Consider the following 52,964-nt stretch of genomic DNA (forward strand, 5'->3'; position numbering starts at 1 on the left):
TGTACCTTGAACGCTGCTTCAATCGCAGGTGGGTTCGAAGTGCCTGCAAAGGCAGAGTAATAGGGTAGGTCTTGCAATTGTCCGCTGATGGCATCTTTGATCACATTGTTGGAATACCCCAGATTCACGCACCAAAGACCGCCAACCGCATCGACGACTTCGTGGTCGTCAATGTCGGTGATCTTGCTACCAGAAGCCTTGGTTATGATCTTTGGAGGATTCGCCTGGGCATCAGCAGGATGCCCCATCGGGTGCCAAAGCTGACGGGCGTTGTTTTCCTTTAGAAAGTTCTGATCCTTCATTTCGCGACTCCCAGCGATAATTTGATCAAAAATCGCATTCTTCGCCAATGCTGTCCAGATGTCTCCGTTAACTTTAAAGCATTTGCATGCGGCGTTCTGGCTGGATAACATTTGTTACTTGAGTGAATTTTGCTGCGATACGTTTAATTCTATTTTTTCTGGGTCTTGAGTTGCGGCACCCATAATAACGCCCTAGGGCATGGCCCGAGTCGATGAATGAATTGTGAACACCGGCAGGAAATAGATAGGCTACTTCAAACCGAATACGGTGAACCGGCGGAACTGTCGCTTCGGTTCTGCGGTTTGGTTGTTGGCACCATCGTTTTGCATTTGTACACGGGATGGAGCATCGCTTGGCTTTGGCCTCTTGGCTTTTTTCTTGCCCATGCGCTGTATTATGGATTTCTCAAAACCCGAAATGACACCTGTACTTTGCGGGAAATACAAATCGCGTCCTGTTTGTTTTTCTTGGTGATTTCGTCGTTTTTGTGGATGCCGGCGATGATGGCAGCCACCAACGATTATGGCATGGTCTTTGCTGGCTCGACCTTGCTTGCGACGGCTCTGGTGTTTCTCGTCCGAAGAGGAGACACGATCAGGTTTCTGGTCTGGGGCGAAATAGCAATCGTTTGCGGTATGTATTTTGTCGTGTTCTGGAACCGCCCCCCCTTCGAAAGCGAACTTGCTAAGTGGGGTGGGTTGGCCGCAAACCTTGTGTTGGTCGGGTATTTGGCGCAGGCACTGGTGATGTCTCGCAAGTCTAAAATCGCTGAGCGTGAGGCGGCGGAACGGGCGGTTCAAGAGCAAAAGATGGCTGCACTCGGGGAATTGGCGGGGGGTGTTGCGCATGATTTCAACAACACATTGACGGCGGTTTTGGGCAATATTGAGCTCAGTCGAGAGTTACCCGACAGTGCGGATCGGCAAGCGGCGTTGGAGGATGCCTATAACGCGGCAAAACAGGCTGAAGCGGTGGTTAAACAGCTGTTGATATACGCCCGAAAAGCCCCGTCTTTCCAAACACATTTGGATCTTAACCATGCGGTTCCTCGGATGATGGAATTGGCTAAGCGACTGATTCCCAATTCTGTTCCCGTTGAGCTGCGCATTCACGAGGCCCCGTTGGGCGTGCGTGTGGACGAAGCCCAGCTGATGACCGGGTTGATCAACTTGGTTGCCAATGCAGTGGATGCGATGCCTGAGGGGGGCGGCCTTACGATCCGAACCCGGCTCGGGACTGCCGGACCTGAGGTGATTATGGCGGACGGAACGGGGGTGGCATCTGGCCTTTATAGCGTGATCGAAGTTTCAGACACTGGTCGCGGAATTTCTGTTGGCGACATTGGCAAAGTCGTCCAACCTTTCCATTCAACCAAGTCGCGGGGCCGCGGCACCGGCCTTGGGCTGCCTATGGTGTTGGGCTTTGCGCGGGATCATGGTGGAGGGTTGCTTTTGGCCAGTTCAACCGATGCGCGGGCGCGGGGTACGCAGGCAGAAATCTGGCTACCTCATCAGGCCAAAGCCCCGCTGTCTTCCGATACAAAAACGCCGCCCAAAAGGGCGGCGCTTGAAACTGCGTGAAGGAAAAATGGCTTAGAAGCCAAGGCCTTCGTATTTCTTTTTGAACTTGGAAACACGGCCACCCTGATCGAGCAGGCGCGAGTTGCCGCCGGTCCATGCTGGGTGCACGGTTGGGTCGATGTCCAGTGCCAGCTGGTCGCCTTCTTTGCCCCAAGTGGTGCGGGTTTCGAAGGTCGTCCCGTCGGTCATTTTGACGGTGACGAGGTGGTATTCGGGATGCAAATCTTTTTTCATCTCGTCGTTCCTTATGACTTGGCCGACAGGGGCTTGTAGGTTGTGTCTTCTGCGATACGGGCGGATTTACCGCGGCGCGAACGCAGGTAGTAGAGCTTGGCGCGACGGACGCGGCCACGGCGAACAACTTCGATCGATTCGATGTTGGTCGAGTACAGTGGGAAAACACGTTCCACACCTTCGCCGAAAGAGATCTTACGGACGGTGAACGAACCGGCTATCCCCTTGCCATTCTTACGAGAAATGCAAACGCCTTCGTAATTCTGGACACGGGTGCGGGTGCCTTCGGTTACTTTGAAGCCTACGCGAATGGTGTCGCCGGCTTTAAAATCGGGGATGTCTTTCCCCAGCGCAGCAACTTGCTCCGCTTCGAGCTGTGCGATCAGATCCATCTGATCTCTCCTTCATGTACGTCGCGGTTTGCCCGCGGATGATTTCCGGCCAGAGCTTTGATCCAAAAGGAAAAAAGATACACCAGCTGTTCTTTGTTTGCGCGGACCCCCATCAAGAGACCCACAAAATCAAAACAACACTGAGTCGCCCCAGTGCCATCAAGATGCGCGTTCTTAGGCCCGAAACCCCTTTAAAGCAAGGGCGAAATGGGCTTGGGACTTACGAAGCGCACGCTGGGTTAATGCAGGCTGACCGGCGCAAAAACCACCGGCAATCTGTCTGATTCTGACCGAGTTTAGGGGAGATTGCCCCCGCTTGGGCCTGCCTCGTGCGGGCTGGCAAGGCGAGAGGGGATGGGGCCCCAGAGGCGGCCTTGGGGCAATCAGTAGGATTCGGGCGATGTTTGGTAGAGATTGCCCACCCCCCAGCAAACACAGTGCGAAACCGCGCAAAATGCCGATCAAAACTCGGTGACGTCAGAAAATAAATCGGACCGGGCGCAAATTTTCGGTCCTAGAAATGGTCCCAGAACGGTTCAAGTAAATGGGCCAGAACAGCAGCTCAGAACAGTCGGGCAACGCACCCGCTCGGCACAGGTTGACGCTATTTGGGGTGTGTTTCATGCCACTGTCACACGCCCGAAATAAATCCAAAACAAACTTGGAATAAATCGGACGAAATCGAATGTCAGAGGCGTTTCCCATGCGAAACCGAACCCTGTTTTTGTCAGACATTCACCTGGGCACGCGTGGATGCAGCGCGGAACTGTTGTTGAATTTTCTGCGCGAGCATGACGCCGACACGATCTATCTTGTTGGCGATATTTTCGATGGCTGGGCGCTGCGCCGGGGCTGGCACTGGCCGCAAAGTCACAATGATGTGGTGCAAGCACTGCTTAAGAAAACCCACAAGGGAACACGGGTGGTCTTTGTGCCCGGCAACCATGATGAGGTGATGCGCAACTATCTGGGCACGCATTTTGGCGGCATCGAAGTGATGCGCACCGCCGATTTCACCGCGCTGGATGGCAAACGCTATTTGGTCACCCATGGCGATCAATTCGACGCGGTGGTGATGAACGCCAAATGGCTCGCGCATCTGGGAGACCGGGCCTATGGGTTTATGATCTGGATGAACCCAAAATTTAACCGTCTGCGGTCACTGTGGAGCGGTCGCTATTGGTCTTTGTCGAAATGGGCCAAACAGCAGGTCAAATCTGCGGTCAATTTCATCGGTGAATATGAAAGCGTGCTGGCCGAAGAAGCCCGTCGCGGCGGCTATGATGGCGTCATCTGCGGCCATATTCACCATGCTGCGATCAAAGATATCAAGGGCATCGCCTATGTGAATACCGGCGATTGGGTTGAAAGCTGTACGGCCGTCGTAGAGGGCGCGGATGGCCGGTTGACCCTGTTGGATTGGGAGGCGGAAAAAGCCGCCTCGATGATGATCCGCCCCAAGAAACGCAAGACATCAAAGAAGAAGCTCAACAAGAGCAAAGAGCTTGCTGAGCTTCAAGGTTAGTCAGGAATTCATATGACCTCTCTCCCTTCCGTTGGCGATCAGATCGGTGCCGCAGTCAATCAAAACAATGCGTTAAGCGCACAAGGTTTGTTGGAGCGGGTGTTTGCGCGGCTGTTTCACGGGTTGGTTTATGCGCAGATTTGGGAAGATCCGGTGGTGGATATGGCAGCGCTTGAGCTGGGGCCGGGGGACAATGTGGTCTGTATCGCGTCGGGCGGGTGCAATGTGCTGTCTTATCTGACGGCCAACCCGGCTTCGATCACGGCGGTGGATTTGTCGCCAGCGCATGTGCATTTGAACAAGCTGAAACTGGCGGCGGTGCAGTCTTTGCCCAATCACGCAGCGCTGTATGAAATGCTGGGTCATGCCAATCTGCGCCACAATGTGCAGGCGTTTGACACTTATGTTGCCCCGCATCTGGACGAGGACACCCGCGCCTATTGGAATGCGTTGACCCTAAGAGGGCGGCGCAAGACGATGCTGGCCAAGGGGCTGTATCATTACGGCTTGTTGGGGCGGTTTCTGGCGGTTGTTCATTTTGTCACGCGGATGGCCAAGGTGGATTTTAGCCCGCTTTTGACGGCGACGACCATGGAGGCGCAGGCGGCGTTTTTTGATCGCGAGATTTCGCCCTTGTTTGACAGCAAGGTCATCCGGTTTTTGGCGCGTCGTCGGGCGTCTTTGTTTGGGTTGGGCATTCCCCCGGCGCAATATGACAAGCTGGCGGCGGATGCGGGGGGCGATGTGATCCCGGTCTTGCGCGATCGGACCCGCAAGTTGTTTTGCGATTTCCCGATTGGGGAGACTTATTTTGCCTGGCAGGCGGCCAATCGCGGGTATCGGCCCGATGGCACCGGGCCGGTCCCGCCTTATCTTGAGGCGCAGCATTTTGAGACGGTCAAGGCGAATGCAGCACGGGTGCAGGTGTTGAACCAATCGCTGACGGATATGTTGGCGCAGCAACCCGCGCAGAGCCGGCAGGCCTATGTGCTACTGGATGCGCAAGATTGGATGACTGACGCGCAGTTGACGGCGCTTTGGGTTGAAATCACCCGAACAGCTGCGCCGGGTGCGCGGGTGATTTTTCGGACGGGTGGCAAGGATGACATTCTGCCGGGGCGGGTTGATGCGCAGGTTTTGCAGCGTTGGGCCTATCAGCCAGAGGCATCGCAGAGAGGGTTTGATGCGGATCGCTCGGCGATTTACGGCGGCTTTCATGTCTATGTGTTTGAGGGTTGAGTGATGGTGGATATGTCGGCCAATCATGCAGCGCTAATGGACGGGATTTACCGGCATCAGCGGCGGTTTTACGATGTGACGCGCAAGTATTACCTGTTGGGCCGCGATCATTTGATCACCGAGATGGCCCCAGCGCAGGATGCGCGGATTCTGGAAGTGGCCTGTGGCACCGGGCGGAACCTCGATCTAATTGATCGGCGGTATCCGGGGCGTCATTTGTATGGGTTGGACATTTCCGAAGAGATGCTGCGTTCGGCCAAGGCCAAGCTGGGGGATCGGGCGGTTTTGGCGATTGGCGACGCCTGTGGCTTTGATTGCGATGCGTTGTTTGGCGCTGAGGTTGGGGCACGCAAGTTTGACCGGATCGTTTTGTCGTACAGTCTGTCGATGATCCCGGACTGGCAGGCGGCGGTGGCGGAGGGCTTGCGGCATCTGGCACCGGGGGGCGCGTTGCATATCGTTGATTTTGGCGATCAGGCCGATCTACCGCTGTGGTTCGGGCGGGGGTTGCGGCGGTGGTTGGCGACGTTTCACGTCACTCCGCGCGATGAGCTTGTGTCGGTTTTGGCCGGGATGGACGGGGTGGCGTATGACCACAAGTATGTGTTCCGCCGCTATGCGCAATATGTGCGGGTGACGGTAGCATCGGGAGAGTGCGCGACCGATCTGGCGAGAGATCGGATTTTGCCGTAAGTGCGCGCACCAACATGTCTGTATCATCATTGCCGGTGTCGCTAGGCCCAGATTTCCATTGTTGCCGTCAACGATGCTTGGGCCAAATGCAAGCGCGATAAGGATGTGTCGGCACGTATTGATTGCACGTTGTCGTCCGTGTTTCCCGTGGGTAGATTCAGCATCGCGTTAACAAAAGGGGCGACGGGCGTGATGAGTGATCGGGACCATGTGTATTTAGACGGCGTTGCGGCCCAGTTTTATCGCGGGATAGGCGAAAAGACACAGTTCGTCGGACCATTTGAAAAGATGAACATCTTTATCGGACCAAACAATGCCGGGAAGTCGGTGGTTTTGAGCTTGATAGAGAAGTATGCGTCGAAAATTGAGCATAGTTTGCCGACGAATCGGCTTTTAGATTTCCCGGAAAAAGACAGACATGTGGGCGTAGAGGATTGCGTTGTCCAAATGTTTAAGGGATTTCGCCAAGAAAAAGTCGACGCTGCTTTTGGAAATTTGGTTAAAGGTAATGCAAATTTTGACCTTGATCACCTAGAAGATGAGAAACTCAGTGCAAAGGTCTTGGGTCAAAGTCTCGTGAAAGAGGCGACGGCCAAAGGTATGGGTTGGGTTGGGGGCGATCTACCCTTTCAATCCGTAAAACTGCTTCACGATGTCGATTCAGCGGATTTAGATACCCATGTTGTGGAGAAGTTAGCCAAGTTTGCCACCGGGCGCACTGCTGTGGCGAGCAACAAACATTACCTTGATGAGTTTTTCGGTGAAGTCGCCAAAAAGATGGATTTCTTGATGCCTCCTGCACATTGTATTGCGGCCCTCAGAAACGCAAACTATGACAAACTAAAACAGAGGCGCGGTGGAGCTCTCAACGGTACGAATATTATCGATAGAATTGACAGGATGCAAAGGGCAGAAAGCTCTCGGCGTGACGAGCGAAGGAAATTCAAAGAGTTCGAAACGTTCTTAAGAACTGTATTGGATCGTCCGAATGCAGAAATGCATATTTCGCATGAAACCAAAACGATCCAAGTTGACTTGGATGGAGAGCAATTTGCATTGGAAGACCTTGGCACCGGTATCCACGAGGTCATTTTGATTGCGGCATATTGCACCATTCACGATGGGTCGATCATGTGTTTGGAAGAGCCGGAAATACATCTGCATCCAACGTTGCAGCGCAAATTGATCCGGTATTTGCAGGAAAATACGTCGAGCCAATATTTCATCGCAACGCATTCTTCGGCGTTTATAGATATCGAAGGGGCTGCGATTTTTCGGGTGAGCAATGATGGTAAGCAAACCTATGTAGAAAAGGCCGAAACCAAGGACGGGCAGAGACAAATCTTGGATGATTTGGGCTGTAAAGCCTCGGATATATTACAAGCCAATGCGGTGATTTGGGTCGAAGGTCCATCGGAGCGGATTTACTTGAAACACTGGATTAAAGCCGAAGACAAAGGTTTGATCGAGGGAATCCACTATACGATCATGTTCTATGGCGGCGGGCTTTTGAGCCATTTGTCCGTGAATGATGACGTTGATGACTTTATTAAGTTGCGCGATTTGAACCGGAACATGGCCATCATGATGGACAGTGACAAGAGTACGAAAGGCGGCATACTGAAGCCCAATGTGCAGCGCATTGTTGACGCAACGACCGAGCATGGAATGACCTGGGTCACCAAAGGGCGAGAAATTGAGAATTATGTCGAACCGAGCGTCTTAGAGGCTGCTTTGAAAGCCGCGCATCCACAATTGTATGATAGCCCCGCTGAGCGGGGAGAGTTTGAGCACGCGTTCTATTTTAGAAAAGAAGACGGTGAGGTGTATGAAAAGGCTGACAAGGTTAAGGTTGCAAAACAGGTGTGCGAAACGGATGCGGATCTGAATGTTTTGGATTTGAAAGAGAAGATTAACAAGCTGGTCACATTTATCAAAAAGTCGAATGCGATCTAGGTACTCTTTACAAGCCGAGTTTATAGCCCAGATGGGTCGCTTTGAAACCGAGGCGGTCATAGAAGCGGTGGGCGTCATCGCGGGCGCGGTCGGTGGTGAGTTGCACAAGGCCGCAGCCACGGGCGCGGCATTCGGCGATGGCCCAGTCAAAGAGCTGTTGACCGAGGCCGAGACTGCGGGCGGATTTATGGACGCGGACGGATTCGATTTGACCGCGCCACAGACCCTTGCGCGACAGGCCGGGGATGAAGGTGAGTTGCAAGACGCCAATCACTGCCGTGTCGTTTTCGACCACGGCGAGGAATTGATTGGGGTCACTGTCGATGGCCTCAAACGCCGCGAGATAGACCGGATCGGCAGGGGGACCAGCGGCTTCGCGCGTCGCCCCAAGCGGATCATCGGCGAGCATATCAACGATGGATTGCAGGTCGGCGCGGGTGGCGCGCCGAATGGTGATGTCGTGGGTCACGGTCTGTAGCGGGTCGAACATTCGATCATCATGATGCCATTCATCGTCGAGGCATTCATATGCATGCGGATGACAAGATCGGTATGCGGGTCGCCTTTGTGAATATTGAGTTGGGCGATACAGTCTTCGTTGTCGCCATCGGTTTCAATCACAAGCTGCCTGGGGCCAAAGGCGTCGCTGTTGAGGTCGATGGTGATGGTCCAGGGGTCTTCGGGTTCTGGATCAAAGGCGGTGTAGGATTGGATTTCAGAGCCATTGAAGCGGTATTCAACGATATGTTCCAGTGCCAGAGCGGGGGGCGCGAGGCTGGCCAATGTGAGACAGGAAAGGGCAAGAGCGCGAAACATGGCGGATCCTTTTGAAAGCGATGGTGTCAATCAATTGGTTCAACTGTGACACGCGCGCCCGCGTCTGACTAGTCTTGCTCCGGTTCTTGCTTAGACTCTTACTCTTACTCTGGCTTTTACTCTGGGTCCTGGCTTTGACGCTTGGCCCAGAGATCGGGGCGACGGGCTTGCGTGAGTTGCTCGCTCATATCGCGGCGCCATTGGGCAATTTTGCCGTGGTGCCCTGACATCAGAATCTCGGGAATGGCATGGCCGTTCCACGTGGCGGGACGCGTATATTGCGGGTGTTCGAGCAGGCCGTCGGAATGGCTTTCGTCGACGGTGCTATCGGCATTGCCAAGCACACCGGGAAGCAAACGCACGGTGGCATCAAGCATCGCCTGCGCGGCAATTTCGCCACCGGTCAGAACAAAATCCCCGAGCGAGACTTCGGCAATGTTGTAATGGTCAATCACCCGCTGATCGAGGCCTTCGAAGCGACCACAGATCATGGTGATGCCGGGCAGGGTGGCCCAATCGCGGGCCATTTTTTGATCAAAACGTTTGCCACGCGGCGACAGGTAGACAAGCGGACCGGGCGCGCGCTGGATCGCGTGTTCGATGGCGCGGCCCATGACATCGGGGCGCAACACCATCCCCGCGCCGCCCCCGGCGGGTGTGTCATCGACATTGCGATGCTTGCCCTCCCCAAAGAGACGCAAATCCGTGGTCGACAGCTGCCACTTGCCGTCTTTGATCGCTTTGCCGGTGAGGCTTTCGCCGAGCACACCGGGAAAGGCCTCGGGGAAGAGGGTGACGATATGGGCCTGCCAAGCGCGCGCCAAATCGGGGTTGTGGCTCATCAATTCGCGCGGTTTCAGCGTCGGCCGAATGGATTTTCGCCCATGAGATTTGGTGTGAGATTTGGTGTGAGATTTGGTCTGTTGTTGATCCGTCTCTTGATCGGGGGTCTGATCGGGCGTTTGGGGCGTTTCGTCTGACATATCTGGTCCTGCGTGAAGCCCCCGTGTCCTAGCCTGCGGGGCGGGGCGGGGCAAGCGGGCTGGCAGGTGTTTGCCAGATCGGAGGGATCAGAGCGCTTCGAAGGCCCGTTCGAAATAGTCGTTTTGACGTGGTGGTGCCGTGACCTGGCCAGAGCGCAGATCCCAGTGATCGCGATTGCGCGGCGCGCGGCCATCAAACTCGATAAAGATGCAATGCGGATCGGGCCAGTGCTGGTCGCATTGTGCGGAGAGGTAATCCAGCTCAGCATCAAAGAAAGGCTGCATGGTGGCCACGGAATGCGGCGAGGTCAAAGCCAGCTCATGATGCTTGTAAAATCCGCTGTTCCATTTCTGGATCAGATCTTGGACCGCCGCCAGATAGGCCGGGTCGGCTTGGGCTTTGGGGCTGCGCAGGAATTGATCTTTGGTCAGGCGGCCAAAATAAGCGGCAAGCGTGGCGCGGTCACATGTGGCTTGGCTCAGGCACCAAAGCGCGGCGCTGCGCTGGGCGGGGTCATGCAGGTCATGATGAAGGGTGACGTGGTGCCAAAGGTCGATGTCCTGAGAGGCCATGGATTGCAGCGCCTCCGACAGATCACGCGGGGCCACAGCGCTGTCCCAAAGGGACTGGGTCGCAAGGAAGGCATTGTAATCACGGTCAAAACTGGCGCGGCGCAGGGTGATCAGGTCGATCTCATCGCGCAGATCAAGCATGGTGTCGGGGCGGGCAAAAAGCTGAGCAAGGCGGCCCGCCTCGCCGGGTTCGGCGCGCAGGAGGGTGTTGATCAGGTAGAGTTCTGAGCGTTGACTGGCGGTGAGTTTGGAGAGGTTTTGCGTCCGCCAGCCCTGCATGAAGCCTGAGAGTGTGCGGGCAATGGCGGTGTCGCGGTCAAGCGGAACACCGGGCGGTTGAAAATCATTGGCAGCGGCCAGAACGCGCATGAGATGGTGCGAGATCGCCGATTGATCAGGAAGCGCGCTGCGATCCGATTTCGGCAGTGGCCCGCGCAACAATGTGGTGGCGCGGTGCGCGCCGGGCGTGGTGCGGGAGATGCGGATAGGCTGGGGGCGCAGGGAGGCCACGAGCGCATAGGCACTGCCCAATCCGCTGACAGCCAATGCAATCCCGGACAGCGGGAACACAGCCGCGACAGCGGGGATTAGGGCCAAACCTGTTAACACAATTCGTTGCAATGCGCCGTCCAATATGCCGTCCAATATCAGGAATTCGATCTTTCGATTACGGCTAAAATTAGACAGACATTGTGGCGCTATGTTGGTCGAAAACGCCTAGTTTCACTGGGTTTGTTGCCAGTTTGTTGACGGTAGCCGGTGTGGCGCGAGATTGATCTGGGACGGATATCAATCGGAGGGGCGTGTCTTGATGCGGGGCAATTTGAAGAGAATCTTTGCCATATTGCGCGGCATCGGGATCGGGGGAAATAGGAGGGGCAAAGCTGGGCCTGATAAAGCTGGGCCTGACAATGCTGGGCCTGACAATGCTGGGCCTGACAATGCTGGGTCTGACAATGCTGCCAGAGGAAGCCGTTTGTCGGGGTTGGAACCCGTGACAGTGGCCGTAAACATAGATCGTGGCAGGCCTTGATGAAACGCCTATGGGCAAGGATCACCGACGCGGTTCTGGCAAGGCTGGTGAAGAGGGTGAACAGGGTGTGCAGGGTGTGACCGCCAAAAGGGTGTTAGTCAAACAACCCATCAGGCGGGTCAGCCACAATGCGCCCTGCGGTCAGATCAACGGTGGGCACGGCGGCCAAGGTGAAGGGTAAAAGCACGGTTTTGCTTTGGCCCGGCACCTGTAGTTCTAGCAGATCGGTGGCCCCGTGATTGTGGACCGCATGGACGGTGCCGAGCGGATTGCCACCGGTATCGACCACTTCGAGGCCCATCAGGTCGGTGTGGTAATATTCATCATCGGGCAGGTTGGGCAGCGTGTCGCGCGAGACAAAAAGCTGGGTGCCGCTGAGGCCATCGGCCTCTTCTTTGCTGGCCACGCCAGACATCCGGGCGGCAAAGCCGTTTTTGAGAGAACGGGTGATTTGCACGCTGTCAAAAACATGGCTGCCGTCTTGGCTGCGCAGCGGGGTGTAATCGGCGATGGCCTGCGGATCGGCGGTAAAGCTCTTGATGCGCACTTCGCCATGAACGCCAAAAGCGCCGGAAATTGTGCCGACACAGATCATATCATCCATGAATTTGCCCCCAATTTATGCCGTTTGTCATTGCGCAAGGATGCACAGGCCCTTGGCCCAAGTGCCCCCAGATTGATCGCAAAGGTTTTTCTGATTGTCACGCTCAAACAGGATGCCAGCGAGAAAAGCGAACATCACAAAGATAACAAGCCGGATCAGGCGGAACATGACACGCCCCCTTGGGCTAGGACCAAAAGGGGCCCGGCAGTGTGACCGCCGGACCCAATGTCACAGAGTGCAGATTATTCCGCGGATGCGGCTTCTGCTGCAGCTTCGGCAGCGTCTGCTGCTTTGGCGGCTTTTTCTTCGGTGCGCTCAACGGCTTTTTTGCCTGGGGCACCTTTTTTGGCGTTGTTACGCTCTTTCTTGTCAACGACGCCAGCAGCTTCGAGGAAACGCGACACACGGTCGGTGACCTGTGCGCCTTCGCCGAGCCAGTACTGAACACGTTCCATGTCCATTTTCACGCGCTCTTCGCTGTCTTTAGGCAGGAGCGGGTTGTAGGTGCCGAGCTTTTCGATGAAACGGCCGTCGCGTGGCATACGGCTGTCAGCCGCTACGATGCGATAGAAAGGGCGCTTTTTGGAACCGCCGCGGGCGAGACGAATTTTGATAGCCATGGGTTTATCTCCTTAGATGGCGTGTTGACGCGCGATCACGTCAAGATTGGTGTTGTTTGTGGTGTTGGATGACTTCCTGAATGATGAAATTCAGGAATTTCTTGGCGAATTCCGGGTCCAGATTGGCCTGGTTCGCAAGGTCTTCGAGCCGCGCAATTTGCTTTGCTTCGCGCGCGGGGTCGGAGGGCGGGAGGTCGTGTGAGGCTTTGAGAACCCCCACGGCCTGTGTGTGTTTGAACCGCTCGCCCAGAGTGTAGACGAGGATCGCATCGAGGCGGTCGATGCTATCGCGGTGCTCTTTGAGCACTTCTGCGGCGAGGGTTACGGAGTCATCAGTCAAGAGCCCAGCCTTTCGGTTTGAACAGCGGATCGGCGTAATGGGCGATTTCCATGTCGATGCCATGGCCCAGCTGGCTTTGCAGCTGGTCGAGGGTCGGATGGCGATACACCGCATCATGGCCGTCAACGGTCGGAGCCGCGTGGTCTTTGGCGCAGCCAAGACGTTCGGCAAGCCGGATCGCTTCGAGGTTTTTGGGGTCGATATAGGACACGGCGGTGTCCCAGCCGAGATCGTGATAGAAATAGCGGCGCACCCGATCCGCGGCTTCAAGCGCATAGCCACGACCCGATTGATTGGGCCAGATGATCCAGGCGATTTCGCGTTCCGGCCATTGTGCCGGGAACCAGCCACCGGCCATGCCAACGGTTTCGTCGGTGTCCTTGAGGTGGATCATCCACATGCCATAGCCACGGATTTCCCAATGGCCGATTTCGGCAGCATAGAGCATCCATGTTTCATAGGCGTTCAAAGGACCGCCCATAAAACGCGAGCGATAGGAGGCAAAGGTGGCCTTGAAGTTTGGGTAATCCTCGGGGTCGGGGCCGCGCAGCACAAGGCGGCGCGTTTCGAGGATTGGAATATCGCGGTGTCCCATCAGGCGGCTCCTTGTGGGGTGTGGCGGTAGACCAGCGTATGACCGTCATCGCTGATCTTGGCTTCGACATCGGTGTCGCGGATCGCGCTGAGACGTTCCATCAACGTGATGCAGCGCTCATTGTCGGGGTCGACAAAGGAGGCGATGCTATCCCATTTGAGATCGTTGAAAGCATAGTCGCGCGCCGCGATCATCGCCTCTTCGGCATAGCCTTGGCCTTCGGCGTCTTCGCTCAGGAAAACGCCCAACTCGGCCTCGGGATCTTCGTATTCGTAGCCCAATAGAACAAAGCCAGCCGAGGGGGTGGTTTGCGCGTCGATGGTCCAAAGCCCGTGGCCATGCAGCAGCCAAAGCGCGGAATACCCTGTGAAATCGGCCCAAGCTTCGGCGCGGGTAAAGGGGCCGCCCATGGGAATAGAGCGATCCGATTCCATGATCTTGGCATAGGCCTTGAAGTCATAGATGCGCGGCGCACGCAGTTGCAGGCGGCGCGTATCCAGCGACGGTATTTTGCCACCAAGGCGTGCGGCCTGACGGGCGGCGGGACCGGGGCGATGCTTTTCGCAGGGCGCGAGGGTGGGTTTGTCGGTCATTGCGTGGCCCCCGCTGAAACGGGCGGTTGGCGGTAGACAAAACAGGGGTCTTCGGGCTTGGGCATGGTGGCGTTTGGGTCAAGCTGCGCGCCAAGACGCTGCGCCAAGGCGACGGAGCGGGTGTTTGGGTGCGCGATATAGTGGACGATATTTGTCCAGCCCAAGGTTTTATAGGCGTCGGAGATGGCGGCCTTGGCCGCTTCGGCCGCGTAGCCTTGGCCTTCGGCACCGTCGAACATCAGCCAACCGATTTCGGTTTCTGGCCACCCGTTCGGATAGTAGGGGCCAACAAGGCCGATGATGTCGTCAGAGGCTTTGGTGGTCACAGCCCACAGCCCATAGCCGCGCACTTCCCAGTGGCCCAAAATCGCGCAGAAATTGCTAAAGGCGCGGAATTCTGGAACGTTGCCGCCGACATATTGGGCACGCTCGGTCTGGTAAAAGGCCGTTGTCGCCGCCGCGTCTGAGCCATTGGGGCGACGCAGGATCAAACGCTCGGTGTGCAAGGCGCGGGTCATGACAGCACCTCGTCCGGGCTGGGATGGCGCCAGAGTTCATCAACGCCCATATTGACGTTGTCATAGGTGCGTTCGTATTGCGCCCCGAGCCGTTTGGCGAGCGCTTTGGAGCGGGTGTTGTCGGGGACAATGTTGGAGGTCAGCGTGGTAAAACGCAGGTCTTCATAGGCGTAACGGCGCACGCGCAGGGCGGCCTCATAGGCGATGCCTTTGCCTTCGAAACCGGCGAAAACAACCCAGCCGATTTCCGGTTCGGGCCAGCCTTCGGGGTTCCAGATGCCACAGATGCCAGCCGGTTTGCCGGTGGATTTGTCTTCGATGACGAAATAGCCGTAGCCGTGCCAATGCCAATGGCCAACATTGAGGGAAAACCAGCGCCAGGCGTCGCCGCGATTGGGCGAGGCCCCAAAGCCTTCGGCGCGTTCCTGATCAAGCAGGAAGGTGATCACCGCCTCAGCGTCGGACTTTTCCGGGCCGCGCAGGATGAGGTTTTCGGTTTCCAGAATGGGGGCTTGGGTCAGGGTCATGCTGTCCCCCGTGAGGCAGGCGAAAATCCATGCATGGATTTTGCAAATTCCGTGCACGGAATTTTGGCGCAGGTCAGGAGGGCCATAATCATGCGTAGGCCTCCGGGTTGCCATCGGTGTCGGGGCTGTGGCGGTAGACGAGATCATCATCGTCGTAAGTTTCGCCATTTGGATCGAGCGTCGCCCCAAGGCGTTCGGCCAAGGCGATGGAGCGTGCGTTGTCTTTTTCAATATAGGACACAAGGGTTTCCATGCCCTGTCTCCAAGCCCAGTGCAGCGCGGCGGTGGCGGCTTCGGCTGCGTAGCCCTGGCCTTCATAGCCATCAAACAGGATCCAGCCGATTTCGCGTTCTGCGAAATGCGGGGGCTGAGTGATGGCGACCTGACCGATCAACTGGCCGTCACGGGTTTCAACGGCCCAGCCGCCGATGCCAACCAAATCCCAGCTGCCGACTTCGGAACTTAGACCGTACCAAAGGTGAGTCGGGTTTTGCGGCTTGTCCATATGTGCGGCGCGCGGGCCTTCGAAAAAGGTCGCAAAGGCGTCGAAATCGGACATGACATGCGGGCGCAACCGCAGGCGCGGGGTGTCGAGGATCGGGGCGGGCATCAGGCGGCGCTCCGGTGCAATGTATAGGTCTGGGCCTCGGGCCAGCGTGTTGGGCCGGGCAGGTCGGTTATGGATGCGCCAATGCGCCGGGCCATCCGGTGCGAGGCTGCGTTGGTCGGGTCGATACAGATTTTCAGATCGGACCAGCCGCAATCGTCGAACAGGTGGCGGATGACTTCTTGGACCGCTTCTGTGGCGAAGCCCTGACCCGCGGCGGTGGCATCCCACAAGGTCCAGGTCATTTCGGGGGTGTCGCCGAAGGTGTCGAGCGGGCCGCAATGGCCGATGGCACGACCGTCATGTTCGATCACGTAACGGCCCCAGCCGCGCAAATCCCAATGGCCGATCATCGCCGCCAATTTTTCAAAGGCACGCGGGGCATCAAAAGGCCCCCCCACCAAATTCGCACGCGCACTGGCGGCGAAAGCGGTGTAAACCGGCAGATCGCTGGCCACTGGCAGGCGAAGCTGCAAGCGCGGAGTTTGAAGGGTGCGGGCGGGGTTCATTTTCGAGTGACCGTAGCGGATTAGGGGAGCGCCGGAGCGTGTAGGGGTGAGACGACGTGTTATTTCTTTTTGCCAAAGCCGGAGAGGCCACCGGGGAGACCCATTCCGGGCATGCCACCCAGACCGCCGGGCATTTTCGCGCCGAGCTGTTTGGCGGCGGCTTCCATGGCGGCCGGGTCCATTTGCGAGGGGTCCATGCCCCCCGGCAGACCTCCACCGCCTTTGCCCATCATGCCTTTCATGGCTTGTTTGAGCATGCCGCCTTTGCCCATTTTGCCCATTTTCTTCATCATATCAGACATTTGGCGCTGCATTTTTAGCAATTTATTGAGGTCAGAGACCTCCATGCCCGCACCTTTGGCGATGCGTTTTTTGCGGCTTGCCTGAAGCAATTGTGGGTTGGCGCGTTCGCGTTTGGTCATGGATTGGATCAAGGCAATCTGCTGTTTGAGCACCTTGTCATCCATGCCGGCTTCGCCCGCCTGTTTGGCCATTTTGCCCATGCCCGGCATCATTTGCATCATGCCTTCCATGCCGCCCATTTTGATCATCTGCTCAAGCTGCATCTTAAGGTCGTTCATGTTGAACTGACCTTTGGAGAAGCGCTTCATCATGCGCTCAGCTTGTTCGGCCTCAAGGGTGGATTGGGCTTTTTCGACGAGGGCAACGATGTCACCCATGCCAAGGATGCGGCCAGCAACGCGGTCAGGCTCAAAGGTTTCGAGCGCGTCCATCTTTTCGCCAAGGCCGACGAATTTGATCGGCTTGCCGGTGACGGCACGCATCGACAGCGCCGCACCACCGCGACCATCGCCATCCATCCGGGTCAACACAACGCCGGAAATGCCGATGCGGTCGTCAAAGTTTTCAGCGGTGTGTACAGCGTCCTGACCGGTCAGGCCATCGACCACCAACAGGGTTTCGCGCGGGGTGGCGACATCGCGGACGGCTTCGACCTGTTGCATCAGCTCTTCGTCAATCGACAGGCGACCGGCGGTATCGAGCATATAGACGTCATAGCCGCCCAAGGAGGCCTGGGTCTTGGCGCGTTTGGCGATGGTGACCGGGTCTTCGCCCTTGACGATCGGGAGCGTGGCCACGCCGATTTGTTTGCCAAGGATTTCAAGCTGTTCCATCGCCGCCGGACGGTTGACGTCAAGCGAGGCCATGAGGACTTTTTTGCCGTCACGTTCGCTCAGACGTTTGGCGAGCTTGGCGGTGGTGGTGGTTTTACCAGAGCCTTGCAGACCGACCATCAGGATCGGGGCGGGCGGGCTGTCGATTTTGAGGGCACCGGGTTCGCCTTCACCGGCCAGAACCGCGATCAATTCGTCATGGACGATTTTGACAACCTGTTGGCCCGGCGTCACCGATTTGGTCACCGAGGCCCCGGTGGCCTTTTTCTCAACCGCTTTGATGAACTGACGCGCAACCGGGAGCGAGACATCCGCCTCAAGCAGGGCGACGCGTACTTCGCGCATGGCGGTTTTGACATCGTCGGCAGACAGCGCACCTTGCTTGGTCAGCCGATCAAAGACGCCGCCCAGACGCTCGGATAGATTTTCAAACATTGGCGGCCTCCTTGGTGCCGTTATTATAATGACTGCGGATCATGTAAGATCAGCGGCCGCGTATCGTAACCCCTGAGCTGTCCAAAGGGTCAGCGTTTGGCGCGACCCAAAGCAAGATAGCCCCCGTGGGCGCAACGCGCTGACGGAGGGCGATCCCGGGCAAAGCCCAAGGGACCGGAAGACACAACTCTCCCGGATGGTTGAGGGCGGTGTACGCCTCAGCCGTTTCAGAGTCAAGCTGAGTGCCTTGGAAGAGGTTAAAGTGATGCTGATAGTTTTATCTAAGCGTTGCAAATCGCGCACGCTATGAGTGGGTTCCCGCCAAAGCTTACATCTGGCAAGGATTTTTACTGGCGGTTTCGTTGCGAATCCGATACGAATCGCTTGAAGTCGCTATTTTTGATGGAGTTAGAAAATGAAAAAGCTGATCGCTTCCGTACTGGTTTCGGCCGCAGTCGCAACCGCAGCTTCAGCTGGTACCCCAGTTGAGAGCACAGGTGATGATGTTGTTGAAGACGTTTATGACGTTGTTCCTGTTGCAGCGTCCTCTTCAGGCATGGGCGCAACTGGCGCTGTTGCTGCAATCGCCGGCGTTATCCTGGTTGGTGCTGCTCTGGCATCGTCTTCGGGCACAGACTAAGCAAAACGCAACTGCCGAGAAATTGACTTGGCAGTCGTTCTAAAATTTAAGTGACAGCGGCTCAATTTCGGGCCGCTGTTTCTTTTTGTCAGGAGAGTTGGGCGCGGGGCTTGCAATCTCGCTGTTAAGGCCAAAGTCCTTACAATAAGGAAAAAAGCCGAAGACGAGGGTGCTATGCAAAATTGGGACGAAATCCGGACAGCCTTTCATGTGGCGCAAATGGGCACCGTCAGCGGCGCGGCCGAGCGGTTGGGCGTGCATCACGCCACGGTCATTCGTCATATCGATTCACTTGAATCGCGCCTTGGGGTGAAACTGTTTCAGAGACACACCCGTGGCTATACTCCGACCGAAGCCGGTGATGATCTGTTGCGCGTGGCGCAAACCACTGACGATCAGTTTGCCCAGCTGGAAGGGCGGATCAAAGGGCGCGGCAATGACGTGACGGGCGAGCTGATGGTGACGTCAATTGCCTCTTTTGCACCGCTTTTGGTGCCCGCATTGGCCAGTTTCCAACGCAAATACCCCGATGTGGTGGTGCGGTTCCTGACCGGTGACCGGCTGTTTCGGTTGGAATATGGCGAGGCGCATGTGGCGCTGCGGGCCGGGTCGGTTCCGTCTGAGCCGGACAATGTGGTGCAGCCGTTTGTACGCCAGCCCATCGCGCTTTATGCCAGCAAAGCCTATGTCGCAGAGCATGGCATGCCAGCAGATACCGATGATCTCAAGAACCACCGATTTGTTGGTCATGACAGCGAAGAGATTCGTGCGCCGTTCCAGGTGTGGCTGATGAAACATGTGCCGTTTGAAAATGTGAAGTTTCGGGGCACCGATTGGCGGTCGCTGGTTCATGCGATTTTGTCAGGAGCCGGGATTGGGTTTTTGCGCGTGAGTGAAGCGGCTGTGCATCCTGATTTGGTGCAGGTCATGCCAGCCCAAGAGGATTGGAGCGCGCCGATGTGGCTTGTGACCCACGTGGATTTGCACCGCACCGCCAAGGTGCAGGCGTTTTTGAAGCATCTCAAAGAATATAGCTCCAACGAATTGCAAGGGTGAGCCAGAAAATGACCGAAGCGCAGCGCGGGCATCTGGCGATGTTGGGGTTTTCGGCCCTTGTCGCGGGATCCTTTTCGTTAGGCAGTATGGCGGCGGGTTTTATCGAACCTGAGGTGCTGAATGCGGTGCGCTTTGTCGTGGCCGGGTTGGTTATGGCGCTGGTTGCGTGGATGACGGGCGGGATGAGCCGCAGTGTCTGGTCCGCGCCATGGCGTTATTTTGTGCTTGCTGGGCTTTTTGCCTTTTATTTCGTCACAATGTTCGAAGGTTTGAAAACAGCAGAGCCGGTGAGCATGGCGGCGGTGTTCACGCTGAACCCGGCGCTGACGGCTGTTTTTGGCTATATGCTGATCCGCCAGATCACCACGACCCGCATGGCGCTTGCTATTGTGATTGGTGGCGTCGGGGCGTTGTGGGTGATCTTTCGCGGCGATCCCGATCTGGCGTTGCGCTTTGAGATCGGGCGCGGAGAGATGATCTATTTCTGGGGCTGTATTGCGCATGCCTTATATGCGCCACTGGTGCGGGTGCTGAGCCGGGGCGAGCCTGCTTTGGCCTTTACCGCCGGGGTTTTGATGGCCGGGGCCGTGATTTTATGCCTCTGGGCCGGGCGCGATTTGCTGCACACGGATTGGGCCAATCTGCCAAGCATTGTGTGGATCACAATCGGCTATACGGCCATTGCGGCGACAGGTTTGACGTTTTTGGCCCTGCGCTATGCGGCGCTGCGTCTGCCTGCGGCCAAGGTCATGGCCTATACCTATTTGGTGCCGAGCTGGGTGATCTTGTGGGAAGTTGCCTTGGGCCGGGCTGTACCAACGGCGATGGTGTTGCCGGGCGTTGCGTTGACGGTCTTGGCATTGATTATGCTGCTCAAAGACGAGGAGCCACAGGTGACCTCCGCGTGATTTTGCTGGCCTGACGTGATTTTTGGCCTGACGTGATTTGTTGCCTGACGTGGGTTTTCTGGCTTGGGTGAGGCGGTCTGATTGTCTCAGTCCAAGGGGGGTGTTTGATCGTCACTTGGGTTTTCTGGCCGGTCAACAGGTGGCTCGGCGGGCATGGTGTCTTGCTGATCCTCGGCCAGTTCGACCGCAAGAAAACGTTCAAACGCATCAAGATTGACCGGCTCAAACTGGCCAAATCCCTGCATCCAGACCGATGTGTCGCGCAGGGCATCGGGTTCGAGCTTGCACCACTTCACCCGGCCGCGCTTTTCCTGACTGATCAATCCGGCGCTGGCGAGGATCATCAGATGTTTGGAGATCGCGGCCAAAGACATTTCAAACGGCTCGGCCACATCCGTGACCGCCATATCATCTTCCAGCAACATCGACAGGATGGCGCGGCGGGTCGGATCGGCGAGGGCCGCAAAGACAGTGTCGAGAGAAGTGGTCATGCGCATGGCATATACGCAAACCTGCCGGAATTCAAAAGCCTTGCGGATAGCGATCTTTGGCGCGGTACAGATAGGATTGTTGATCGCTAAGGCCGATGTCACGCAATTGGCTATCGGTCAGCCCTTGGGGCAGGTCATTGACCACATCCAGGCTCGGGTCTTTGGGGGTGGTGTCGCGACGTTGAAATCGAACACGCGAAAAGAGCCGCCAAAAGGCGGATGTGCGGGCATGTGTCATAATCAGTCTCATGTTGAAGTTTGCTGTTGAATGAATATCGCAATGAATGCTGGCAAAACAAACGCCGTTGCTTGACATGAGTTGTGCAAAAAATGCACAGATAAGATATGCCACGCAGCCTTCCCCCTCTGAATGCCTTGCGCGCCTTTGAGGCGGCAGGGCGGCATGGCAGCTTTAGCCGGGCTGCAGAGGAACTCGGTGTCAGCCATTCGTCGATCAGCCGACATGTGCGCGGTTTGGAGCAACGCTTGGGGGTGCAACTGTTCCGAGAGGCCGCGCGCGGGGTCACCCTTTCGCCCGAGGGGCGGGCGTATCTTGGGCAGATCTCGCCAGTTTTTGATGTGATTTCCGAGGCAACCGAAGCCATGACCGGGCGGGCCTCGGGGGTGGTGACGATCAGTTGTGAGCCGACATTTGCCACCCATTGGCTGATGCCGCGTCTGGGCAGGTTTCTGGATGCGTTTCCAGAGGTGGAGCCGCGGATCACCGCGACCATTTCATTGGCGGATTTGGGTGGGTTTGAGGCGGATTTGGCGATCCGGTCGATCCTGCGCACGGTTCCCGAACAGCCCAGCGAGGTTATCACAAACGCCCCGTTGTATGTATATGGCTGTCCAAAAACGTTTTCTGACATACGACACCCCGAAGAGTTGCTTACTTGTCGGCGATACAAGGATCGCAGCGGCGATTCCTGGAGTGAGTGGTTTGAAAAGGCCGGTGTCGATGCGCAGGGGCTGGTGCAATCGCAATGGCGGATGCGCGCCAATCTTGCCATTGAGGCGACCTTGGCGGGGCAGGGGGTTTTGCTGATCAGCGCCGAAATTGTTGAGCGATATGTGCGGCGTGGCGATTTGCGGCGGCTGTTTGATGTGCCGTTGCGCAGTGGCTCTTATCAGGTGCTGGCCGAGCCGCAAGCAATGCGCCGACGTGCGGTGCGACAGTTTCGTGATTGGCTTGTGGAGGAGGGTGCGCCGTTCAGAGCTGGGTGACATATTTGCGCTATTGATTGCATATAGCAACTATTGTAAATAGCAACCATGAAGACACACGACTCATATCCGCATTACTGGGTGAACCACCTGTCCTTTTTGATCCGCCGCAGGCTTGTGCAGCGCTTTGAGGCGGAAGGGCTGGATGTCAGTGCTGAGGAATGGGCGATTTTGCTCATCCTTCAATCCCTGCCCGATATCACGGCAACGGAGCTGTCGGATCGCAGCCTGCGTGACAAGACGACAATCACCCGAACCCTTGATCGACTGGACCGCAAGGGGCTTGTCCTGAGGGTGCGCGACACGCAAGACCGGCGCGCGGTTCGGTTGAGCCTAAGCCCCAAGGGGCAGGCGACGTTTGACGAGTTAGCGGGGATTGCAGGCGGTCTGATTGATCAGACGCTTGAGGGCATTGCGCCAGAGGATGTGAGCCACGCCATGACGGTGATGCAACGGATGGTGTCAAACCTCGCGGAGGCTAAGGAGACGTGATATGACCTATAATTACGGCAATTTTGATGCGACAGACTATGATCTGGTGAATTTTCGCAGTCCTCAGCCGGGGCAAAAGGCCCCCGACTTTACTATTGAGGTGGCCGATGGCGGCGGCAGGGCGCGGTTGTTGGACTTTGAGGGTGACTTTTTGGTGCTGGAAATGGGCAGCGTGACCTGTCCGTTGTTTCAGGGGCGGCGTCAGACGATGACCGGATTGGATGAGCAACACAGCGACATCAGCTTTGCGGTGCTCTATGTTCGGGAAGCCCATCCCGGTGCGAATATTCCGGCCCATGTGGTGCAAGACGACAAGAGCGCCTGTGCCGCAGGTTTGATCGCGGATGGCGAAAACCGGCGGGTGTTTGTGGATGATATTGAGGGGACGGTTCACACGGCCTATGGCGGCTATCCCAATTCGGTTTTTATCATCAACCGCAACGGGTGCATTGTTTATGCGGTGGATTGGAACAATCCGACGGTGACGCGCCGTGCGCTTGATCTTCTTAAGGCGGGAAAGCCGGCTGCGTTGCGCGCATGGTTTAAGCCCGTGCCGCCGCAGGTCAGTCTCAGGGTGCTTGGGGCCGGGGGAAAAGGGTCGATGTCTGACTTTCTGAGAGGGCTGCCGCATCTGATTTGGAACAACCTGATCCGGCGCAATGTGCGGTTGCTGTTAGGGCGTAAAACCGGCGTCGCGCCGAACATCAAATGCTGATCTGGTAAACTCAACGTTTTGGTTGAATATGCGTTTGAGCGGCATTTCGCGCTAACACGCCCTGCGACGGAATCGCACCTGGAGGGCGGGCGTCGAATTTTCGCCGAAAATTCAAGCACCTAGACGTTGGCGTTTGCATGTTAACGGCATGTTGACTCAGGCCGCATGGCGACATACCAACCCCATGAACTCCAAACGGGGCGACTTGCGTGACCGACACCGATCAAAAGCAGAAGCTAAGAGAGCTAGAAGCCAAGATCGAAGCGGCCAAAGGGCCGAGCGGCGGCAAGAAGCACCAAGAGGAGCATTATTCGATGGCCAATCAGGCCTGGCGGATGGTGACGGAATTGGTGGCCGGTATTGGTATCGGCTTTGGCATCGGATACGGGCTTGATGTGCTGGTCGGCACGACGCCTTTGTTTATGGTGCTGTTTATATTGCTGGGTCTTGCGGCAGGTGTGAACGTGATGATGCGTACCGCCAAAGAGATCCAAGAGACACAAGAAGCCTCGCAAGGGGCGACCGAAGGGGACAAAGATGGCGACTGAGACCGCAGCAGCAGAAGGCAGCAGCCTCGTATTCCACCCAATGGATCAGTTCATCGTTAAGCCTTTGTTTGGCGACGGTGCGGTTGGCATGTTCACCATCACCAACTCGACCCTGTGGATGCTAATCGCAATTTTGGCCATTGTTGGTTTGATGGTGATCGGCACATCGCGCCGCGCCATCGTGCCGTCGCGCAGCCAGTCGATTGCTGAACTGGCCTATGGCTTCGTTTACAAGATGATCGAAGACGTGACCGGCAAAGACGGTCTGGTCTACTTCCCTTATATCATGACGCTGTTCATGTTCATCGTCTTCGCCAACTTCCTTGGCCTGATCCCAATGAGCTTTACCACCACATCGCATTTTGCGGTCACCGTGGTCTTGGCCTTTGCAGTGTTCTTCACCGTGACCATCGTCGGCTTTGTCAAAAACGGCGCCGGTTTTCTGGGCTTGTTCTGGGTGTCCAGCGCACCTGCCGCACTGCGCCCGATCTTGGCCGTGATCGAGCTGATCTCGTACTTCGTTCGCCCCGTTAGCCACAGCATTCGTCTGGCAGGCAACGTTATGGCGGGCCACGCGGTTATCAAAGTGTTCGCGGGTTTTGCGGCGATCACACTGGTATCCCCCATCTCCGTTGTTGCGATCACCGCGATGTACGGGTTGGAAATCCTCGTGGCCTTTATCCAGGCCTACGTGTTCACAATCTTGACTTGCGTGTATCTCAAAGACGCACTGCACCCGTCACACTAATGGCTCGGCAGGGTTCTCCTGCCAGACCACAATTACTCAACTTCCAATCGTAAGGAGATAGGAATATGGAAGGCGATCTCGCACACATCGGCGCAGGCCTGGCAGCAATCGGTTCCGGCGCAGCCGCAATCGGGGTAGGTAACGTAGCAGGCAACTTCCTTGCCGGCGCATTGCGCAACCCATCGGCAGCAGCCGGTCAGACAGCAACACTCTTCATCGGTATCGCGTTCGCGGAAGCACTGGGCATCTTTGCATTCCTCGTATCGCTGCTGCTGATGTTCGCCGTATAATCCACGGAACATAGTATCCTTACGCCCGGGCGGTTCAGACGATAGTCTGGCCCGCCCGATCGAAAGACAACGTTCCGACGGAGGACAGACATTATGGCGTCTGAATCACACGCTGCCGAAGCCGTCAGTTCTTGCGTTGACTCGCATGGCTCCGCGCTTGGTATGCCGCAGCTTTGCGGCGACTGGATTGGCAACCAGGTATTCTGGCTGGTCATCACACTTGTTGTGATCTTCCTGGTGCTTTCGCGCATTGCATTGCCGCGGATTGCGTCGGTTCTGGCCGAACGTCAGGGGACGATCACCAACGACATCGCCGCCGCCGAAGATCTCAAGCGCAAAGCCCAAGAGGCCGAAGCCGCTTATGAGAAGGCACTGGCAGATGCACGCGCTGAATCGCAAGCCATTGCGCAAGCGACACGCGACGAAATTAAAGCAGAGCTCGACGTGGCCCTTGAAAAAGCTGACGCAGAGATTTCTGCCAAGGCTGCTGAGTCGGAGAAGGCAATTGCTGACATCCGCGCCTCGGCCATGGAAAACGTTGAAGTTGTTGCAAAAGACACAGCCGAAGCCATCGTTGCAGCGCTGGGCGGCAACGCCGACACAGCATCTGTTGCGGCTGCTGTGACCAACCGGATGAAAGGGTAAGTTCATGAACAAGCTGATCCTCCCCGCCGTGTTTGGTCTCACCGCAAGCCCAGCCTTTGCCGCAAGCGGTAACTTCTGGTCGCTTGGCAACACTGACTTTGTTGTGCTGCTTGGCTTCTTGTTGTTCTTGGGTGTTCTGGCCTATTTCAAAGTGCCTGGCCTGTTGGGTGGTTTGCTCGACAAACGCGCCGAAGGTATTCGCGATGAGCTGGACGAAGCACGCAAACTGCGTGAAGAAGCCCAGACCCTGTTGGCCAGCTATGAGCGCAAGTCGCGCGAAGTTGCTGAGCAAGCTGAGCGCATCGTAGCCCACGCCAAGCAAGAGGCCGAACTGGCTGCTGAGCAGGCGAAAGAAGACATGAAAGCATCGGTTGAACGCCGTTTGCTGGCCGCTGAATCCCAGATCGCATCTGCGGAAGCCTCGGCTGTCAAAGAGGTGCGCGACACCGCAGCCCGCGTTGCGGTTCTTGCTGCACAGGATGTTGTTGCTGGTCAGATGACTGCGGTTGACGCAGGCAAATTGATTGATGACTCGATCGCAGAAGTGGGTGCAAAGCTTCACTAAGCGTTCAGTTTTCTGAACTAGATCAAGGCCCGGACCGCAAGGTACCGGGCCTTTTTCGTTTGGGGTTGTGGGGGGATGGCCACGTGCCGGGTGTCTTTTGTGCCGGGGCTCTTTCCTTGACGCAGGTCCAAAGATACGGTCAAAGCTGCTCTCCTACTGGCGAACCAGTCGGGCAAAAATAAAGAGGCGCAAAGCGTGGCACATACAATCGTCGTCGGTAACGAAAAGGGCGGGGCGGGCAAATCGACCGTCTCGATGCATGTCGCAACGGCATTGGCGCGGATGGGCCATCGCGTTGGGGCGCTTGACCTCGATTTGCGGCAGAAGAGCATGGGCCGTTATCTGGAAAACCGGCGCAAGTATTTGGATGCGCAGGGGCTTGATCTTCCAACCCCGATTTTTGTCGACCTGCCGCCAACGGACGCGCAAAACGCCCCGGATGGCGAAGCGGCATATGACCACCGGCTCAGTCAGGCGGTGGCCGAGCTTGAGGCTCAGTCGGATTTTATCGTGATCGATTGCCCCGGCTCGCATACACGGTTGAGCCAGGTTGCGCATTCGCTGGCCGATACGCTGGTGACTCCGTTGAACGACAGTTTTGTGGATTTTGATCTGCTGGCGAAAATCGACAGCGATGGTGAAAAGATCATCGGGCCGTCGGTCTATTCTGAGATGGTGTGGTCGGCGCGGCAATTGCGGGCACAAGCGGGGTTACAGCCGATTGACTGGATTGTGTTGCGCAACCGGGTGGGCGCGCAGCAGATGGTCAATAAGAAGAAGATGGAAAGCGCATTGGAGCGATTGGCCAAGCGGATCGGGTTTCGGATTGCGCCCGGCTTTAATGAGCGTGTGATCTTTCGAGAGCTGTTTCCACGGGGTCTGACGTTGTTGGATCTGCGCGATACCGGGGTGAAACAGCTGAATATTTCCAATATCGCGGCCCGGCAGGAATTGCGTGAGCTGGTAAAGGCGTTGAACCTGCCTGGGGTTGAGGTGACCTTTTAGGCGGGCGGCGAATTTTCGGCGAAAATTCGATCTGCAGACGGTTGCTTTGGTATCATCACCAAAAACAGGAAAAGCCGGGCGGTTGAGCCCGGCTTTTCGTTATCTCGCCCCGTTATTCTGCTGGAACGGCAACTGCTGTGTGCGTGCCAAAATGCTGGCGTCCTAGGCGGATGATCAAAGCGATGGCGATGATCTGCGCGATGATCGCAACCCCGGTGACCGACCAATAGGCAATGCCGAACTTCGCGATCAGACCAGAGGCCACCAACCCTTTGTTCACAAAGAACTGGATCATCACCGAGAGGGCCACCGCAGGGCAGACCAAGGCATAGGATCCCGGCGAGGTTTTGGCACCCATGACAAAATCATCAAAATACCCTTGAGCGCGCAGAACGACGGCCCCGAGACCAAGGAAGGCCAACTGGATGGCCAGTAAACGGGTCAGGAAGATCATGGTTTCACCGTCACTTCCATGCACATCAAGCGTGGTGTGCAGCCCATGGTTTTGGCGCAGGAACATAATGCCAAGAACTGTGACGATGGGCACAATGATCATCAAGGTCGGGCCTGCTTCTCGGGCGGTGCCATGCTGAAGCATCGACGAGACGGCAGAGCTGGCCGCGAGCAGCGTATAGAGGATCGCAGTGACGCCGAGGATGGTCGACAGCACCAGGGAGATGCCAACCGTGGCGGGGCTTGTGCTCATCGCAGCAGGGGCCGCGAAGCCGACCGCAACCATCGAAACGGCGAAGGCGGGAAGCAATTGGGCGAAGCTGTTATGGGCGGTGACGTCGAAAACGCCGCCCTGGGACAAAACCCGCCCCAAGAAGCGTCCGATCAGCCGAACAGCGAGAAGGCCGATGCCCGCAAAGGCAATCAGGGCCATGGGAAACAGGAATTCCACAATACCCCACAGGCCCGGCACAAAGACGAGGCCAACAATGAACAGCGCGTTCACGCTCATCGCCATGGCGAGCGGCATCGCCAAAATGGTGGATTCGGCGTTAGATGAGACCAGTTTTTGGTAGGCATCGGTTCGTTTGAAGGTCGAAAAGGCTGACAGGTTCCAAATCAACAACTTGATGTTGAGAAAGACGAAATAGGCAATGCCAATCCAGGCGATGACAATGGCGGTTTGCAGCCACGGCCCGCCGGTGTTGAACGCGGCCAGAATGTCTTCGAAGATTGGAACAGGACGGCCGGGATGCGGGACCCAGAACATCAAGAACATAAAGAATGAAACTGAGGCACCTCCAGCGCCAAGTGAGGCGAGGAAGTAGAGCGGCGAATATGTATCCGCTGGTTTTGTATGAGTGGCCATGGGACGGCTCCATTAATATTCGGAAACTGGAATATAATAAGCATTCCAAAAACGGAATGTAAAGGCCCATCTTTGGAGCGGTGACATTGATTGGATGGGATCATCAAATTGGCACAGGGATTAACCAATTGGTAACCAAGTCCGAACAACAGTAGCCCATGCGTATCCTTTTGTTTTTTATGATCATCGGACTGGGAGCTTGCAAACATGCGGGCCCCGGATTTCGCGGTGCCCCGCAGATTGAAAAAAGATACGACGGGTCAACATTCACCATGAGCCGCCGTGGAAATGTGATCGAAATGATTCGTATTTCGCCGGAGTGGCTTCCGAAATTCCCTGACATTTCGCGTAAGGCGGCCATTCTGGCAGAGGCCGAAACCGGTTGCAGGGCGGCTTGGGTCGACGGGGACCCGGCGATGATGTGGGTCGGTTTGAAATGTGAGGGCGAGCGGGTTCCCAAACGCCCTAAGAAACAGCGGACCGTGTTTTGCGAGATTGATGATCTTTACACACGCGGAGACAGCCTGGCCGGTTATATGACGTGCCAATAATCGGCCAACACAAGCGCTATTTCGGAGCTTTGATCGTGACAGTGATCAATGGATACTTGAACTCGTCCCTTTCATTATCGGTGCTTGCAGCCGCAACTGCGCCGATCACAATTGCCCCCAATAACCCTGTTCCGACCGCTGATTGCTGACGTTGGGCCGAGGAGAAGTTATAGGCATTGACCGTGGCGGACCCGATTTTCCACCAGATTCACAGCGCACAAACAACGCTAAAGCGTTCGGGCCGCAGTCGCGAACAACAACATTCGCGGGCGTGTTAAATCTCGCCGTATAAACGCCGCTGTCCAACGTGCAAGGCACCTCAATGCGTTCGGTTTGACCCGTCTCGCCATTGCTGCGGATTCGGATTTGAACGGTTTCCTAACCGCGGAACCGGGGCTCAGGATTGCCGTGGGAGCCTTGCTTGACGTACCCGTCAATGCCAACCGCATTGGGCGCAAAGTTGGGTTTAAAAACGTTGGGTTTAAAATGACAGGCGGGGTGGTGATTTCAGCGGTGCTACAGGCTGACTAACTCAGACCACAGACGGTCCAGATACGTTTGTTATCAAGTCCCTCATTATTCGATAAACGGACACTGTCGCCTTTATAGTGTGCCTGGAGATGGCCAATAGTCGAAACCGTGAAGCGGTAACGGGTTCGCAATATGTTGTGGACAACTGGCAACGGGCCGCCAAATAGGCGCATATTTCGTTGACTCTGAGGGGGGCAAACCGCCAATCTGACCGCCACACATGGAATCAGGCCCAAGAACTGGGCGCAATCTCAGAGCAGCGCATTTGCGATTTAACAAACTCAGACTGACGGGCTTTAAGAGCTTTGTGGACCCAACCGATCTGGTCATTGCCGACGGGCTGACCGGGGTTGTCGGACCCAATGGCTGTGGCAAGTCCAATCTGCTTGAGGCGCTGCGTTGGGTCATGGGGGAAACCCGCGCCAAGGCGATGCGCGGTGGGGGCATGGAAGATGTGATCTTTGCCGGGGCGGCGACGCGGCCGGCGCGCAACTTTGCCGAGGTTCTGCTCACCATCGACAACAGTGAGCGGTTGGCCCCGGCGGGGTTCAACGACAGTGATCAGCTTGAAATCACCCGGCGGATCACCCGCGATGTCGGGAGCGCGTATAAGGTGAATTCCAAGGACACGCGGGCGCGCGATGTGCAGATGTTATTTGCCGATGCGTCAACCGGGGCGCATTCTCCGGCGCTTGTGCGCCAGGGGCAGATTTCGGAACTTATCAACGCCAAGCCCAAGAACCGTCGTAAGGTTTTGGAAGATGCGGCCGGGATTGGCGGCCTGTATCAGCGCCGTCATGAGGCCGAGCTCAAGCTAAAGGGCGCTGAGGCCAATCTGTTGCGCGTGGATGATGTGGTCGAGCAATTGGCCGGGCAACTGGGGCAATTGGGGCGCCAAGCGCGTCAGGCCGCACGGTATCGCGCCATTGGTGAGGAGCTGCGGCAAGCCGAGGGCATGTTGTTGTATCGCCGCTGGCGTGAGGCCGAAGATGCGCGGCTGGTTGCGGAAACACAGTTGCGCGAGATGATCCAACACGCAGCGCAGGCCGAAAAGATCGTGCTCGCGGCGGCGACCAAACGCTCGCAGCTTGAGGATGGTTTGCCACCTTTGCGCGAAGAAGAGGCGATTGCAGCGGCAGTTTTGCAACGGCTTGTGGTGCAGCGCGATGCGCTTTCGGATCAGGAAAAACGCGCGGTCGAGGCGATCAACACGCTGAAACGCCGAATTGATCAGCTTGACCGGGATATGGAACGCGAAGCGGGGCTCAACCGCGACGCAGGTGACACGATTGAGCGGTTGGAATGGGAAGCGCGCGAGCTTGAAAAAGCGGCGGATGGCCATGAAGACCGGCTTGAAGAGGCGGCTGAGATGGCCTCGGATGCGGCGGCGATTTTGCACGAACGCGAGGCCGATCTGGCGCAGCGGACCGAAGACGTGGCGCGGCTGTCCGCGCGACATCAATCGGCGCAACGCTTTGTCAGCGACAGTCGCAAGGCGATGGATCGTGCCGAAGGCGAAGCCACGCGAGCACGGGATGCGGTGGCGCAAGCGACGCTGACTTTGGACGGTTCTCGCGAGGCCGCAGAGGCCGCCGAAGAGGCGCAGGATGAGGCCCAGGCCATGGCGGAACGGGCCGAGGAATTGCTGGCCAATGCCGAAGAAGCACGAGCTGAGACCCAATCGCGTGAGGCCGAAGCACGCGGCGAGCGTTCAGAAGCCGAAGGTGAGATGAACGCCTTGCGGGCTGAAGTCACGGCCTTGGCGCGGCTTTTGGATCGCGATACCGCCGAGGGTGGCCAGATTCTGGATCGTTTGCAGGTCGAGCAAGGGTTTGAAAAGGCGCTGGGGGCGGCCCTGGCCGATGATCTGCGCGCGCCTGAGGTGGAGGCGGATGGCCCGACCGGGTGGTCGGTGCTGCCCGATTACGACGAGGCGCAAGCCCTGCCAAATGGGGTGACGGCGCTGTCGCAGCATGTCTCGGTGCCTGATGTTCTGGCGCGGCGCATGGATCAGATCGGGCTGGTTGGCGCGGATGATGGCGCGCGGCTGCAGCCCTTGTTGAAACCGGGGCAGCGCTTGGTGACGCTGGAAGGGGATTTGTGGCGCTGGGACGGGTTTCGCGCCTGGGCCGAAGATCAGCCATCAGCGGCGGCCTTGCGGTTGGAACAGCTCAACCGGTTGGAAGGGTTGAAGCAGGAAATGGCCTCGGCGACGGCGCATTTGGACGGCACACGGTCTGCGCATGAAGCCTTGCAAGCGCGTCTGGCTGAGCTGACCGGCGCAGACAAATCCGCGCGCGAGGCCCGTCGTCAGGCGGATCAGCAACTGACACAGGCGAACCGGGCGTTTAACCGCGCCGAAGCCGATCGCGACATGGCGCAAAGCAAGTTGGAAAGCGCCGGGCTTTCGGTGCGGCGGTATGAAGAAGAGATCGAAACCGCGCGGGAGCAATTGGCCGAGGCCGAGCGCGGCATGCATGAGCTGGATGATTTGGATGAGGCGCGCGGTCAGGTTGAAGACATCAAAATGACCGTTGAGGCGGCACGGATGACCATGATGGCCAAACGCTCGGGTCATGATGAGTTGCGCCGCGAAGGCGAGGCCCGCAAGGGGCGCGCCCAACAGGTGACCAAGGAATTGTCTGGCTGGCGGCATCGGCTTGAGACGGCGGAAAAGCATTCGGTTGATTTGGCGGAACGGCGCGAGGCCAGCGTCGAAGAGCTTGAAGAGGCGATCACGGTTCCCGATGAGCTGGCCGACAAGCGTGAAGAGCTGTCGGGTGGCATTGACGACGCAGAGACACGCAAGGCGGAGGCGACGGATGCGTTGACCGGGGCCGAAACGGCCTTGCGCGCCGCGATCAGCGATGAACGGGACGCCGAGCGTTTGGCCGGTGAAGCCCGTGAAACACGGGCGCGGGCCGAAGCACGGGCGGAAGCCGCACAGGAAACGGTGCAGGCGGCGTCGGAGCGGATTTCGGAAGAGCTTGAATGCGGGCCAGAGCAGCTGTTGGAACAGCTCGATAAGACACCCGAAGATATGGCCGGGTCAGATCAGATCGAACATGATGTGGCGCGTTTGAAGCGTCAGCGGGATGCGCTTGGGGCGGTGAACCTGCGCGCCGAAGAGGATGCCAAAGAGGTTCAGACCGAGCATGACGAATTGGTGCAGGAAAAGGCCGATCTCGAAGAGGCGATCAAGACTCTGCGCAGTGGCATTGCCAGTCTGAACCGCGAAGGGCGTGAACGGCTTTTGACCGCGTTTGAACAGGTCAACGCCAATTTCAGCATGCTGTTTACCCATCTGTTTGGCGGTGGCGAGGCCAATCTGGTGATGGTCGAAAGCGACGACCCGCTGGAAGCTGGCCTTGAGATCATGTGCCAACCACCGGGCAAGAAACTGTCGACGCTGTCCCTGCTGTCGGGGGGGGAACAGACCCTGACCGCACTGGCGTTGATCTTTGGCGTTTTCCTTGCCAACCCGGCGCCGATTTGTGTGCTGGACGAGGTGGACGCGCCGCTGGATGACGCCAACGTCACCCGCATGTGTGACATGCTGGATGAAATGTGCCGCCGCACGGATACACGGTTCTTGATCATCACCCACCATGCGGTGACCATGGCGCGGATGGACCGCTTGTATGGCGTGACCATGCAAGAACAGGGCGTGAGCCAATTGGTTTCAGTTGATCTAAAAAATGCGGAAAAAATGGTCGCGTGATCGTGACGGGCAGGTTTGCTCCGGCTAAGATATTATCAGCTTAGGAGGTGCTGTTGCGTTTGTCTTGGATTTTGGCTGTGCTGATCGCCGGGCCGGTTTGGGCCGAGGAATTTGCCATAAAAAAGGGTGATACGCCCTTTGAACGTGATGCGTTGGACACGCGTTTGCGCGGCGAAGTGCTTGAGTTTTACGACGACGGACAGGCCAAATACTATGTCGATGGGCGGTATAGTTACACCTATGCAGGATCGGGCTCGGCGGCCTATGGCTATTGGGACATCAATCCAGAGGGCGCAATTTGCGTAGAGTTCCTGAATGAAACGACGCGGTGCGATTTTTACGTTATGAATGGTGATCGGATGATTTTGATCACCCAAGAGGGGCATCGCTTCCCGGTGCGCCCCTGATGCGATTGTTCCTCTTGTCGGCGCTAACCATGGTGGCCTTTGCCGCAAATTCGTTGCTGACGCGCGCCGGTGTGCATGGCGCAGGGCTTGAGACAAACACATTTGCGCTTGTGCGGCTGGCCTCTGGCGCCTTTGTTCTGCTGGTGCTGTGTTTGATTGGGGGCCACAGAATTCAGCTTGTCAATTGGCGACGTGCGCTAAGCGTTTTTGGATTGTCGTTGTATATCATCGGCTTCACCGATGCTTACCGCGCGATGGATTCGGGTACGGGTGCGCTTTTGCTGTTTGGAACGGTGCAGATCACCATGTTTGCAGGTGCCTTGCTGCTTAGGGAAGCCTTGCCAGTTCTTCGTGTGGTTGGGGCCTGCGTTGCGTTTGTGGGACTGATGTATTTGGTCTGGCCATGGCAAGACATCGCCCAAGATCCGGTTGCGGTGGCGATGATGGGGGCGGCTGGCCTTGGTTGGGGCCTGTATTCCTTGGCGGGCCGCGGCAGCGCTGCGCCTTTGCCGGACACGGCGGCGAATTTTCTGTTGGCTGCGATGGTCGTACCAGGGGTGTTTTTGATTTTAGGGTACGATGCCACGCCCTTGGGCAACCTAGGAGACAACCCCGCCGGTATGGGATTTGCAATCGCAAGTGGTGCACTTGCCTCGGGGCTTGGCTATGCCTTGTGGTTCAGGGTGTTGCCCCAGCTGGATGCCAGCGTGTCCGCCGTAGCCCAGTTGACCGTGCCGCCGATTGCGATGGCCGGGGGCATGTTGTTTCTGGACGAGGCTCTCAGCCTGAAATTTGTGATCGCTTCGGTGATTATTCTGGGCGGCGTGGCGGTGTCGGTGCTTGGCCCGCGCTATTTCGCCAAGAGCTCCAACGCGTCATAGGTGATGGCATCTGACCAAGGCAGATGGCGCAGGCTGTCGGGTTTGAGATGCAGGTTTTGCACATCAGCCTGACTGAAAAACCGGCGGCGGGTGACCACGCCTTCGGGGTCTTGCCAATCATCAGACAAATCGCCCGTGACGGTGCAGCGAAAGAACACCTCAACCTGATGAAACCCGTCATCGGGGTTGTGAAATTCATTGATCAGGCATGGCAGGCCGACCGCGACGGTCAGGCCGCATTCCTCCATCACCTCACGCGCCAAATTATCGGGGAGCGATTGCCCCTTTTCGACACCTCCGCCGGGCGCACACCAGAGATCAGAGATGCTGCCATCCTTGCCCTTGGGCCATGCATTGACCAAAAGCAGGCGGTTTTCACGTAAAATGACGCCGCGAACTGCCAGACGAATAGGGCGATTGTGCATGGGAGGCTCCTTTGCCTCTTTCCTATGGCGGGCGGGCTGCTTATTTCAAGCGCTATGAAAAAACTGATCCTTCCTGTTCTTGGTGTCTTGATGGCGACCGCAGCACCGCTGAAGGCCGAGTGCATTGTGATGATGCATGGGTTGGCGCGCACCGGTGCGTCTTTTGCGGTGATGAAATGGGTGATGGAGTATCAAGGCTACGACGTGGTTATTGCCGAATACCCATCGACCAAAGCGCGGATCGAAGATTTGGTTCAAGTGATCCCGGATGCGCAGGCGCAATGTCCAAGCCGCCCGACCCATTTTGTGACCCATTCGATGGGCGGTATTTTGTTGCGCTATTGGTTGCAGGATCATGATCCAGAGTGGCTTGGGCGTGTTGTGATGCTGGGCCCGCCCAACCAGGGCAGCGAAATTGTGGATGAATTGGGTGATTGGGCCCCGTTCGAATGGATCAACGGCCCAGCGGGATTACAGCTGCGCACCGGTCCAAACGGCTTGCCAGAGCGCCTGCCGCCGGTGGATTTTGAGCTGGGCGTTATTGCGGGAACCAATACGCTGAACCCCGCGTTTTCGGCGATTTTACCCGGCGAGGACGACGGCAAGGTGACGGTGGAGTCGACCAAGGTTGAGGGTATGTCGGCGCATTTGGAATTGCCTGTGACCCACACCTTTATCACCCAAGACCCGATGAGCATGGCGCAGGTTGAACTGTTTTTGCGTGACGGTCGGTTTGATCCGGCTTTGGATTGGACCAAAGATGTGACACCGGCAATGTTGAGCTGTCTGGTGGGAATTTGCCCGGAGGAGCCGCATGAGCATTGACGTTACACTGACCGGTGCGCGGGTGTTGCGCCCAGAGGGCTGGGATGATGCGCCCTTGGCTGTGGCGGCTGGTGTGATTGCGGATGCGCCCACCGGGCGATCGGTGGATTTGACCGGCTATGATGTGTTGCCAGGCATTGTTGATGCCCATGGTGACGGGTTCGAACGCCACATGGCACCGCGCCGAGGCGCATTGCGTGAGCGGGACGCGGGAATGGTCGCTGTGGCTGCAGAGCTGGCGGCAAACGGGATCACAACGGCGGTTCTGGCACAATTCTGGAGCTGGGAAGGCGGGTTGCGCGGGCCGGAATTTGCCCGTGAAGTGTTTGAATCTGTGCAAGGAATGCAGGCGTCTGTGCCGATTGACATGCGCTTGCAACTGCGGCTTGAGACCCATTATTTGGATGAGCTAGACAGCGCTGAGGCGGCGATTGCCGAGTTTGGCATCCGCTATGTGGTGTTCAACGATCACCTGCCACACACGCGGCTGGCGCAAGGGCGCAAGCCCCCGCGGTTGACTGGGCAAGCTCTCAAGAGCCGCCGCAATCCAGAGGATTATTTCAAGCTGTTGCTGGATCTGCATGGGCGCGGGTCTGAGGTAGACGGGGCGATGGAGGCCTTGACCACGCGTTTGGCGGCGGCGGGCGTGACCATGGGAAGCCATGATGATCGCACAGCCGACGGACGGGCCATATGGCGCGCACGCGGCGCGCATGTGTCTGAATTTCCAGAAACATTTGAAGCGGCGCAAGCGGCGCGCGATGCGGGCGAATTTATCGTATTGGGGGCCCCAAATGTTGTGCGGGGGGCCAGCCATGCGGGCAATGCCTCGGCTCAGGATCTCATTGCGGCGGGGCTTTGTGATGCCTTGGCATCGGACTACCATTATCCATCGCCGGCGCGGGCCGCGTGGCGTTGTGTTGAATTGGGGTTGCTCGATGAGGTCGCTGCCTGGCGCCTGGTGTCGGATGGGCCAGCGCGATTGCTTGGGTTGACGGACCGCGGGCGGCTTGAGGCCGGTTTGCGCGCCGATCTGGTGGTCATGGACCGCGAAACCCGGAGGATCGTCGCGGCGTTGGCCGCTGGGCAGGTCGCATGGATGAGCGGGGCGGTGGCGCAGCGATTCATGTAGAAACATGATTTATTTCGAAACTTGGGCGGATCACCGCGCCCGGTGTGGTGCCGGGTGCGAAGGAACGGGGCTCCGCAATGCATTCTCAGGTGAATTTATGCGCTGAAACCGGTTTCTAGATCGGAAGGTTTTGTGCCCAGAAGCCGCGCAGGGCGCGGGTGTCAGGCAGAGGTGATCCGGTTGACATGCGCCATTTTGCGGCCCGGTTTGACCTCGGCCTTGCCATAGAGATGCAGAGCGCAGGATGGATCGGCGAGCAGGTCGGGCATTTTGTCCATGTCGTCGCCAATCAGGTTCTCCATCTGTACATCGGAGTGACGTTGGCCATCGCCCAAAGGCAGGCCTGCCACGGCACGGATGTGTTGTTCGAACTGACAGCAGACACAGCCATTCTGTGTCCAATGGCCGGAATTATGGACGCGGGGGGCGATTTCGTTGATGATAAGCCCTTGGGGAGTCACAAAGAATTCGACACCCATGACACCGACGTAATCAAGTTCGTTGAGGATGCGACCCGCCATTAAAACCGCGTCGGTCAAGAAGCGACCGGGCATTTTGGCAGGGACGGTTGTGGTGTGCAAAATGCCATCGCGGTGGACATTTTCACCGGGGTCATAGGCCGCGACTTGGCCATCAATCGCACGGGCCGCGATCACGGAAATCTCGCTGGTGAAGTTGACGAAGCCTTCCAGGACGGCGGGGGCACCTTGCATATCGGCGAGGGCTTGGGCCGCGTCGTCGGGGGTCTTGAGACGGGCCTGACCTTTGCCATCATAGCCAAAACGACGGGTTTTGAGGATCGAGGGCGTGCCGATTTTCTCAACTGCGGCGGTCATGCTGTCGGCGTCGGAGACATCGGCAAAAGGTGCGATGCTCAGGCCGAGATCCGCAAGGAAGGCCTTTTCGGTCAAGCGGTCTTGGCTGATGCGCAGCGCTTCGCGGCCGGGGCGGATCGGGCGCAGGGTTTCGAGCAGATCAAGCGCCGATGTGGGGATGTTTTCGAATTCGTAAGTGATGACATCGACGGTCTCGGCAAAGGCGCGCAGGGCATCGGCATCTTCGTAGGAGGCTGTGGTGACGCGATGCGCAACATCGGCCGCAGGCGGGTTGGCGCTTGGTTCAAATACATGGGTCTTGAAACCGAGTCGGCTTGCGGCGACAGACAACATGCGGCCAAGCTGACCACCTCCGAGGATACCGATGGTGGAACCGGGTGTGAGGGGAGTTGTCATGGTGGGCCTCCTGAAACGCGTTGGGCGCTTGATGCGGCGAGTCTTGGGTTTGCGCAAGGGGGGCGCGGGGGGCAATCTGTACAAATTGCCCCGATTTTAGGGGGTTTTGCCCCTAGAGTAGGTCGCGGTCGGGTTCATCCGCGATTGAGGCGGACAAATCGCTGCGCCATTTGTCCAAACGGGCAGCGAGATCGGGGTCGTGCAGCGCCAGAATCCCTGCGGCCATCAAGCCGCCGTTTTTGGCACCGGCGGCGCCGATGGCCATGGTCGCAACTGGAAAACCGCGCGGCATTTGCAAAATGGAATAGAGGCTGTCGACACCGCTCAGGGCGCGGGTTTGCACCGGAATGCCGACCACAGGCACGCGGGTTTTTGAGGCCATCATACCGGGCAGATGGGCCGCCCCGCCAGCACCGGCAATGATCACCTGCAAGCCGCGATCCACCGCGGTTTTGCCATAGTCCCAGAGCCGGTCAGGGGTGCGGTGGGCCGAGACGATCTTGACCTCATGTGCGATGCCAAGCTCTTGGAGGACATCAGCGGCCTCTTTCATCGTTGGCCAGTCCGATTGGCTGCCCATGATAATGCCTACGAGCGGTTTGGTCATGATCGTCCCCATGTGCAAAGTGGCGTGCGAAGTCGCGTTCGAAGAAGCGCGCACTATACGGATCGCCGATAAAACGGCAATGCGGCGATTGGGCGGTGCGATTAGGGGCGGTGATCCTGTGCTAATTTCGCCATGAGGATATCGTCATGCCAGTCCGTTCCGACGCGGGCGGATTGGCGTTCGACACCTTCGCGCCGGAATCCACAGGCTTCATAGCAGCGGATGGCGCGGGTGTTGTATTCGATGACGCGCAGGTAAACCCGGTTGAGGGCCATGGCCCCAAAAGCATGGTCGAGCAAAAGCTCAATCGCGCCGCGCCCGATACCTTGGCCGAGCTGTTGGTGATTCGACAGGCCGATGCTGAGCCGGGCCTTTTGGTCTATCTGATTGACGTTGTTGAGACGGATGGACCCGGCCAGAGCCCCGGCATGTTCAATGATCCAGGCATTGGGGTGGTGCTGAATTTCGGCGATCCAGGCAGAGGCGGCTTCGCGGCTCCAAGGCGGGAGTGTGGCGGGATCTTTGCCGAACATACGGATGATTGTGGGATCCTGACCCAAACGAAACCGCGCCTCGGCATCGCCGGCGCGCGGCGCACGCAGCACCACGGTGCCGCCTTGCAGGAGGCCTCCGTCAGAGCTGTCTTCTCCGACCAGCCGCACTAGGCGATAATGTCGGGGAGTAGGCGATCTTCGATGATCGCGATCTTATCTTTGAGCTGCAGCTTTTTCTTTTTCAGACGCTGTAACGTGATCTGATCAAAGGTGCCGGTGGCCTGCAGAGCGCGAATGGCATCGTCCAAATCGCGGTGTTCTTGCTTGAAAACTTCGAGTTCGACCCGGAGCACGTCGTCGTTTTCCATCGACAGATCGGTCGGCGCATTCATGGCAAAACCCTCTGAAATTATGCTTTTTTACATGATAGCGAATTAATCGCGTTGGCGCAAAGGTCTTGCACTGCGGCATAGAGCTTCCCATATTCAAGGGGCAGGGTCGCCGTGACGGGGCCATTGCATGTGACGGTCGCTTTGCCAAAGGACGTGTCGATGACCAAACTAACCTTGGGGTCCTATCCCCATATGCTCGGTTTTGAGCAACTGGAACGTCTGCTGGAGCGGACGGCGAAATCAAGCGAAGGCTATCCGCCTTTCAATATCGAACAAACCGCCGATTATGCCTATCGGATCACGCTGGCCGTGGCCGGGTTTGGGCAAGAAGATCTGTCGATCACTGTTGAAGACCGTCAACTGGTCATCCGGGGCCGACAAAAAGACGATGGCAGCGAACGGGTGTTCCTGCATCGCGGTATCGCCTCACGGCAATTTCAGCGCAGTTTTGTGCTGGCCGATGGGGTCGAAGTGGGAGAGGCCATTATGGAAAATGGCTTGCTCCATGTGGATCTGACCATGAGCGTCCCCGAAACGGTGGTGCAAACGATCCAGATCAAGAAAGGGTGAGGCATATGTTCGAGAAGTATGATTTTGACAAACTGAACGAGGCCAATGTGGTCTATGTCCGCGCGGTTTCAGGCAAGGATTTGCCCGATGACGTCCGCGCACAAGTGGGCCGCCGCGCGACCCTATACGCGGTGCATAGCGCCGAGGGGGAGCGTTTGGCGCTGGTGAAAGACCGGACCTTGGCTTTTGCTCTCGCGCGTCAGAACGATTTTGCGCCGGTGACGGTGCACTAACTCTGCGTGACCGTGTTTGAACAGGTGTTTTTCGTTCAATGCGGTCACAGTTACGATTGCGACCCTGGCCGTTTTGGTGGTTGGGGTTGCAGTGCTGAACCGGCTCTCGGGACGTGGTAAGACCCGGAAACACAAGTCGGAGATTGCGGCTCGGCAGGCTGAGCTATTGCCCCCCAAAGACGCGCCGTATTTCTTCCAACAGGTCGCGGCTTATCTTGCCAAGATTGATCCGCAAGAGGCCGCCCCCGAATTTGCCCCGCTTGGCTGTCAATTTCGCGGTGCCGTGACGATTGACGCTGCTTGTGAGGGGGAGGGCTTGGATTTGTTCCTGTTTCATGGGGCCTCCGCTGAGGTCGAAGAAGCCATTTAGGTTGTTGCAGAGCTGGGGTTGGAGCCGTCGGTTTTGCTCTGGCTCAGTTGGAGCGATGCCAACCCCGAGGCCTCTGATTTGGATTACCCGGATCGCCAAAACGACATGACGCGCCTGAGCCGCAAACCGGCCCATCGCCGTGTAAGACATATATTGGCTATTGAATGCGACGGGAATCCGCCGCAAAAACGTGTTAGCGAGACGGGGGGGGGTGAACGGGGGGTGATTTCCGGGCCCCCTAAACACGGAGAGAGCCATGACCCAATCACAGCCACAGACGTATCATCGCGCGCAAATCGCCCTGCATTGGGGAATTTTTCTGTTGTTTGCCTTCAATTTTATCTTTTCGGAGGGCATGGGCAAAGCGTTGGAGATCAAGCTGGATGGGGGCGTACCGGAGGGGTTGGTGCCGTTGATGCATCCTCCGATTGGCGTGGCGATCCTTGTTTTGACATTGGTCAGGATCGTCGTGCGGCTGCGTATGGGGGCCCCGGCGCTGCCCGAAGGCGGCAACCCCTTGATGGATAAGGCTGCGCATCTGGCACATTTGGCGCTGTATGCCTTGCTGGTTTTGATCCCGGCTTCAGGCATGGCGGCTTGGGGCGGAGGCATCGAAGCGGCAGGCGAGGCGCATGAAGTGTTGGTCAAGGTGACCATGTTGATTGTCGTCGGCCATGCCCTTGCAGCGCTGTTCCATCAGTTTGTTTTAAAAGACAATCTTCTGGCACGGATGCGGCCGGGTGGTAAAGCATAGCACGATCAGAGCCGCGTTCCCGACCTGTTTAAAGGGGCCGATTGGGCGGGGTGCGTGGGTGCCCGCGCCTAACGTTACCTTGCCCGAACCGCGCGTAAAAATTGGCCGCGTTTGGGGCAAGAAATAACACCTTTGTTGGTTTTAAAGGCAAAGCGCAACGATGTTTCGTTATCTGTTTTGGTGCCCTTGACGACCGCGAAATGCAAATGGGGCCCTGTAGAACGCCCGGTGTTCCCTGAGAGGCCGATCTGCTCGCCTTTCTTTACCCGTTGCCCAAGCGAGACGTGGACGCCATTTTTGCGAAGGTGGTAGTAGATGCCCAAAGTGCGATCATCGTGTTGGATCGCAACGAAATTAGCATCGTTATCATATGATTTGTTTGGGCCGCCGCGATTGGAGTTTTCGCGAAGCGATACGACGCGACCGCCGCGGGCGGCGTGGATTGGTGTGCCAATTGGCATAGCGAAGTCGATGGCATAGCGCTGACTCTTAACGTGGGTGCTAAAACCATTGCAGCTCTGAGTAACCTTGTATTTTGCCCCAGGTTTAAATGGCAGCTGATAGCGATAGCCCGGCGTGTGACGTGCGGTTTCATCGCCGCGATTCCATTGGAACTTGAAATTATATGTCCAGCGGCCCTTTTTGCGTGGGGCCAGGTGGAATAATTTGGTGCGACCCTTGCCGTTAAAAATAAACGTCTGGCGCGTGCCCCCGGGCACAACCAGATTATTCACGGTCATATCGAGCGTAAGCGAAATAGGCAGCAGCTCAAATTTATTGATCGCAAAAACGTCGACGCCGTTTTTGGTTTTAACGGTTTCGATGCAGACGCGATTTTTTGGGGGGCTGCAAAAAACATCCGCAGACGACAGATTTGGCAAGGTTAGACAAAGAGCAAAGGCAATGTATCGGAGCATAATGGAACTGGTAACCTGTTTTGATTGTACGGCGTGCCGAACAGGTCATTGATAGGCAAAAGAAAAGGCCAAGCGCAATGCTTGGCCTTTCCCGATAGTCATCTTTAGCGGTTTATTGCGCGGCGATCAGGCCCATGCTTTCGAGCTTGAGGATCACCTGATGGGCGCAGTTGTCGACTTCGACGTTTTCAGTTTCGACAACCAGTTCGGCGTTGAGAGGAACGTCATAGGGGTCGGAGATCCCGGTGAATTCCTTGATCTTGCCTTCGCGAGCCAGCTTGTACAGGCCTTTGCGGTCACGCTTTTCACACTCTTCGATCGAGGTGGCGACGTGGATTTCGATGAAGGCACCAAAGGCTTCGACATCTTCACGCACCGCGCGGCGGGTGGTGGCATAGGGCGCGATGGGCGCACAGATCGCGATACCACCGTTTTTGGTGATTTCGGAGGCCACGTAACCGATACGGCGAATGTTGAGATCGCGGTGCTCTTTGGAGAAGCCCAGTTCGGAGGACAGGTTCTTGCGAACAATGTCACCATCCAGAAGCGTCACAGGGCGACCGCCCATTTCCATCAGCTTGACCATAAGCGCGTTGGCAATGGTGGATTTGCCCGAGCCAGAGAAGCCGGTGAAGAACACGGTGAAACCTTGCTGCGAGCGAGGCGGCTTGGTTTTGCGCAGCTCTTTGACCACTTCAGGGAAGGAGAACCATTCAGGAATCTCAAGACCTTCGGCCAGACGGCGGCGCAATTCGGTGCCCGAGATGTTCAGGATGGTGATGTCATCCTTGTCTTCGATCTCGTCAATCGCTTCGTACTGAGCGCGTTCCTGAACCCAAACCATGTGCTTGAAATCAACCATTTCACAGCCGATTTCGGACTGATTGGCGCGGTAGAGTTCCTGGGCGTCATAGGGGCCGTAGAAATCTTCGCCAGCTGAGTTTTTGCCGGGGCCAGCGTGGTCACGACCAACGATAAAGTGGGTGCAGCCGTGGTTGGCGCGGATCAACCCGTGCCAAACCGCCTCGCGGGGGCCGGCCATACGCATGGCTAGGTTGAGCAGCGACATGGTTGTGGTCGACTGTGGGTACTTGTCGAGAACAGCTTCGTAGCAACGCACACGGGTGAAGTGATCAACGTCGCCCGGCTTGGTCATGCCAACGATGGGGTGGATCAACAGGTTGGCCTGCGCTTCTTTGGCGGCGCGGAAGGTCAGTTCCTGATGGGCGCGGTGCAGCGGGTTACGTGTTTGGAACGCAACCACTTTGCGCCAGCCCATTTTGCGGAAGAAGGCGCGCATTTCGTTTGGCGTGTCGCGGCGGGCGCGGAAATCATAGTGAACTGGCTGTTGAATGCCGGTGATTGGGCCACCGAGATAGATTTTGCCAGCCGTGTTGTGCAGGTAGTTGACCGCAGGGTGCGCATCATCATCGGCACCAAAGACTTTTTCAGCCTCGAGCGCTTTGTTTGGCTCCCACTTGTCGGTGATGGTCATGGTCGCGAGGATCACGCCTTCTTGGTCACGCAGGGCGATGTCCTGACCGACTTCAACGCTTGATGCATAGTCTTCGGACACGTCCAATGTGATCGGCATGGGCCACAAGGCGCCATCGGCAAGACGCATGTTTTCAACAACACCGTCGTAGTCTTTTTCTGACATGAACCCTTTGAGCGGGTTGAAGCCGCCGTTCATCAGCAGTTCCAGATCGCAGATCTGACGCGGTGTCAGGTCGTGCGATGTCAGGTCAGCGGCTTCCACCTTGAGCTTTTGCGCGCTGTCATAGGAGACATAAAGCTCAGGGATCGGAGCAAGGTTGTTTTGCATGATTTTAGTCCTGTGTTTAAAGGGCTCTAGGCCGCTAGTCGTGCCAGTCAATTCCGCATGCAGAGCATCGTATTCTGCAAATTTACGGGTCAAAAATTTGTCTCTGAGGCGGATTTGCTCCGCCGCGCCGCGCGTTGTTATGGCGTAGTCAAAACGCTGGCGTTTATCGGGGCCATCGCGCTGGGTGATCTTGACCAGCCCGGCTTCGGTGGCGGCCCGCAATTGCGCATTCATCCGCCCCAAGGACACACCCAAGGCCGAGGCAATCGCACGCTGCGATGCGTCGGAGGCCACGTCGAGCTGACGCAGCAACCGAAAGAGCAGGTCCTCTTCCTCTGGGGTGGTGGGTTTTGAATTCAGTGCGGGCATCAGAGACTCAAAGTGTGTTCACGCGTGAACGCATCGCACAGTTTGCAGATGCAGCAAAGAGGGTATTTTTAAAATTTGGTGAGATCGGCGGATTGCTGCAGATTGATCACATCGGCCCAAATCGAGGGCCAAAATCGAGAGCCAAAATCAAGGGCCAAAATCAAGGCTTATGCAGCGGGGGCTACGTTAACCATCACGGCTGGGGTCGTTTGGATTGTTTGAAAACAGCGCGATCTTGTTGCCCTGAGGATCACGTAGATAGCTCACAAAGAAATTGGGGCCATACGCGTCGCGAAACCCCGGTTGACCTTCATCAGATCCACCAGCCGCAAGCGCCGCGCGGTGCAGGTCGCGAACCTGCCCTTGGTCGCGCGCCTCAAATGCGGTCATTGCCCCGTTCCCCGCCGTGGCCGGGCGGCCATCAAACGTGGGTTTGACGTAAAAGTCTGGCAAGGTCGGGGCCTCGCCCGGTGGGACAGGCAATGCGTAGCTCAGACCTTCGGGGCCTTCGTGCAAAGCATATCCAAGTGCGGGGAGAAACGCTGAGTAAAAGCGTTTGGCGCCGACGATATCATCAGTGCCGACGGTAACATAAGCGATCATGCGGTATGTCCTCCCCTCTCGTTACGCGGTCAGCTGGGGCGTGTTGGCCGCAGTGCCGACATGTTTGTTAGCCCTCAAGCCCCCATCCGTCTGGGGTGAACCCATGATCGAGCGCAATCCGTGTGGCGACGTCTTCGCCAATCCAGATTCCATCGGAGGACACAACTTGATCCATCAGGGTTGCCACCAGATAGGGGGCTTCGTCATCCTCTGGTTCGATATATTCGCAGGTGTAATCGGCGCGGCTTAGGGCATCCGCCAGAGGGCGCCAGTCCGAGTCCGCCGAAGTCGGGACAAAGAAGTAATCAACATCTGCAATATCCGGCAGCCCGTGCTTGTCCTGCAGCTCTGAATAGGTGGCAAAGGTTTCCGCTTTTTGGGCGGCAAAATCATGGGTCATCGGGCTGTCCTTGCGCGGCGGCGTGTGGCGCTGACCTAGCTTAGAAAGACCGTGGTGTCACGCCATTCTGTCGCGGGTCAAAAGCCAATCGGCTCATCGAGTTGTTCCAATGCGAGAGCCTGCGCCGCGTTCCTGCGAAACAGGGTGAGAATGCCATCGGCCCCGATCTGAGGCGGATGGTCGGGGCCGATGTTTAAACCGTTTGGAAATGGGCGCGCTGAGGCCATGAGATCGGTCCAAACGACATGCAGATCAGGACGAGCGGTGTTGGAGGCCGTAGGAATCTGGGGATCACGCAGGTCTAGGATGCGGACATTGCGCATATGGATCGGGGAAATGCTGTGCCTGGGATCACTGTTTTTGACAGAGGCCTGCAAAGCAACGCAGCAACCTGCGGGCGTTTCCGACAGACAAAGGCTTCTAAATACGGGGCCTCTCGCCCTTCATGGTACCAGCGTCGGTTGGGGCGTGGCAGGGCAAGAAGAGTGTCCTCTTGCCCCGTAAAGGGTGAGCGCCAAAACCTCCCCGAGAGGGGGCTGGCGCGGGTCGATCACTCTTGCTCGGCCAGGAAACGTTCGGCTTCGAGCGCGGCCATACAGCCCATGCCCGCCGATGTCACCGCTTGGCGGTATTTGTGGTCGGTCAGGTCGCCCGCGGCAAACACGCCCGGAATCGAGGTTTCGGTGCTGTCTGGTTTGGTGACAACATAGCCGCCCATATGGGTGTCGAGCACATCTTTGACCAGCTCATTGGCAGGGGCGTGGCCGATGGCGACAAACACGCCTTCGCAAGGGATTTCGCTAATCTCGCCGGTTTTGACGTGTTTAACTTTAACGCCTGTCACCCCTTTGGGCATGTCGGTGCCAACCACTTCTTCGAGCTCGTGGAACCAGAGAGGTTCGATTTTCTCGTTCTTCATCAGGCGGTTTTCGAGAATTTTCTCGGAGCGCAATTCATCGCGGCGGTGGATCAGTGTGACCTTGGAGGCAAAGTTGGTCAGGAACAGCGCCTCTTCGACGGCAGTGTTGCCGCCGCCAATAACGACAATCTCTTTGCCGCGATAAAAGAAGCCGTCGCAGGTGGCACAGGCCGAAACACCAAAGCCTTTGAAGGCTTCTTCGCTTTCAAGGCCGAGCCATTTGGCGCGTGCGCCGGTGGCCAGAATGATCGCATCGGCGGTGTAGACCGTGCCGCTGTCGGATTGGCACACAAAGGGGCGGGTGTCGAAATCAATTGATGAAATGATGTCGCCGATGATTTCGGTGCCCATGGCGCGGGCATGTGCCTCCATGTTGACCATCAACTCAGGGCCCTGAATTTCGGTGAAGCCAGGGTAGTTTTCGACCTCGGTTGTGGTGGTCAACTGGCCGCCGGGCTCAAGCCCTTGGACGAGAAGCGGCTCTAGCATGGCGCGGGCGGCGTAGACGGCGGCGGTATAGCCAGCGGGGCCGGAGCCGATGATCAAAACTTTGGTGTGACGGGTCTCGGACATGCGGCCTCTCCTTGAATGCTTGGGTGATATAGCGGGCGAGGGGCCGGGTTTAAAGAGGCTGTGATGGGGTGTTTAACGCAGTTGGGTCAAAGCGGGAAACGGTTCGCAAATGCCGCCGCGCCGGGGGACGAAAAGCGGATGACGCGGCTATCGGGAAGGCGTTTGGCCCAGCCTTGTGCAATAAATTGGGAGAGCAGCGCGCGACCAAGGCCACCAGCCAGATGCGAGCGGCGTTCGCTCCAGTCAAGGCAGGCGCGGCAGAGCGGGGTGCGTTTGGCCTCTAAGGCGTTTAGATCAATGCCAAATTCGGTGAAAAAGGCCCGGCCATGATCCGTAAGGACAGGGTCATCCTCCTGCAAGATCAGCTGGCCGTTTTGCATCAGGCTGTCATATAACCGGGTGCCCATATCGCCGGCGAGATGGTTGTAACAGACCCGCGCCTTGCGCAAGGCGGCGTCTTTTGGGCCGGTTCGGGTGCGCAAATGGCCGGTTTTGGCGGCCAAGCCCATAAGGCTTTCAAGCAGCTGCGCAATGTCATCACTGGCCAAAGTGCTGTATTTGTGCCGCCCCTGTTTGCGGGTCTGCACCAGCCCACCATCCGCGAGTTTGGCCAAATGGGTGCTGGCGGTCTGGGTGGTGATTCCCGCCTCTTGGGCCAGTTCTGTCGCGGTCAAAGCTTTGCCGCTCATCAACGCCGTGAGCATATTGGCGCGGGCGGGATCGCCGATCAGGGCGGCGATGCGGGCAATATCGGGACCTTCTTTCATAGTTCGATCCTAGTCGAAGCATGTCGGGCTGGCAACGGGCTAAGCAGCGCCAGTCTTAAACCAGTCTTAAACCGGTCTCAAACAGGAGAACCCCGATGCTGACATGTATCATCCGCTATCAGATTGATCCAACCAAACGGGCGCAATTTGCCCAATACGCCCAGAATTGGGGGCAGGCCATTCCGCGCTGTGGCGCAGATTTGATTGGCTATTACGCCCCGCATGAAGGGTCGAGCACCCTGGCCTATGGCATTTACAACGTGGAAAACCTTGCGGAGTATGAGGCCTATCGCGCCAGATTGGCCGCAGACCCGTTGGGACGCGAAAACTATGAGTTTGCGCAAAAGGAACGGTTCTTGCTGCGCGAAGATCGGACATGGCTGCGCCGGGTCTCGGACCCACATGGAGGAAGCCTGGGGGATGTTCAAAAGGGAGGGGCATGATGATTGCCGTGATTTTTGAAGTGCAGATCAAAGATGGCGAAACGGATCGGTATCTTGAGATCGCTGCGGATTTGAAACGGCATCTGGAGCAGGTCGACGGCTTTGTGTCGGTTGAGCGGTTTCAAAGCCTGACAACACCGGGCAAATTGCTGTCACTCTCGTTTTTTCGGGATGCTGAGGCGGTGATGCGCTGGCGTCAGCTTGAGCAACACCGCGAGGCCCAGGCGATTGGACGGGCCGAGGTGTTTGCAGGCTATCGGCTGCGGGTCACGCAGGTTTTGCGCGACTACGGTATGGACGCCCGCGATGAGGCCCCCGCCGACAGTCAGGATCGTCACGGCAGGTGAGCAAACGCCAAGGAGGCAAGCGGGTGCGATGGCATTTGCTTGACCTCGTCGCGGCATCATGGTTCTGAGCCGAAGAGCGCGAAATTGCACCGAAACGAATTGCGAGAACTTCTTAAGCTCTTTCGGAATGTGAAACTTTGTTGCGCTTGCAAGAAATAATATTGCGCGCGTGCCGCAGGGTGCTATAACAATCGCGAATTGCAGGGGAAGACTATGCCAACGCACCGGCTTGATCCGATTGACCGTATGATTCTGGCTGAGTTGCAGACAGATGGGCGGATGACGAACGTAGAACTGGCCCGCCGGGTTGGCATCTCTGCGCCGCCCTGTTTGCGCCGGGTTCGGACACTCGAAGAGCAGGGGTTTATCAAAGGCTATCACGCCGAAGTGGACGCCCGCGAGCTTGGCTTTGAAGTGCAGGTTTTTGCCAGCGTCGGTTTGCAAAGCCAGGCAGAGACAGATTTGCGGGCGTTCGAAGAGCGGTGCCGTGATTGGCCGCTGGTGCGCGAATGCCATATGCTAAATGGTGAGGTGGATTTCATCCTGAAATGTGTCGCGCCGGATCTGTCGACCTTTCAGACATTTTTGACGGGTGATCTTTTGACGGCACCGAATGTGGCGAGCGTCAAAACATCGCTGGTCATTCGCGGTGCCAAAGACGAACCGGGCGTTCCGTTTGATGTTTTGGAAGAGCGCCTAAGCCGGAACGCCTAGGGCGCGATTTAGCCTCGGGTCTTGGGGCGCATAGCGACTTATATATTGGCCATTTCGTGGGCTTTGGGTTTGCTTCTCCCCAGGCAATTCAATGAAGCGCTGGGCACAAATATCCGCACAGCAAGTGGTGGCGTTGGGGGTATGGTTTAGAAAACGAGTGTAATAATCTCAAATGGATTGCTCTCGATTGGAAACCGCCGGGCCACTTTGCCAAACTATCCCATTAGCACATTGGGACAAATTAAGTGCCGCCACACTCATTGGTCAAAATACTGGCATCGTCTCCTGATACGCTCATGTTTCGATGAGATGGGTGGCGCTCTCATGGTCAACGGGCGCAAAGCCAATTGCCTGGTAAAACGTGTCCGCGTTGCTGTCAGAAGTCCGAAGTCTGATGATGCCAAAGTTAGGTTTGCTACGTTGAAGAAGGTCTTTCACCAGCGCAGAGCCAAGGCCTTTTGCTCGAAATTCCGACAATATGTAAACGTGGCGCAGTCGTCCAACATCTTGATCAACATAGGGGTCTTGATTGATCCCACCACACCCAACCAGCATGTCGTCGTAAAAGACACCGCAAAAGCATTCGCCTGATTTGTCAAACTTGTTCCGGCCAGACTTGGCCTCAGCGATCAGGCGGTCCATGAAAGCATATCCCAGTTGGCTGGCCTCCGCAGCGAGAAGCCCAAGCGGTGCCACCAGCGGGTTCATAGGCGATATTCTGGTCTTAGGACGCATCATCTAGCGCTTAGCGATTGATTAGGCCGCTGTCCACAAAACCCGCTTAGCCGCCCGCCGCCCTCTAAACACGCTGGTTCTATAGATCAAACTTGTCGGATGTCGGCAGTGTGTCCAAGGCGGCTCTTTATGCAGGTAGCAGCATAGATCAGATCCCGATCTCATTGATTGTGGGACGATGCCGCCGTTGGTGTAATCCGCTCAATCCATCGCTTTTGCGGACTGTAGTCACGCGTAAATCGAGAATCCCATTATAAACTGGCTTCTCACCGGATCTCAAAGGCGGAACGGCAACTACAAAAGGAACGATCCTCTGCCTTGGACATCGAGCTAAACAAGACCAAGATTTATGAGGCATCTTGCCATGTACCATCACTGAAACCCTAAAGCTTTTTGAAGGCTTCAGTGCTCTCCTTCAGCCCGGTGAGCAGCCCACGCATTCCCCTTCTGTATGCTGGCAGCACAATTGCCCTGTCCAGGAGGCGTCCTACAAAGCCAAATTTCAGCGCGTAGTCTGGCGATACTGAGACAACGGCCCTTTCTCCCTTTGCCTTGAGTGTGAACCTGATATCCGCCGAGCGGAACGGGAGCGTCGAGCGAGTGATGCGAAAGGTTATAGCGCGCTCTGGTTCAAATTGGACAACCTCTTCGTCCAGATTGTGTTTACCATCGATGTCACAAACGCGCGTTGCGCCAAGTCCGATGGAGTTATTTGTGGCCTGTGATCCGACAAGGCCGGGGTTCCAATCCGCAATGGAGCCAATGTCTGCAAGCGTCGCCCACACTTTTGCGACAGGGGCATCGATTTCAATTGTTTCGGTGAAAGTGCTCATAGCTCGGTCTCTCTTTGTTGGTTCGTGCTGTATGTGTTTCTGGCTGTCTGGCGGCAAATTTTGCATGACCACTTCCGAAGCTAATTTGATAAATCGCGCTGAAGTGTTAGGTTTATGAATGGCAAGGCTTAGCTCAAACATATTGGCGTTCAGGATTGCGATAGCCGCGCAGGAAGGTGCGGATATCGATGGGATTCTAAATGCATCGGGCGTACCGTCAGGACTGATGCGAGGAGAGCCACCCTACGTTGATCTTCAAACTGAGCGGCGCGTTTGGAACGTTATCGTCGAGGCGACTGGCAGAGATGACATCGGTCTTGTCTGCGGCCAGCGGTTTCCGACGCAAGCCAATGGTATGCTCGGTTATGTAATGGCGAACGCACCAACGATCCGGGTCGCAGTTGAAAAGTGCTGTTCGTATCAGCGTGTACTTGGGGATTCGATGGGAATGGTCTGTGAGCGCGGTCCCACTACAACGCGCATTTCGATCGCGCAGTGGAGCCCTTGGCACGATACCTTACGCTATACTGTTGATACCTTCATGGCCGCGATCCTTAGCTGGACGAGCGCCAATGCGCCTGCACCTGTTTGCCCTCTTCGTGTGGGATTTCGGTATGAGCGGCCAGATGATGTATCGCCCTATGAAGCTCTCTTTGCGCCTGCGCCAGTCGCCTTCGGTGCTGATGACAGTTACCAGATTTATGAAAACTCTGCTTTGGATCAGCCTGTCATTGGCGCAAGCCAAGGTGTCTTTGCTGTCTTCGAAGACAAGGTACAGCGCTTGCTGAGCGATCTGGAACGCGGAGATACTTGGGCCTTTCGGGTACGCCAGCGCATCTTGGAGGCGTTGAAAGGTGAGGCACCGAGCGTCGAGAGGATTGCTGCTGAACTGGCCGTCAGCGTGCGGAAGTTGCAGCAAAGACTGTCGGAAGAAAGCACCAGCTATTCCAATCTACTAACAGACGCCCGACGCGATCTAGCCGAGGAATTCTTGAAAGCGGGAGAGGTAGGCAATGACGAGATTGCCTACCTTCTAGGATACTCTGAGGTGTCCGTCTTTTCACGGTCGTTCAAAAAATGGACTGGGCAGACACCCAGCGAATTTCGGGCGGCCAACGCTTAGGTTGTCTTGGAAAAACGGCTCCTTAGGTGGTTCGTCAGTTTGTGAAGACCCGGCGTCCAATAAATGCCCGCGGCGACTGCCAAGTAAGGCAGGAAGCCCTCAAGCGCGGGAACCTGCGATGCTAAAATCGCAAGTATTGCCGGAAAGACGCCGATGGCGACGTTGTCGACCACAAACCTCACTGCGCCGTCGATCCGGCCCATTCGCCGCGCCTTGCTTTTGGCAAGGGCACCAGTGCCATTCGCCTTGAACCAAGCAAGCGTGTCCGCGATCGCCGTGTTCATCGGTGTCAGCTTGAAATCTGGATGCGAAGCGCGGAATTTTTCATCATTCAAGATCACGCTGGTCTCATACTTGTAAGACATCGTTGCCACTTCGCGCATCAACGGGATCCCACGACCAAGCAGGGAGAGCATGAATTTTGGAACCACGCTGACCTTTGCCTGCACGCCCGCAACTCCTGCGATTTGCTCCAGCCAGATCTGGATCGATGGCACCAGCGTTCCCCCTATGTTGACTACTTCGTACGTTTTGCGATCACGATCTTGGGTCAAGGCGACAATTGCCCGGCCTGCATCAGGTGCGTAGAGCAGCTGTTGTGCGGGCTCAGTAGAAATGAGCCACGGCATGGCCTTGCCTTTCAACGCGTTTTCGAAAACGGGTGCAAACTGTTTGTTGGTGACATTTGGCCCCCAAATCTCGGCCATCCGAACAATGAGCGTGCGGATGCGACCCTGATTTGCTGCGCGCTGCAGCATCTTTTCCAGATCGACCCGAACCTTGCCAAGTGGGGCGGATGGGTTGAACGG

The 52,964-nt window shown here is 57.0% G+C and carries 68 protein-coding genes (2 of these 68 cut by a window edge); 32 read left to right on the forward strand and 36 right to left on the reverse strand.

Annotated elements, in window-relative coordinates:
- Positions 1-302, reverse strand: the start of a protein-coding gene (locus ACRBB0_RS18810; protein ID WP_431376004.1) for an aminotransferase class III-fold pyridoxal phosphate-dependent enzyme. The gene continues 1,048 nt to the left of window position 1, outside the view; 302 of the gene's 1,350 nt are visible here — the first part of the coding sequence; the start codon lies at positions 300-302; the stop codon falls past the left edge of the window.
- A 216-nt stretch (positions 303-518) separates the two neighbouring features.
- Between ACRBB0_RS18810 and ACRBB0_RS18815 the strand changes: the two genes are divergently transcribed.
- Positions 519-1,883, forward strand: a complete 1,365-nt coding sequence (locus tag ACRBB0_RS18815) for a sensor histidine kinase (RefSeq protein WP_431376005.1) — start codon at positions 519-521, stop codon at positions 1,881-1,883.
- A gap of 12 nt (positions 1,884-1,895) precedes the next feature.
- Here the strand turns inward: ACRBB0_RS18815 and rpmE are convergent, their stop codons facing one another.
- Positions 1,896-2,117 carry a 50S ribosomal protein L31 gene (gene rpmE, locus ACRBB0_RS18820; RefSeq protein WP_431376006.1) on the reverse strand — a complete coding sequence of 74 codons (222 nt, stop codon included), beginning with the start codon at positions 2,115-2,117 and terminating at the stop codon, positions 1,896-1,898.
- Between the two features lie 11 nt (positions 2,118-2,128).
- The gene (rplS, locus tag ACRBB0_RS18825; protein WP_431376007.1) at positions 2,129-2,509 is read right to left on the reverse strand and encodes a 50S ribosomal protein L19; all 381 of its coding nucleotides are present in this window, start codon (positions 2,507-2,509) and stop codon (positions 2,129-2,131) included.
- Between the two features lie 703 nt (positions 2,510-3,212).
- On the opposite strand from rplS, the gene ACRBB0_RS18830 reads away from it, so the two are divergent.
- The 4 genes from ACRBB0_RS18830 (at position 3,213) to ACRBB0_RS18845 (ending at position 7,922) form a co-directional block, all read left to right on the forward strand.
- Positions 3,213-4,034, forward strand: a complete 822-nt coding sequence (locus tag ACRBB0_RS18830; protein ID WP_431376008.1) for a UDP-2,3-diacylglucosamine diphosphatase — start codon at positions 3,213-3,215, stop codon at positions 4,032-4,034.
- A gap of 12 nt (positions 4,035-4,046) precedes the next feature.
- On the forward strand, positions 4,047-5,273 hold the full coding sequence (locus tag ACRBB0_RS18835) for a DUF3419 family protein (RefSeq protein WP_431376009.1): 1,227 nt from the start codon (positions 4,047-4,049) through the stop codon (positions 5,271-5,273).
- A 3-nt stretch (positions 5,274-5,276) separates the two neighbouring features.
- Positions 5,277-5,966: a class I SAM-dependent methyltransferase gene (locus ACRBB0_RS18840; RefSeq protein WP_431376010.1), complete on the forward strand. Its 690-nt coding sequence runs from the start codon at positions 5,277-5,279 to the stop codon at positions 5,964-5,966.
- Positions 5,967-6,158: 192 nt separating this feature from the next.
- Positions 6,159-7,922 carry an AAA family ATPase gene (locus ACRBB0_RS18845; protein WP_431376011.1) on the forward strand — a complete coding sequence of 588 codons (1,764 nt, stop codon included), beginning with the start codon at positions 6,159-6,161 and terminating at the stop codon, positions 7,920-7,922.
- Positions 7,923-7,929: 7 nt separating this feature from the next.
- Here ACRBB0_RS18845 and ACRBB0_RS18850 read toward each other — a convergent pair whose 3' ends face one another.
- The 15 genes from ACRBB0_RS18850 to ffh all read right to left on the reverse strand — a co-directional run bounded on the left by ACRBB0_RS18850 (position 7,930) and on the right by ffh (position 17,811).
- On the reverse strand, positions 7,930-8,412 hold the full coding sequence (locus ACRBB0_RS18850; protein ID WP_431376012.1) for an N-acetyltransferase family protein: 483 nt from the start codon (positions 8,410-8,412) through the stop codon (positions 7,930-7,932).
- Complete coding sequence (locus ACRBB0_RS18855; RefSeq protein WP_431376013.1) at positions 8,388-8,738, reverse strand: hypothetical protein; 351 nt, start codon at positions 8,736-8,738, stop codon at positions 8,388-8,390. The genes ACRBB0_RS18850 and ACRBB0_RS18855 overlap by 25 nt, the downstream gene beginning before the upstream one ends.
- A gap of 116 nt (positions 8,739-8,854) precedes the next feature.
- Positions 8,855-9,721, reverse strand: a complete 867-nt coding sequence (gene trmD, locus ACRBB0_RS18860; RefSeq protein WP_431376014.1) for a tRNA (guanosine(37)-N1)-methyltransferase TrmD — start codon at positions 9,719-9,721, stop codon at positions 8,855-8,857.
- An 87-nt stretch (positions 9,722-9,808) separates the two neighbouring features.
- A complete protein-coding gene (locus ACRBB0_RS18865; protein ID WP_431376015.1) occupies positions 9,809-10,915 on the reverse strand; it encodes a hypothetical protein in 1,107 nt (368 codons plus the stop codon).
- Positions 10,916-11,421: 506 nt separating this feature from the next.
- Positions 11,422-11,931: a ribosome maturation factor RimM gene (gene rimM, locus ACRBB0_RS18870; protein WP_431376016.1), complete on the reverse strand. Its 510-nt coding sequence runs from the start codon at positions 11,929-11,931 to the stop codon at positions 11,422-11,424.
- A 27-nt stretch (positions 11,932-11,958) separates the two neighbouring features.
- Positions 11,959-12,099 carry a hypothetical protein gene (locus ACRBB0_RS18875; protein ID WP_431376017.1) on the reverse strand — a complete coding sequence of 47 codons (141 nt, stop codon included), beginning with the start codon at positions 12,097-12,099 and terminating at the stop codon, positions 11,959-11,961.
- 74 nt (positions 12,100-12,173) lie between these two features.
- Positions 12,174-12,551, reverse strand: coding sequence for a 30S ribosomal protein S16 (rpsP, locus tag ACRBB0_RS18880; protein WP_431376018.1), 378 nt, complete (start codon positions 12,549-12,551; stop codon positions 12,174-12,176).
- Between the two features lie 40 nt (positions 12,552-12,591).
- The gene (locus ACRBB0_RS18885; protein WP_431376019.1) at positions 12,592-12,891 is read right to left on the reverse strand and encodes a chorismate mutase; all 300 of its coding nucleotides are present in this window, start codon (positions 12,889-12,891) and stop codon (positions 12,592-12,594) included.
- A complete protein-coding gene (locus tag ACRBB0_RS18890) occupies positions 12,884-13,486 on the reverse strand; it encodes a GNAT family N-acetyltransferase (protein WP_431376020.1) in 603 nt (200 codons plus the stop codon). The genes ACRBB0_RS18885 and ACRBB0_RS18890 overlap by 8 nt, the downstream gene beginning before the upstream one ends.
- Positions 13,486-14,079, reverse strand: a complete 594-nt coding sequence (locus ACRBB0_RS18895) for a GNAT family N-acetyltransferase (RefSeq protein ID WP_431376021.1) — start codon at positions 14,077-14,079, stop codon at positions 13,486-13,488. The genes ACRBB0_RS18890 and ACRBB0_RS18895 overlap by 1 nt, the downstream gene beginning before the upstream one ends.
- Positions 14,076-14,597 carry a GNAT family N-acetyltransferase gene (locus ACRBB0_RS18900; RefSeq protein ID WP_431376022.1) on the reverse strand — a complete coding sequence of 174 codons (522 nt, stop codon included), beginning with the start codon at positions 14,595-14,597 and terminating at the stop codon, positions 14,076-14,078. Before ACRBB0_RS18900 ends, ACRBB0_RS18895 begins: the two co-directional genes overlap by 4 nt.
- Positions 14,594-15,124: a GNAT family N-acetyltransferase gene (locus ACRBB0_RS18905; RefSeq protein WP_431376023.1), complete on the reverse strand. Its 531-nt coding sequence runs from the start codon at positions 15,122-15,124 to the stop codon at positions 14,594-14,596. Before ACRBB0_RS18905 ends, ACRBB0_RS18900 begins: the two co-directional genes overlap by 4 nt.
- Before the next feature lie 88 nt (positions 15,125-15,212).
- Positions 15,213-15,734 carry a GNAT family N-acetyltransferase gene (locus tag ACRBB0_RS18910; RefSeq protein ID WP_431376024.1) on the reverse strand — a complete coding sequence of 174 codons (522 nt, stop codon included), beginning with the start codon at positions 15,732-15,734 and terminating at the stop codon, positions 15,213-15,215.
- Positions 15,734-16,240: a GNAT family N-acetyltransferase gene (locus tag ACRBB0_RS18915; RefSeq protein ID WP_431376025.1), complete on the reverse strand. Its 507-nt coding sequence runs from the start codon at positions 16,238-16,240 to the stop codon at positions 15,734-15,736. The genes ACRBB0_RS18910 and ACRBB0_RS18915 overlap by 1 nt, the downstream gene beginning before the upstream one ends.
- A gap of 59 nt (positions 16,241-16,299) precedes the next feature.
- Complete coding sequence (ffh, locus tag ACRBB0_RS18920; RefSeq protein WP_431376026.1) at positions 16,300-17,811, reverse strand: signal recognition particle protein; 1,512 nt, start codon at positions 17,809-17,811, stop codon at positions 16,300-16,302.
- 415 nt (positions 17,812-18,226) lie between these two features.
- Between ffh and ACRBB0_RS18925 the strand changes: the two genes are divergently transcribed.
- The 3 genes from ACRBB0_RS18925 to ACRBB0_RS18935 all read left to right on the forward strand — a co-directional run bounded on the left by ACRBB0_RS18925 (position 18,227) and on the right by ACRBB0_RS18935 (position 20,415).
- Positions 18,227-18,451 carry a hypothetical protein gene (locus ACRBB0_RS18925; protein WP_431376027.1) on the forward strand — a complete coding sequence of 75 codons (225 nt, stop codon included), beginning with the start codon at positions 18,227-18,229 and terminating at the stop codon, positions 18,449-18,451.
- 174 nt (positions 18,452-18,625) lie between these two features.
- Complete coding sequence (locus tag ACRBB0_RS18930; RefSeq protein ID WP_431376028.1) at positions 18,626-19,507, forward strand: LysR family transcriptional regulator; 882 nt, start codon at positions 18,626-18,628, stop codon at positions 19,505-19,507.
- An 8-nt stretch (positions 19,508-19,515) separates the two neighbouring features.
- Positions 19,516-20,415, forward strand: coding sequence for a DMT family transporter (locus tag ACRBB0_RS18935; RefSeq protein WP_431376029.1), 900 nt, complete (start codon positions 19,516-19,518; stop codon positions 20,413-20,415).
- A gap of 86 nt (positions 20,416-20,501) precedes the next feature.
- Here ACRBB0_RS18935 and ACRBB0_RS18940 read toward each other — a convergent pair whose 3' ends face one another.
- Positions 20,502-20,906: an ArsR/SmtB family transcription factor gene (locus tag ACRBB0_RS18940; RefSeq protein WP_431376030.1), complete on the reverse strand. Its 405-nt coding sequence runs from the start codon at positions 20,904-20,906 to the stop codon at positions 20,502-20,504.
- A 31-nt stretch (positions 20,907-20,937) separates the two neighbouring features.
- Positions 20,938-21,144, reverse strand: a complete 207-nt coding sequence (locus ACRBB0_RS18945; protein ID WP_431376031.1) for a hypothetical protein — start codon at positions 21,142-21,144, stop codon at positions 20,938-20,940.
- Positions 21,145-21,251: 107 nt separating this feature from the next.
- Between ACRBB0_RS18945 and ACRBB0_RS18950 the strand changes: the two genes are divergently transcribed.
- The 9 genes from ACRBB0_RS18950 to ACRBB0_RS18990 all read left to right on the forward strand — a co-directional run bounded on the left by ACRBB0_RS18950 (position 21,252) and on the right by ACRBB0_RS18990 (position 27,141).
- Positions 21,252-22,133: a LysR substrate-binding domain-containing protein gene (locus ACRBB0_RS18950; protein WP_431376032.1), complete on the forward strand. Its 882-nt coding sequence runs from the start codon at positions 21,252-21,254 to the stop codon at positions 22,131-22,133.
- Positions 22,134-22,181: 48 nt separating this feature from the next.
- Entirely contained in the window at positions 22,182-22,625 is a 444-nt protein-coding gene (locus ACRBB0_RS18955) for a MarR family winged helix-turn-helix transcriptional regulator (protein ID WP_431376033.1), read from the forward strand.
- 1 nt (position 22,626) lies between these two features.
- Positions 22,627-23,340 (forward strand): deiodinase-like protein, encoded by a 714-nt coding sequence (locus ACRBB0_RS18960; protein ID WP_431376034.1) that lies wholly within the window; start codon positions 22,627-22,629, stop codon positions 23,338-23,340.
- Between the two features lie 209 nt (positions 23,341-23,549).
- A complete protein-coding gene (locus tag ACRBB0_RS18965; RefSeq protein WP_431376035.1) occupies positions 23,550-23,888 on the forward strand; it encodes an AtpZ/AtpI family protein in 339 nt (112 codons plus the stop codon).
- Complete coding sequence (locus tag ACRBB0_RS18970; protein ID WP_431376036.1) at positions 23,878-24,636, forward strand: F0F1 ATP synthase subunit A; 759 nt, start codon at positions 23,878-23,880, stop codon at positions 24,634-24,636. Before ACRBB0_RS18965 ends, ACRBB0_RS18970 begins: the two co-directional genes overlap by 11 nt.
- 65 nt (positions 24,637-24,701) lie before the next feature.
- Positions 24,702-24,926, forward strand: a complete 225-nt coding sequence (locus ACRBB0_RS18975) for a F0F1 ATP synthase subunit C (RefSeq protein ID WP_072630388.1) — start codon at positions 24,702-24,704, stop codon at positions 24,924-24,926.
- A gap of 93 nt (positions 24,927-25,019) precedes the next feature.
- Positions 25,020-25,571, forward strand: a complete 552-nt coding sequence (locus ACRBB0_RS18980) for a F0F1 ATP synthase subunit B' (RefSeq protein ID WP_431376037.1) — start codon at positions 25,020-25,022, stop codon at positions 25,569-25,571.
- 4 nt (positions 25,572-25,575) lie between these two features.
- Positions 25,576-26,136, forward strand: a complete 561-nt coding sequence (locus tag ACRBB0_RS18985; RefSeq protein WP_431376038.1) for a F0F1 ATP synthase subunit B — start codon at positions 25,576-25,578, stop codon at positions 26,134-26,136.
- 195 nt (positions 26,137-26,331) lie between these two features.
- Positions 26,332-27,141 (forward strand): division plane positioning ATPase MipZ, encoded by an 810-nt coding sequence (locus ACRBB0_RS18990; protein WP_431376039.1) that lies wholly within the window; start codon positions 26,332-26,334, stop codon positions 27,139-27,141.
- Positions 27,142-27,253: 112 nt separating this feature from the next.
- Here ACRBB0_RS18990 and ACRBB0_RS18995 read toward each other — a convergent pair whose 3' ends face one another.
- The gene (locus tag ACRBB0_RS18995) at positions 27,254-28,462 is read right to left on the reverse strand and encodes a TsoY family (seleno)protein (protein WP_431376040.1); all 1,209 of its coding nucleotides are present in this window, start codon (positions 28,460-28,462) and stop codon (positions 27,254-27,256) included.
- Between the two features lie 272 nt (positions 28,463-28,734).
- Between ACRBB0_RS18995 and ACRBB0_RS19000 the strand changes: the two genes are divergently transcribed.
- From ACRBB0_RS19000 to ACRBB0_RS19020, 5 genes are all read left to right on the forward strand, one after another.
- Positions 28,735-29,013: a hypothetical protein gene (locus tag ACRBB0_RS19000; protein ID WP_431376041.1), complete on the forward strand. Its 279-nt coding sequence runs from the start codon at positions 28,735-28,737 to the stop codon at positions 29,011-29,013.
- A gap of 333 nt (positions 29,014-29,346) precedes the next feature.
- Complete coding sequence (locus ACRBB0_RS19005; RefSeq protein WP_431376042.1) at positions 29,347-29,544, forward strand: hypothetical protein; 198 nt, start codon at positions 29,347-29,349, stop codon at positions 29,542-29,544.
- Positions 29,545-29,809: 265 nt separating this feature from the next.
- Positions 29,810-33,265 carry a chromosome segregation protein SMC gene (smc, locus tag ACRBB0_RS19010; protein WP_431376043.1) on the forward strand — a complete coding sequence of 1,152 codons (3,456 nt, stop codon included), beginning with the start codon at positions 29,810-29,812 and terminating at the stop codon, positions 33,263-33,265.
- 53 nt (positions 33,266-33,318) lie between these two features.
- Complete coding sequence (locus ACRBB0_RS19015) at positions 33,319-33,672, forward strand: hypothetical protein (RefSeq protein ID WP_431376044.1); 354 nt, start codon at positions 33,319-33,321, stop codon at positions 33,670-33,672.
- A complete protein-coding gene (locus ACRBB0_RS19020) occupies positions 33,672-34,553 on the forward strand; it encodes a DMT family transporter (RefSeq protein WP_431376045.1) in 882 nt (293 codons plus the stop codon). The genes ACRBB0_RS19015 and ACRBB0_RS19020 overlap by 1 nt, the downstream gene beginning before the upstream one ends.
- Here ACRBB0_RS19020 and ACRBB0_RS19025 read toward each other — a convergent pair.
- Entirely contained in the window at positions 34,523-34,978 is a 456-nt protein-coding gene (locus tag ACRBB0_RS19025) for an NUDIX domain-containing protein (RefSeq protein WP_431376046.1), read from the reverse strand. The two genes, ACRBB0_RS19020 and ACRBB0_RS19025, sit on opposite strands and share 31 nt — an antisense overlap.
- 54 nt (positions 34,979-35,032) lie before the next feature.
- On the opposite strand from ACRBB0_RS19025, the gene ACRBB0_RS19030 reads away from it, so the two are divergent.
- Both ACRBB0_RS19030 and ACRBB0_RS19035 read left to right on the forward strand, forming a co-directional pair.
- Entirely contained in the window at positions 35,033-35,803 is a 771-nt protein-coding gene (locus ACRBB0_RS19030; protein ID WP_431376047.1) for an esterase/lipase family protein, read from the forward strand.
- Positions 35,793-36,935: an alpha-D-ribose 1-methylphosphonate 5-triphosphate diphosphatase gene (locus tag ACRBB0_RS19035; RefSeq protein ID WP_431376048.1), complete on the forward strand. Its 1,143-nt coding sequence runs from the start codon at positions 35,793-35,795 to the stop codon at positions 36,933-36,935. Before ACRBB0_RS19030 ends, ACRBB0_RS19035 begins: the two co-directional genes overlap by 11 nt.
- A gap of 161 nt (positions 36,936-37,096) precedes the next feature.
- Here ACRBB0_RS19035 and ACRBB0_RS19040 read toward each other — a convergent pair whose 3' ends face one another.
- The 4 genes from ACRBB0_RS19040 to ACRBB0_RS19055 all read right to left on the reverse strand — a co-directional run bounded on the left by ACRBB0_RS19040 (position 37,097) and on the right by ACRBB0_RS19055 (position 39,660).
- Positions 37,097-38,167, reverse strand: a complete 1,071-nt coding sequence (locus ACRBB0_RS19040) for a 5-(carboxyamino)imidazole ribonucleotide synthase (protein ID WP_431376049.1) — start codon at positions 38,165-38,167, stop codon at positions 37,097-37,099.
- 112 nt (positions 38,168-38,279) lie between these two features.
- Positions 38,280-38,774 carry a 5-(carboxyamino)imidazole ribonucleotide mutase gene (purE, locus tag ACRBB0_RS19045; protein WP_431376050.1) on the reverse strand — a complete coding sequence of 165 codons (495 nt, stop codon included), beginning with the start codon at positions 38,772-38,774 and terminating at the stop codon, positions 38,280-38,282.
- 101 nt (positions 38,775-38,875) lie between these two features.
- Positions 38,876-39,436, reverse strand: a complete 561-nt coding sequence (locus ACRBB0_RS19050) for a GNAT family N-acetyltransferase (RefSeq protein WP_431376051.1) — start codon at positions 39,434-39,436, stop codon at positions 38,876-38,878.
- Positions 39,436-39,660, reverse strand: a complete 225-nt coding sequence (locus ACRBB0_RS19055; RefSeq protein ID WP_431376052.1) for a YdcH family protein — start codon at positions 39,658-39,660, stop codon at positions 39,436-39,438. Before ACRBB0_RS19055 ends, ACRBB0_RS19050 begins: the two co-directional genes overlap by 1 nt.
- A 159-nt stretch (positions 39,661-39,819) precedes the next feature.
- Here ACRBB0_RS19055 and ACRBB0_RS19060 point away from each other — a divergent pair, with 159 nt between their 5' ends.
- From ACRBB0_RS19060 to ACRBB0_RS19075, 4 genes are all read left to right on the forward strand, one after another.
- Positions 39,820-40,230 (forward strand): Hsp20 family protein, encoded by a 411-nt coding sequence (locus ACRBB0_RS19060; protein WP_431376053.1) that lies wholly within the window; start codon positions 39,820-39,822, stop codon positions 40,228-40,230.
- Between the two features lie 5 nt (positions 40,231-40,235).
- On the forward strand, positions 40,236-40,463 hold the full coding sequence (locus tag ACRBB0_RS19065) for a DUF1150 family protein (RefSeq protein ID WP_431376054.1): 228 nt from the start codon (positions 40,236-40,238) through the stop codon (positions 40,461-40,463).
- 16 nt (positions 40,464-40,479) lie between these two features.
- On the forward strand, positions 40,480-40,833 hold the full coding sequence (locus ACRBB0_RS19070) for a hypothetical protein (protein WP_431376055.1): 354 nt from the start codon (positions 40,480-40,482) through the stop codon (positions 40,831-40,833).
- Positions 40,834-41,089: 256 nt separating this feature from the next.
- Positions 41,090-41,587: a cytochrome b gene (locus ACRBB0_RS19075; RefSeq protein ID WP_431376056.1), complete on the forward strand. Its 498-nt coding sequence runs from the start codon at positions 41,090-41,092 to the stop codon at positions 41,585-41,587.
- A gap of 74 nt (positions 41,588-41,661) precedes the next feature.
- Here ACRBB0_RS19075 and ACRBB0_RS19080 read toward each other — a convergent pair whose 3' ends face one another.
- The 7 genes from ACRBB0_RS19080 to ACRBB0_RS19110 form a co-directional block, all read right to left on the reverse strand.
- Positions 41,662-42,468, reverse strand: a complete 807-nt coding sequence (locus ACRBB0_RS19080) for a M23 family metallopeptidase (RefSeq protein WP_431376057.1) — start codon at positions 42,466-42,468, stop codon at positions 41,662-41,664.
- A 148-nt stretch (positions 42,469-42,616) separates the two neighbouring features.
- Positions 42,617-44,698: a bifunctional sulfate adenylyltransferase/adenylylsulfate kinase gene (locus ACRBB0_RS19085; protein ID WP_431376058.1), complete on the reverse strand. Its 2,082-nt coding sequence runs from the start codon at positions 44,696-44,698 to the stop codon at positions 42,617-42,619.
- Between the two features lie 186 nt (positions 44,699-44,884).
- Positions 44,885-45,301, reverse strand: coding sequence for a VOC family protein (locus tag ACRBB0_RS19090; RefSeq protein ID WP_431376059.1), 417 nt, complete (start codon positions 45,299-45,301; stop codon positions 44,885-44,887).
- 67 nt (positions 45,302-45,368) lie between these two features.
- Positions 45,369-45,701, reverse strand: coding sequence for a ribonuclease E inhibitor RraB (locus ACRBB0_RS19095; protein WP_431376060.1), 333 nt, complete (start codon positions 45,699-45,701; stop codon positions 45,369-45,371).
- Positions 45,702-45,778: 77 nt separating this feature from the next.
- Entirely contained in the window at positions 45,779-46,024 is a 246-nt protein-coding gene (locus ACRBB0_RS19100) for a hypothetical protein (RefSeq protein ID WP_431376061.1), read from the reverse strand.
- Positions 46,025-46,251: 227 nt separating this feature from the next.
- The gene (trxB, locus tag ACRBB0_RS19105) at positions 46,252-47,193 is read right to left on the reverse strand and encodes a thioredoxin-disulfide reductase (RefSeq protein ID WP_431376062.1); all 942 of its coding nucleotides are present in this window, start codon (positions 47,191-47,193) and stop codon (positions 46,252-46,254) included.
- A gap of 86 nt (positions 47,194-47,279) precedes the next feature.
- Positions 47,280-47,960, reverse strand: coding sequence for an ArsR/SmtB family transcription factor (locus tag ACRBB0_RS19110; RefSeq protein ID WP_431376063.1), 681 nt, complete (start codon positions 47,958-47,960; stop codon positions 47,280-47,282).
- A 95-nt stretch (positions 47,961-48,055) separates the two neighbouring features.
- Between ACRBB0_RS19110 and ACRBB0_RS19115 the strand changes: the two genes are divergently transcribed.
- From ACRBB0_RS19115 to ACRBB0_RS19125, 3 genes are all read left to right on the forward strand, one after another.
- Positions 48,056-48,403 (forward strand): NIPSNAP family protein, encoded by a 348-nt coding sequence (locus ACRBB0_RS19115; protein WP_431376064.1) that lies wholly within the window; start codon positions 48,056-48,058, stop codon positions 48,401-48,403.
- Positions 48,403-48,750: an antibiotic biosynthesis monooxygenase family protein gene (locus ACRBB0_RS19120; RefSeq protein WP_431376149.1), complete on the forward strand. Its 348-nt coding sequence runs from the start codon at positions 48,403-48,405 to the stop codon at positions 48,748-48,750. The genes ACRBB0_RS19115 and ACRBB0_RS19120 overlap by 1 nt, the downstream gene beginning before the upstream one ends.
- A gap of 213 nt (positions 48,751-48,963) precedes the next feature.
- A complete protein-coding gene (locus ACRBB0_RS19125) occupies positions 48,964-49,464 on the forward strand; it encodes an Lrp/AsnC family transcriptional regulator (protein ID WP_431376065.1) in 501 nt (166 codons plus the stop codon).
- Between the two features lie 294 nt (positions 49,465-49,758).
- Here the strand turns inward: ACRBB0_RS19125 and ACRBB0_RS19130 are convergent, their stop codons facing one another.
- Together ACRBB0_RS19130 and ACRBB0_RS19135 are read right to left on the reverse strand one after the other, a co-directional pair.
- On the reverse strand, positions 49,759-50,172 hold the full coding sequence (locus ACRBB0_RS19130) for a GNAT family N-acetyltransferase (protein ID WP_431376066.1): 414 nt from the start codon (positions 50,170-50,172) through the stop codon (positions 49,759-49,761).
- Between the two features lie 410 nt (positions 50,173-50,582).
- Positions 50,583-51,173 carry an SRPBCC family protein gene (locus ACRBB0_RS19135; RefSeq protein WP_431376067.1) on the reverse strand — a complete coding sequence of 197 codons (591 nt, stop codon included), beginning with the start codon at positions 51,171-51,173 and terminating at the stop codon, positions 50,583-50,585.
- On the opposite strand from ACRBB0_RS19135, the gene ACRBB0_RS19140 reads away from it, so the two are divergent.
- The gene (locus ACRBB0_RS19140) at positions 51,151-52,155 is read left to right on the forward strand and encodes an AraC family transcriptional regulator ligand-binding domain-containing protein (RefSeq protein ID WP_431376068.1); all 1,005 of its coding nucleotides are present in this window, start codon (positions 51,151-51,153) and stop codon (positions 52,153-52,155) included. The two genes, ACRBB0_RS19135 and ACRBB0_RS19140, sit on opposite strands and share 23 nt — an antisense overlap.
- Here the strand turns inward: ACRBB0_RS19140 and ACRBB0_RS19145 are convergent.
- Positions 52,152-52,964, reverse strand: the 3' portion of a protein-coding gene (locus ACRBB0_RS19145; protein WP_431376069.1) for an NAD-dependent epimerase/dehydratase family protein. 540 nt of this gene lie beyond the right edge of the window; the window shows 813 of its 1,353 coding nt (coding positions 541-1,353); its start codon lies beyond the right edge, outside the window; it ends in the stop codon at positions 52,152-52,154. The genes ACRBB0_RS19140 and ACRBB0_RS19145 overlap by 4 nt on opposite strands.

The sequence above is a fragment of the Pelagimonas sp. genome (assembly GCF_050633425.1).
Taxonomy (GTDB): domain Bacteria; phylum Pseudomonadota; class Alphaproteobacteria; order Rhodobacterales; family Rhodobacteraceae; genus Pelagimonas.

Bases quoted from the DNA above. Each gene is read 5' to 3' on its own strand.
- ACRBB0_RS18815 (WP_431376005.1), top strand. From the start codon at position 519: ATGAATTGTGAACACCGGCAGGAAATAGATAGGCTACTTCAAACCGAA.
- rpmE (WP_431376006.1), bottom strand. From the start codon at position 2,117: ATGAAAAAAGATTTGCATCCCGAATACCACCTCGTCACCGTCAAAATG.
- rplS (WP_431376007.1), bottom strand. From the start codon at position 2,509: ATGGATCTGATCGCACAGCTCGAAGCGGAGCAAGTTGCTGCGCTGGGG.
- ACRBB0_RS18830 (WP_431376008.1), top strand. From the start codon at position 3,213: ATGCGAAACCGAACCCTGTTTTTGTCAGACATTCACCTGGGCACGCGT.
- ACRBB0_RS18835 (WP_431376009.1), top strand. From the start codon at position 4,047: ATGACCTCTCTCCCTTCCGTTGGCGATCAGATCGGTGCCGCAGTCAAT.
- ACRBB0_RS18840 (WP_431376010.1), top strand. From the start codon at position 5,277: ATGGTGGATATGTCGGCCAATCATGCAGCGCTAATGGACGGGATTTAC.
- ACRBB0_RS18845 (WP_431376011.1), top strand. From the start codon at position 6,159: ATGAGTGATCGGGACCATGTGTATTTAGACGGCGTTGCGGCCCAGTTT.
- ACRBB0_RS18850 (WP_431376012.1), bottom strand. From the start codon at position 8,412: ATGTTCGACCCGCTACAGACCGTGACCCACGACATCACCATTCGGCGC.
- ACRBB0_RS18855 (WP_431376013.1), bottom strand. From the start codon at position 8,738: ATGTTTCGCGCTCTTGCCCTTTCCTGTCTCACATTGGCCAGCCTCGCG.
- trmD (WP_431376014.1), bottom strand. From the start codon at position 9,721: ATGTCAGACGAAACGCCCCAAACGCCCGATCAGACCCCCGATCAAGAG.
- rimM (WP_431376016.1), bottom strand. From the start codon at position 11,931: ATGGATGATATGATCTGTGTCGGCACAATTTCCGGCGCTTTTGGCGTT.
- ACRBB0_RS18875 (WP_431376017.1), bottom strand. From the start codon at position 12,099: ATGTTCCGCCTGATCCGGCTTGTTATCTTTGTGATGTTCGCTTTTCTC.
- rpsP (WP_431376018.1), bottom strand. From the start codon at position 12,551: ATGGCTATCAAAATTCGTCTCGCCCGCGGCGGTTCCAAAAAGCGCCCT.
- ACRBB0_RS18890 (WP_431376020.1), bottom strand. From the start codon at position 13,486: ATGGGACACCGCGATATTCCAATCCTCGAAACGCGCCGCCTTGTGCTG.
- ACRBB0_RS18895 (WP_431376021.1), bottom strand. From the start codon at position 14,079: ATGACCGACAAACCCACCCTCGCGCCCTGCGAAAAGCATCGCCCCGGT.
- ACRBB0_RS18900 (WP_431376022.1), bottom strand. From the start codon at position 14,597: ATGACCCGCGCCTTGCACACCGAGCGTTTGATCCTGCGTCGCCCCAAT.
- ACRBB0_RS18905 (WP_431376023.1), bottom strand. From the start codon at position 15,124: ATGACCCTGACCCAAGCCCCCATTCTGGAAACCGAAAACCTCATCCTG.
- ACRBB0_RS18910 (WP_431376024.1), bottom strand. From the start codon at position 15,734: ATGCCCGCCCCGATCCTCGACACCCCGCGCCTGCGGTTGCGCCCGCAT.
- ACRBB0_RS18915 (WP_431376025.1), bottom strand. From the start codon at position 16,240: ATGAACCCCGCCCGCACCCTTCAAACTCCGCGCTTGCAGCTTCGCCTG.
- ffh (WP_431376026.1), bottom strand. From the start codon at position 17,811: ATGTTTGAAAATCTATCCGAGCGTCTGGGCGGCGTCTTTGATCGGCTG.
- ACRBB0_RS18925 (WP_431376027.1), top strand. From the start codon at position 18,227: ATGAAAAAGCTGATCGCTTCCGTACTGGTTTCGGCCGCAGTCGCAACC.
- ACRBB0_RS18930 (WP_431376028.1), top strand. From the start codon at position 18,626: ATGCAAAATTGGGACGAAATCCGGACAGCCTTTCATGTGGCGCAAATG.
- ACRBB0_RS18935 (WP_431376029.1), top strand. From the start codon at position 19,516: ATGACCGAAGCGCAGCGCGGGCATCTGGCGATGTTGGGGTTTTCGGCC.
- ACRBB0_RS18940 (WP_431376030.1), bottom strand. From the start codon at position 20,906: ATGACCACTTCTCTCGACACTGTCTTTGCGGCCCTCGCCGATCCGACC.
- ACRBB0_RS18945 (WP_431376031.1), bottom strand. From the start codon at position 21,144: ATGACACATGCCCGCACATCCGCCTTTTGGCGGCTCTTTTCGCGTGTT.
- ACRBB0_RS18950 (WP_431376032.1), top strand. From the start codon at position 21,252: ATGCCACGCAGCCTTCCCCCTCTGAATGCCTTGCGCGCCTTTGAGGCG.
- ACRBB0_RS18955 (WP_431376033.1), top strand. From the start codon at position 22,182: ATGAAGACACACGACTCATATCCGCATTACTGGGTGAACCACCTGTCC.
- ACRBB0_RS18960 (WP_431376034.1), top strand. From the start codon at position 22,627: ATGACCTATAATTACGGCAATTTTGATGCGACAGACTATGATCTGGTG.
- ACRBB0_RS18970 (WP_431376036.1), top strand. From the start codon at position 23,878: ATGGCGACTGAGACCGCAGCAGCAGAAGGCAGCAGCCTCGTATTCCAC.
- ACRBB0_RS18975 (WP_072630388.1), top strand. From the start codon at position 24,702: ATGGAAGGCGATCTCGCACACATCGGCGCAGGCCTGGCAGCAATCGGT.
- ACRBB0_RS18980 (WP_431376037.1), top strand. From the start codon at position 25,020: ATGGCGTCTGAATCACACGCTGCCGAAGCCGTCAGTTCTTGCGTTGAC.
- ACRBB0_RS18985 (WP_431376038.1), top strand. From the start codon at position 25,576: ATGAACAAGCTGATCCTCCCCGCCGTGTTTGGTCTCACCGCAAGCCCA.
- ACRBB0_RS18995 (WP_431376040.1), bottom strand. From the start codon at position 28,462: ATGGCCACTCATACAAAACCAGCGGATACATATTCGCCGCTCTACTTC.
- ACRBB0_RS19000 (WP_431376041.1), top strand. From the start codon at position 28,735: ATGAGCCGCCGTGGAAATGTGATCGAAATGATTCGTATTTCGCCGGAG.
- ACRBB0_RS19020 (WP_431376045.1), top strand. From the start codon at position 33,672: ATGCGATTGTTCCTCTTGTCGGCGCTAACCATGGTGGCCTTTGCCGCA.
- ACRBB0_RS19025 (WP_431376046.1), bottom strand. From the start codon at position 34,978: ATGCACAATCGCCCTATTCGTCTGGCAGTTCGCGGCGTCATTTTACGT.
- ACRBB0_RS19030 (WP_431376047.1), top strand. From the start codon at position 35,033: ATGAAAAAACTGATCCTTCCTGTTCTTGGTGTCTTGATGGCGACCGCA.
- ACRBB0_RS19035 (WP_431376048.1), top strand. From the start codon at position 35,793: ATGAGCATTGACGTTACACTGACCGGTGCGCGGGTGTTGCGCCCAGAG.
- ACRBB0_RS19040 (WP_431376049.1), bottom strand. From the start codon at position 38,167: ATGACAACTCCCCTCACACCCGGTTCCACCATCGGTATCCTCGGAGGT.
- purE (WP_431376050.1), bottom strand. From the start codon at position 38,774: ATGACCAAACCGCTCGTAGGCATTATCATGGGCAGCCAATCGGACTGG.
- ACRBB0_RS19055 (WP_431376052.1), bottom strand. From the start codon at position 39,660: ATGAATGCGCCGACCGATCTGTCGATGGAAAACGACGACGTGCTCCGG.
- ACRBB0_RS19060 (WP_431376053.1), top strand. From the start codon at position 39,820: ATGACCAAACTAACCTTGGGGTCCTATCCCCATATGCTCGGTTTTGAG.
- ACRBB0_RS19065 (WP_431376054.1), top strand. From the start codon at position 40,236: ATGTTCGAGAAGTATGATTTTGACAAACTGAACGAGGCCAATGTGGTC.
- ACRBB0_RS19075 (WP_431376056.1), top strand. From the start codon at position 41,090: ATGACCCAATCACAGCCACAGACGTATCATCGCGCGCAAATCGCCCTG.
- ACRBB0_RS19085 (WP_431376058.1), bottom strand. From the start codon at position 44,698: ATGCCCGCACTGAATTCAAAACCCACCACCCCAGAGGAAGAGGACCTG.
- ACRBB0_RS19090 (WP_431376059.1), bottom strand. From the start codon at position 45,301: ATGATCGCTTATGTTACCGTCGGCACTGATGATATCGTCGGCGCCAAA.
- ACRBB0_RS19095 (WP_431376060.1), bottom strand. From the start codon at position 45,701: ATGACCCATGATTTTGCCGCCCAAAAAGCGGAAACCTTTGCCACCTAT.
- ACRBB0_RS19100 (WP_431376061.1), bottom strand. From the start codon at position 46,024: ATGCGCAATGTCCGCATCCTAGACCTGCGTGATCCCCAGATTCCTACG.
- trxB (WP_431376062.1), bottom strand. From the start codon at position 47,193: ATGTCCGAGACCCGTCACACCAAAGTTTTGATCATCGGCTCCGGCCCC.
- ACRBB0_RS19110 (WP_431376063.1), bottom strand. From the start codon at position 47,960: ATGAAAGAAGGTCCCGATATTGCCCGCATCGCCGCCCTGATCGGCGAT.
- ACRBB0_RS19115 (WP_431376064.1), top strand. From the start codon at position 48,056: ATGCTGACATGTATCATCCGCTATCAGATTGATCCAACCAAACGGGCG.
- ACRBB0_RS19120 (WP_431376149.1), top strand. From the start codon at position 48,403: ATGATTGCCGTGATTTTTGAAGTGCAGATCAAAGATGGCGAAACGGAT.
- ACRBB0_RS19125 (WP_431376065.1), top strand. From the start codon at position 48,964: ATGCCAACGCACCGGCTTGATCCGATTGACCGTATGATTCTGGCTGAG.
- ACRBB0_RS19130 (WP_431376066.1), bottom strand. From the start codon at position 50,172: ATGAACCCGCTGGTGGCACCGCTTGGGCTTCTCGCTGCGGAGGCCAGC.
- ACRBB0_RS19140 (WP_431376068.1), top strand. From the start codon at position 51,151: ATGGCAAGGCTTAGCTCAAACATATTGGCGTTCAGGATTGCGATAGCC.
- ACRBB0_RS19135 (WP_431376067.1), bottom strand. From the start codon at position 51,173: ATGTTTGAGCTAAGCCTTGCCATTCATAAACCTAACACTTCAGCGCGA.